General features: G+C 52.7%; 51 protein-coding genes. 37 read left to right on the forward strand and 14 right to left on the reverse strand.

Translation table 11 applies throughout. The features are described 5' to 3' along the window. On the forward strand, positions 1-4,616 hold a 4,616-nt coding region (locus tag DDT52_RS00005), incomplete at its 5' end, for an Ig-like domain-containing protein (RefSeq protein ID WP_136154555.1). A gap of 172 nt (positions 4,617-4,788) precedes the next feature. Next, a complete protein-coding gene (locus tag DDT52_RS00010) occupies positions 4,789-5,133 on the forward strand; it encodes a tryptophan synthase subunit beta (protein WP_136154556.1) in 345 nt (114 codons plus the stop codon). Between the two features lie 120 nt (positions 5,134-5,253). Here the strand turns inward: DDT52_RS00010 and lapD are convergent, their stop codons facing one another. Continuing rightward, entirely contained in the window at positions 5,254-7,209 is a 1,956-nt protein-coding gene (gene lapD / locus DDT52_RS00015; protein WP_136154557.1) for a cyclic di-GMP receptor LapD, read from the reverse strand. A gap of 9 nt (positions 7,210-7,218) precedes the next feature. Continuing rightward, positions 7,219-7,905 (reverse strand): cysteine protease LapG, encoded by a 687-nt coding sequence (lapG, locus tag DDT52_RS00020; protein ID WP_136154558.1) that lies wholly within the window; start codon positions 7,903-7,905, stop codon positions 7,219-7,221. Positions 7,906-8,103: 198 nt separating this feature from the next. Between lapG and murQ the strand changes: the two genes are divergently transcribed. From murQ to tadA, 3 genes are all read left to right on the forward strand, one after another. Then, positions 8,104-8,997, forward strand: a complete 894-nt coding sequence (gene murQ / locus DDT52_RS00025; RefSeq protein ID WP_136154909.1) for an N-acetylmuramic acid 6-phosphate etherase — start codon at positions 8,104-8,106, stop codon at positions 8,995-8,997. A gap of 79 nt (positions 8,998-9,076) precedes the next feature. Continuing rightward, positions 9,077-9,715 (forward strand): phosphatidylglycerophosphatase C, encoded by a 639-nt coding sequence (gene yfhb, locus DDT52_RS00030; protein ID WP_136154559.1) that lies wholly within the window; start codon positions 9,077-9,079, stop codon positions 9,713-9,715. 58 nt (positions 9,716-9,773) lie between these two features. Beyond that, positions 9,774-10,298 carry a tRNA adenosine(34) deaminase TadA gene (gene tadA / locus DDT52_RS00035; RefSeq protein ID WP_425591523.1) on the forward strand — a complete coding sequence of 175 codons (525 nt, stop codon included), beginning with the start codon at positions 9,774-9,776 and terminating at the stop codon, positions 10,296-10,298. Positions 10,299-10,320: 22 nt separating this feature from the next. Here tadA and mltF read toward each other — a convergent pair whose 3' ends face one another. Then, positions 10,321-11,766: a membrane-bound lytic murein transglycosylase MltF gene (gene mltF, locus DDT52_RS00040; RefSeq protein WP_136154560.1), complete on the reverse strand. Its 1,446-nt coding sequence runs from the start codon at positions 11,764-11,766 to the stop codon at positions 10,321-10,323. Positions 11,767-12,168: 402 nt separating this feature from the next. On the opposite strand from mltF, the gene purL reads away from it, so the two are divergent. The 5 genes from purL (at position 12,169) to glnB (ending at position 20,915) form a co-directional block, all read left to right on the forward strand. Then, on the forward strand, positions 12,169-16,056 hold the full coding sequence (purL, locus tag DDT52_RS00045) for a phosphoribosylformylglycinamidine synthase (protein ID WP_136154561.1): 3,888 nt from the start codon (positions 12,169-12,171) through the stop codon (positions 16,054-16,056). A gap of 803 nt (positions 16,057-16,859) precedes the next feature. Beyond that, entirely contained in the window at positions 16,860-18,296 is a 1,437-nt protein-coding gene (locus tag DDT52_RS00050) for a sensor histidine kinase (RefSeq protein ID WP_136154562.1), read from the forward strand. A 3-nt stretch (positions 18,297-18,299) separates the two neighbouring features. Continuing rightward, complete coding sequence (gene qseG, locus DDT52_RS00055) at positions 18,300-19,151, forward strand: two-component system QseEF-associated lipoprotein QseG (RefSeq protein WP_136154563.1); 852 nt, start codon at positions 18,300-18,302, stop codon at positions 19,149-19,151. Further along, complete coding sequence (glrR, locus tag DDT52_RS00060) at positions 19,148-20,485, forward strand: two-component system response regulator GlrR (protein WP_136154564.1); 1,338 nt, start codon at positions 19,148-19,150, stop codon at positions 20,483-20,485. Before qseG ends, glrR begins: the two co-directional genes overlap by 4 nt. 91 nt (positions 20,486-20,576) lie before the next feature. Beyond that, entirely contained in the window at positions 20,577-20,915 is a 339-nt protein-coding gene (gene glnB / locus DDT52_RS00065; RefSeq protein ID WP_052901288.1) for a nitrogen regulatory protein P-II, read from the forward strand. A 114-nt stretch (positions 20,916-21,029) separates the two neighbouring features. On the opposite strand, the gene pemA is transcribed toward glnB, so the two are convergent. Continuing rightward, complete coding sequence (gene pemA / locus DDT52_RS00070; RefSeq protein ID WP_136154565.1) at positions 21,030-22,142, reverse strand: pectinesterase PemA; 1,113 nt, start codon at positions 22,140-22,142, stop codon at positions 21,030-21,032. Positions 22,143-22,229: 87 nt separating this feature from the next. Continuing rightward, positions 22,230-23,891 carry a pectin acetylesterase PaeY gene (paeY, locus tag DDT52_RS00075; protein ID WP_136154566.1) on the reverse strand — a complete coding sequence of 554 codons (1,662 nt, stop codon included), beginning with the start codon at positions 23,889-23,891 and terminating at the stop codon, positions 22,230-22,232. A 549-nt stretch (positions 23,892-24,440) separates the two neighbouring features. Here paeY and glyA point away from each other — a divergent pair. From glyA to DDT52_RS00100, 5 genes are all read left to right on the forward strand, one after another. Next, on the forward strand, positions 24,441-25,694 hold the full coding sequence (glyA, locus tag DDT52_RS00080; protein WP_136154567.1) for a serine hydroxymethyltransferase: 1,254 nt from the start codon (positions 24,441-24,443) through the stop codon (positions 25,692-25,694). Between the two features lie 220 nt (positions 25,695-25,914). Then, complete coding sequence (locus DDT52_RS00085) at positions 25,915-27,063, forward strand: 3-phenylpropionate MFS transporter (protein ID WP_136154568.1); 1,149 nt, start codon at positions 25,915-25,917, stop codon at positions 27,061-27,063. A 55-nt stretch (positions 27,064-27,118) separates the two neighbouring features. Then, positions 27,119-27,778, forward strand: coding sequence for a DUF1007 family protein (locus DDT52_RS00090; protein ID WP_136154569.1), 660 nt, complete (start codon positions 27,119-27,121; stop codon positions 27,776-27,778). Beyond that, complete coding sequence (locus DDT52_RS00095) at positions 27,769-28,839, forward strand: nickel/cobalt transporter (RefSeq protein ID WP_136154570.1); 1,071 nt, start codon at positions 27,769-27,771, stop codon at positions 28,837-28,839. Before DDT52_RS00090 ends, DDT52_RS00095 begins: the two co-directional genes overlap by 10 nt. Before the next feature lie 117 nt (positions 28,840-28,956). Then, positions 28,957-30,084, forward strand: a complete 1,128-nt coding sequence (locus tag DDT52_RS00100; protein WP_136154571.1) for an ABC transporter substrate-binding protein — start codon at positions 28,957-28,959, stop codon at positions 30,082-30,084. 61 nt (positions 30,085-30,145) lie between these two features. On the opposite strand, the gene DDT52_RS00105 is transcribed toward DDT52_RS00100, so the two are convergent. The 4 genes from DDT52_RS00105 to suhB form a co-directional block, all read right to left on the reverse strand. Continuing rightward, positions 30,146-30,946 carry an ABC transporter ATP-binding protein gene (locus DDT52_RS00105; RefSeq protein ID WP_136154572.1) on the reverse strand — a complete coding sequence of 267 codons (801 nt, stop codon included), beginning with the start codon at positions 30,944-30,946 and terminating at the stop codon, positions 30,146-30,148. Then, the gene (locus DDT52_RS00110) at positions 30,943-32,028 is read right to left on the reverse strand and encodes a FecCD family ABC transporter permease (protein WP_136154573.1); all 1,086 of its coding nucleotides are present in this window, start codon (positions 32,026-32,028) and stop codon (positions 30,943-30,945) included. Before DDT52_RS00110 ends, DDT52_RS00105 begins: the two co-directional genes overlap by 4 nt. Before the next feature lie 6 nt (positions 32,029-32,034). After that, entirely contained in the window at positions 32,035-32,172 is a 138-nt protein-coding gene (locus DDT52_RS00115; RefSeq protein ID WP_247595448.1) for a hypothetical protein, read from the reverse strand. A 140-nt stretch (positions 32,173-32,312) separates the two neighbouring features. Continuing rightward, the gene (suhB, locus tag DDT52_RS00120) at positions 32,313-33,116 is read right to left on the reverse strand and encodes an inositol-1-monophosphatase (protein WP_136154574.1); all 804 of its coding nucleotides are present in this window, start codon (positions 33,114-33,116) and stop codon (positions 32,313-32,315) included. Between the two features lie 119 nt (positions 33,117-33,235). On the opposite strand from suhB, the gene trmJ reads away from it, so the two are divergent. The 11 genes from trmJ to sseB all read left to right on the forward strand — a co-directional run bounded on the left by trmJ (position 33,236) and on the right by sseB (position 42,201). Beyond that, positions 33,236-33,961, forward strand: a complete 726-nt coding sequence (trmJ, locus tag DDT52_RS00125; protein WP_136154575.1) for a tRNA (cytosine(32)/uridine(32)-2'-O)-methyltransferase TrmJ — start codon at positions 33,236-33,238, stop codon at positions 33,959-33,961. Positions 33,962-34,092: 131 nt separating this feature from the next. Further along, positions 34,093-34,587, forward strand: coding sequence for a Fe-S cluster assembly transcriptional regulator IscR (gene iscR / locus DDT52_RS00130; protein WP_109055032.1), 495 nt, complete (start codon positions 34,093-34,095; stop codon positions 34,585-34,587). 259 nt (positions 34,588-34,846) lie between these two features. After that, positions 34,847-36,061: a cysteine desulfurase gene (iscS, locus tag DDT52_RS00140; RefSeq protein WP_136154576.1), complete on the forward strand. Its 1,215-nt coding sequence runs from the start codon at positions 34,847-34,849 to the stop codon at positions 36,059-36,061. Between the two features lie 24 nt (positions 36,062-36,085). Then, positions 36,086-36,472 (forward strand): Fe-S cluster assembly scaffold IscU, encoded by a 387-nt coding sequence (gene iscU / locus DDT52_RS00145; protein WP_109055034.1) that lies wholly within the window; start codon positions 36,086-36,088, stop codon positions 36,470-36,472. A gap of 17 nt (positions 36,473-36,489) precedes the next feature. Then, the gene (gene iscA, locus DDT52_RS00150; RefSeq protein WP_136154577.1) at positions 36,490-36,813 is read left to right on the forward strand and encodes an iron-sulfur cluster assembly protein IscA; all 324 of its coding nucleotides are present in this window, start codon (positions 36,490-36,492) and stop codon (positions 36,811-36,813) included. 99 nt (positions 36,814-36,912) lie between these two features. Then, a complete protein-coding gene (hscB, locus tag DDT52_RS00155; RefSeq protein WP_136154578.1) occupies positions 36,913-37,431 on the forward strand; it encodes a co-chaperone HscB in 519 nt (172 codons plus the stop codon). Between the two features lie 73 nt (positions 37,432-37,504). Then, positions 37,505-39,355, forward strand: coding sequence for a Fe-S protein assembly chaperone HscA (gene hscA / locus DDT52_RS00160; protein ID WP_136154579.1), 1,851 nt, complete (start codon positions 37,505-37,507; stop codon positions 39,353-39,355). 2 nt (positions 39,356-39,357) lie between these two features. After that, positions 39,358-39,693, forward strand: a complete 336-nt coding sequence (gene fdx, locus DDT52_RS00165) for an ISC system 2Fe-2S type ferredoxin (protein WP_136154580.1) — start codon at positions 39,358-39,360, stop codon at positions 39,691-39,693. Between the two features lie 16 nt (positions 39,694-39,709). Then, the gene (iscX, locus tag DDT52_RS00170; RefSeq protein ID WP_136154581.1) at positions 39,710-39,910 is read left to right on the forward strand and encodes a Fe-S cluster assembly protein IscX; all 201 of its coding nucleotides are present in this window, start codon (positions 39,710-39,712) and stop codon (positions 39,908-39,910) included. A gap of 103 nt (positions 39,911-40,013) precedes the next feature. Continuing rightward, entirely contained in the window at positions 40,014-41,312 is a 1,299-nt protein-coding gene (gene pepB, locus DDT52_RS00175; RefSeq protein ID WP_136154582.1) for an aminopeptidase PepB, read from the forward strand. 94 nt (positions 41,313-41,406) lie between these two features. Next, complete coding sequence (gene sseB / locus DDT52_RS00180) at positions 41,407-42,201, forward strand: enhanced serine sensitivity protein SseB (protein ID WP_136154583.1); 795 nt, start codon at positions 41,407-41,409, stop codon at positions 42,199-42,201. 94 nt (positions 42,202-42,295) lie between these two features. Here sseB and sseA read toward each other — a convergent pair whose 3' ends face one another. Together sseA and DDT52_RS00190 are read right to left on the reverse strand one after the other, a co-directional pair. Further along, complete coding sequence (gene sseA / locus DDT52_RS00185) at positions 42,296-43,165, reverse strand: 3-mercaptopyruvate sulfurtransferase (protein WP_136154584.1); 870 nt, start codon at positions 43,163-43,165, stop codon at positions 42,296-42,298. Between the two features lie 27 nt (positions 43,166-43,192). Next, positions 43,193-43,471 (reverse strand): hypothetical protein, encoded by a 279-nt coding sequence (locus DDT52_RS00190; protein WP_136154585.1) that lies wholly within the window; start codon positions 43,469-43,471, stop codon positions 43,193-43,195. Between the two features lie 67 nt (positions 43,472-43,538). Between DDT52_RS00190 and ndk the strand changes: the two genes are divergently transcribed. From ndk to DDT52_RS00245, 11 genes are all read left to right on the forward strand, one after another. Next, complete coding sequence (gene ndk / locus DDT52_RS00195) at positions 43,539-43,967, forward strand: nucleoside-diphosphate kinase (RefSeq protein WP_136154586.1); 429 nt, start codon at positions 43,539-43,541, stop codon at positions 43,965-43,967. A gap of 199 nt (positions 43,968-44,166) precedes the next feature. Beyond that, positions 44,167-45,363, forward strand: coding sequence for a dual-specificity RNA methyltransferase RlmN (gene rlmN / locus DDT52_RS00200; protein WP_136154587.1), 1,197 nt, complete (start codon positions 44,167-44,169; stop codon positions 45,361-45,363). Positions 45,364-45,500: 137 nt separating this feature from the next. Then, a complete protein-coding gene (gene pilW / locus DDT52_RS00205) occupies positions 45,501-46,262 on the forward strand; it encodes a type IV pilus biogenesis/stability protein PilW (protein ID WP_136154588.1) in 762 nt (253 codons plus the stop codon). Next, positions 46,252-47,265 (forward strand): cytoskeleton protein RodZ, encoded by a 1,014-nt coding sequence (gene rodZ, locus DDT52_RS00210; RefSeq protein WP_136154589.1) that lies wholly within the window; start codon positions 46,252-46,254, stop codon positions 47,263-47,265. The genes pilW and rodZ overlap by 11 nt, the downstream gene beginning before the upstream one ends. A 40-nt stretch (positions 47,266-47,305) precedes the next feature. Next, complete coding sequence (gene ispG, locus DDT52_RS00215) at positions 47,306-48,427, forward strand: flavodoxin-dependent (E)-4-hydroxy-3-methylbut-2-enyl-diphosphate synthase (protein WP_136154590.1); 1,122 nt, start codon at positions 47,306-47,308, stop codon at positions 48,425-48,427. Between the two features lie 139 nt (positions 48,428-48,566). Next, positions 48,567-49,841 (forward strand): histidine--tRNA ligase, encoded by a 1,275-nt coding sequence (gene hisS, locus DDT52_RS00220; RefSeq protein ID WP_136154591.1) that lies wholly within the window; start codon positions 48,567-48,569, stop codon positions 49,839-49,841. 13 nt (positions 49,842-49,854) lie between these two features. Then, entirely contained in the window at positions 49,855-50,475 is a 621-nt protein-coding gene (locus DDT52_RS00225; protein ID WP_136154592.1) for a YfgM family protein, read from the forward strand. A 10-nt stretch (positions 50,476-50,485) separates the two neighbouring features. Then, on the forward strand, positions 50,486-51,667 hold the full coding sequence (gene bamB, locus DDT52_RS00230) for an outer membrane protein assembly factor BamB (RefSeq protein WP_136154593.1): 1,182 nt from the start codon (positions 50,486-50,488) through the stop codon (positions 51,665-51,667). A 147-nt stretch (positions 51,668-51,814) separates the two neighbouring features. Beyond that, positions 51,815-53,308, forward strand: a complete 1,494-nt coding sequence (gene der, locus DDT52_RS00235; protein WP_136154594.1) for a ribosome biogenesis GTPase Der — start codon at positions 51,815-51,817, stop codon at positions 53,306-53,308. 76 nt (positions 53,309-53,384) lie between these two features. After that, positions 53,385-54,344 carry an AEC family transporter gene (locus DDT52_RS00240; protein ID WP_136154595.1) on the forward strand — a complete coding sequence of 320 codons (960 nt, stop codon included), beginning with the start codon at positions 53,385-53,387 and terminating at the stop codon, positions 54,342-54,344. Positions 54,345-54,386: 42 nt separating this feature from the next. Then, positions 54,387-54,623, forward strand: a complete 237-nt coding sequence (locus tag DDT52_RS00245) for a zinc ribbon domain-containing protein (protein ID WP_136154596.1) — start codon at positions 54,387-54,389, stop codon at positions 54,621-54,623. On the opposite strand, the gene DDT52_RS00250 is transcribed toward DDT52_RS00245, so the two are convergent. From DDT52_RS00250 to xseA, 3 genes are all read right to left on the reverse strand, one after another. Continuing rightward, complete coding sequence (locus tag DDT52_RS00250) at positions 54,593-54,961, reverse strand: protealysin inhibitor emfourin (RefSeq protein ID WP_136154597.1); 369 nt, start codon at positions 54,959-54,961, stop codon at positions 54,593-54,595. The two genes, DDT52_RS00245 and DDT52_RS00250, sit on opposite strands and share 31 nt — an antisense overlap. After that, positions 54,958-56,001: a M4 family metallopeptidase gene (locus DDT52_RS00255; RefSeq protein ID WP_136154598.1), complete on the reverse strand. Its 1,044-nt coding sequence runs from the start codon at positions 55,999-56,001 to the stop codon at positions 54,958-54,960. The genes DDT52_RS00250 and DDT52_RS00255 overlap by 4 nt, the downstream gene beginning before the upstream one ends. Positions 56,002-56,168: 167 nt before the next feature. Continuing rightward, a complete protein-coding gene (xseA, locus tag DDT52_RS00260) occupies positions 56,169-57,560 on the reverse strand; it encodes an exodeoxyribonuclease VII large subunit (RefSeq protein ID WP_136154599.1) in 1,392 nt (463 codons plus the stop codon). Between the last annotated feature and the right edge of the window lie 111 nt (positions 57,561-57,671).

The raw sequence follows: 57,671 nt of genomic DNA on the forward strand, positions 1-57,671 counted from the left end.
ATACTGACGGCAAGACCTGGAGTGTCAACGTTCCCGGCAGCGTACTGGCGGCAAATACTGATATCAGCGCCACGGTCACCACCCGCGATGACGCCGGGAATGAGACCACAGCAGATACTTCGCGTTCCTATATTGTCGATACCAGCGCGCCGGCGGCCTCGATTAGCATCGATACCATTGCTGGCGACGATATCGTCAATGCCGATGAAGCCGGACAGACCATCAATGTCACCGGTCAGGTGGGTGACGACGTCAAAGCCGGTGATGCGATCACGGTGACGGTGGGTTCAGAAACCTACCAGACCATCGTCAATGCGGATGGCAAGACCTGGAGCGTCAATGTGCCCGGCAGCGTGCTGGCGGCAAACAGCGATATCAGCGCCACGGTGACCACCCGCGATGACGCCGGCAACGAGACCAGCGCGGATACCACGCGGTCATATACGGTGGATACCGATGTCCCGACAGCGTCAATCACCATCGATACCATCGCCGGCGACGATATCGTCAATGCGGATGAGGCCGGCCAGATCATCAGCGTGACCGGTCAGGTGAGCGATGACGTGAAGGCCGGTGATGCGGTCACGGTGACGGTGGGTAACGAGACTTACCAGACTACGGTGAATGCCGACGGCAAGACCTGGAGCGTGAATGTGCCGGGCAGCGTGCTGGCGGCAAATACCGATGTTAGTGCCACGGTGACGACTCGCGATGACGCCGGTAATGAAACCACGGCCGATACTTCGCGTTCCTATATTGTCGATACCACTGCGCCGACAGCGTCAATCACCATCGATACCATCGCCGGCGACGATATCGTCAATGCGGATGAGGCCGGCCAGACCATCAGCGTGACCGGTCAGGTGAGCGATGACGTGAAGGCCGGTGATGCGGTCACGGTGACGGTGGGTAACGAGACTTACCAGACTACGGTGAATGCCGACGGCAAGACCTGGAGCGTGAATGTGCCGGGCAGCGTGCTGGCGGCAAACAGCGACGTCAGTGCGACCGTCACCACCCGCGATGATGCGGGGAATGAAACGACGGCCGATACCACCCGGTCGTATACCGTCGATACCACCGCGCCGGCGGCGTCGATTAGCATCGATACCATCGCGGGCGACGATATCATCAACGCCGATGAGACGGGACAGACCATCAGCGTCACCGGTCAGGTGGGTGACGAAGTCAAAGCCGGAGATGTGGTTACCGTTAAGGTGGGTAACGAGACTTACCAGACTACGGTGAATGCCGATGGTAAAACCTGGAGTGTAGCGGTGCTGGGCAGCGTGCTGGCGGCGAATACGGACGTGAGTGCCACGGTGACCACTCGCGATAACGCCGGTAACGAGACGACGGCAGATGCCATCCGTCCTTATACCGTGGATACCGATGCGCCGGAAATTAATATTACTGACTTTGCAGGAAACGACGGTTATATCAGTCAGCACGAACTGATTAATACCGTTATTGGCGGGACCAGCAGTGAGAAAACGGTTGATCTGGTCTTTACCGATGCTGACGGCACATCCATTACGCTGACGGCGGTAGCCGTAGTCGATGGAAAATGGCAGACCGCTGTCGATCTCAGTGCATTGACCGAAGGGAAGATCACCGTCGAGGCGACGGCTACCGATCCGGCGGGTAATCAAGCGCACGACAATAGTCAGGCGGTGATGGATATCACGCCGCCTGTCGCCTACGACGATGCCATTACCGGTACGGAAGATACGCCTCTGAATATTGGCTGGCACGATCTCGGGGGTCTATCCAGTATCGTGATTTCCTCACTGCCGCCAGACAGTGCCGGGACGCTGTATTTTAATGATGGTGGTGAATGGAAACCGGTGACGGTCGGGCAGACGTTTACAGCGGACAACGCTGAATTGCGATTCGAGCCTGTGCAAAACGTGGCGGGCACGCCTCTCAGCGGGTTCGAATATGAACCGGTCGATAGCGCTGGAAACGTCGGTGATAGTGTTGCGTTAAATATCAATATTACGCCTGTCGCGGATGCGCCTGTGGTGACCTTGAGTATCACCAGTGGAGAAACAACCCCTGCGGCGACTGAGATCATTGAGGTCAATGGCGGTAGTAAAAATGGTGGATTCGATATTCAGAACGGTCAGATTATCGCGATCGGCGATGGTGTGCGCGTATGGCTGACTGAAGGGGATCCTGAGCCGACAGTGGTTGGAACCGGCGTTATCGCCTATTACAGCCAAGGTAATACCAGCGGAGATGGAAGTTACGCCGATATCTTTGTTGTTCATTCCAATAGCGGTTATTTCTACCGGCAAAGCGATTGGTCTGAAGATCAAAAACAACACAAAGATCTGGATTCCTTCAACGGAAATCGTACGAATAATAGTAGCAGCGCCAATTCTGATTATATCTTTGTCATGAAAGAAGATGGGTATACCTACAATGCCACGTACAATACCAACAACAATCAGGATACGTCGGTAAATACACTGGATGGCCTGAAAGTAAACTATACCGATAGTCAGGGACATTCCGGCTCCTTCACAACGCAGGTTAGTAATAGTATTGAAGGTGTGATCTACAGTGATGGTACGACCTATCTGCCGGGTAGTAATAGCGCATTGATTGAAACAGTACCGGGCCAGTCAGGCACGCAAGAGCATACCATTGATGTCTCTGCTTCTTTGGTCGATCTTGATGGTAGTGAAACGCTGTCAGGTATTACCTTAACGGGAATACCTGAAGGGACGGTACTGACCGATCACATTAATAATGTGACCTACACGGTAGGTAGCGACGGCACCTATCTGATAGATAACTCGCAGGGATTGTCGACGCTTGCCGGGCAAATTACCCTGGTTGTTCCTGTCGATGCGGGCACATTCAATGTGGTGGCGCAAGCGACATCAACTGAATTGGCAAATGCCGATACAGCAACTGGATATTCGGCAGAAGGCGTCGAACAGTACGGATTGAGCATAGGAACGACCAGCAGTGACACTATTTCGGGGACGCCCAGCCATGATATTGCGATCGCTGATGTGTCCGGGTTGCAGATTGTTGAAGGGCAAAACTATAACATTGCCTTTATGGTCGACTCTTCGGGCAGTATGACGGTCAGTGATATTGCGAAAACCGTGGCATCGCTGACGGATGTATTCAACAGCTTGATAAAAAGCGCCAACGGAGAAAATGCGGGAACGGTTAATGTCTTTTTAGCAGACTTTGATACGCAGGTTGGACAAACTGTCTCTGTGAATCTGCATGATGCAGATGCATTGAGTAAACTGACTAACGTATTGAATTCAATGGTCGGTGGTTCAAGCTATGGCGGCGGCACCAACTATGAAGACGTGTTCAAAACGACGGCGAACTGGTTCCTTAGCGATACGGTACAAAATAACCCAGGGAGCAACCTGACCTATTTTATTACCGATGGCGAGCCGACGTATTACCAGACCAATGAGAGTAATGCAGTTATCGTCAGTGACCGGGGAGAGTTGCTCAATATTGACAATATTACCTATACGCCTGGCCAGTCCTATTCTATGAATGTTCGTGGAAGTGTCAGGGAAGTCATTGATAGTGAAGGTAATGTTTACCAGTATAGCCGGAATGGAGCCAAAGTAATCGGTCAGGTTCATGCGCAGGGAGATGGCACCTATGAAATTTCCTCGCTGGGCGGGGCTGGAAATAATGGTTATTGGGCCAAGGATTGGTGGGGAAATTCGTATTGGATCGATAATTCCGCTAACCGCGATACCAGCAATGCCAATGCGGAGAGTGCGTTCGCTCTGTTGAAAAAACAGTCTGCCGTTGAAGCGATTGGCATTGGTTCAGATCTGAATGCCGCCAGCCTGCAACATTATGATACTGACGGTGTGGTTCAGGATCATATCGACCCGGGTAATCTCAATGAGGCTATTCTTGGCAGTAACGAGCCAATGAAAGGCGGTGATGATGAGCTTGATGGTGGATTGGGCAATGATATCCTGTTCGGTGATGTCGTGAGGTTTGACAATATCGAAGGCAATGGTCTCTCCGCACTACAGAGCTATATTGCCGAGCGGTTGGGCGTTCAGGAAACGCCGATTGCGAAAGAGATGCACAATTATATCTCGACCCATAGTGCCGAATTCGATCTGTCGTCCAGCTATGATGGTAATGATATTCTCAATGGCGGAGCCGGAAATGACATTCTTTTCGGTCAGGGCGGCAATGATATCCTCAATGGCGGAACGGGTAATGATGTGTTGTATGGCGGTTCCGGGGACGATGTGCTGATTGGCGGAGCAGGTAGCGACATATTGGTCGGTGGCGCGGGTGCGGATACGTTTAAATGGCAAGCTGGTGACATCGGACACGATGTGATCAAGGACTTCAATGCCAGTGAAGGAGACAAGATCGATTTGAGCGATCTTGTTGGTGAACTGGAAGAAGGAACCGACATCGCCCGTTACATTCGTATTCAGGATAACAACGGTTCTCCAACGATCGAAGTCAGTACGGCCGGTGATTTTAGTGGAGATAAAGGCGGTACGGTTGCAGTGTCAATTACGCTTGAGCACTATAATGGCGCACTGCCATCGCTTGAAAGTTTGATCAGCAAACCAGAACAGGCCGGAAGCTGATAATACAAAATGCGCCTCAGGGATGAGGCGGGTAACCTTACTCTTTCTGGTTTACCGGCATTGCTTGCATTGAGCACAGTTTGTGTCAGAAGGACGGCGATAGTGCGCGGTTACCCAAGGTTTTGTGTTCTTCAGGCGTCTTATTCAAGCACACTTAAAAAGGTCTCTGAATATGTTTTATGTCCAGCGCGATAGTGATGGTCAACTGCTCAAGGTTGACGAGAGTCCTTTTCCCGAAATGAATGGTGAATTGCCAGACGACTCTGCGGAAGCGTTGGCTTGGTTCAAAGGCCATGAGATTGAAATAGCCAGTTTGCAGCAGCTGCGTCAAAGCGATCTGGAAATGGTTCGTGTACTTGAGGATCTGATTCAGGTTTTGATGCATAAGGGATTAATCAACATCACCGATTTCCCGCCAGCGGCTCAGCTCAAGTTAATCAATCGTGCCCAGGCGCGTGAAGCGTTAAATGGCGGTTTGGACAAGCTGATGGGTGATGATGAAGACGGTATGTTCTGATGATCGTCTGAGAGGCAGCGCGAGCAATCTCCTTAAGGCTGACGTGGTGAACGCTCCGGTAATCCCGCTGATCATGCGGTGAAATTACCGGAGATCCCATCTTTTGCCACGGTATTGTGTTTATTTTTCTGCCTCGGCGGCGGGGGCGGGTTCGCCCAGCAAGCGTCCCATCGCACCCTGTAATCCCATTTCCTGAATGACATTCAATTCGCCGACGGTTTCTACGCGCTCAGCAATCAACGGCAGCGCAATGCTGTTGGTGGCGCGATACAGGGCTTCGATAAACATCTTTTTATCTTCTTCCCGATCAATGTTGCGGATATAGCTGCCATCAACTTTCAGGTAGGCCAATCCCCATTGGGATAGATTACCGATCATATTAAACCGGCCGCCGAAATGCTGAAGTCCTAATGCGCAGCCGTGTTCATTCAGTAGTTTGATTAATGCTTCAAGCTGCGTGGTATCCGGTAACTGGTTTTCATCCAGCTCCAGAATCAGACGTTTCGCCAGCGTTGGCTGCTGTTTTAACGGTGCAATCAACTGCGCCATCAGCGACAGATTAAGAACCGTGTTGCCGGATAGGCTAAGGGCCAGATTGCCGGGATGGTGGCGTAAATAATCCAACACCAGTTTCAGCATGATCTGATCCAGACGCGTGTTCCAACCAAAGCGCTGCACCCAGGGAAGGAAACGCCCTGCGGCAATGCTGTTGCCTTGCTCATCCTCAATTCTTGCCAGCACTTTATGGTGCAGTACCCGATCGGGTTCAAGGCAATCCACGACGGGTTGCAGGAAGAGTTGCAAACGCCCTTGTTCCAGGATGGGATCAAGTCGGTTGAACCACATATGCCGATCGGTTTCAACCTGGGATGACGTTAGCTGAGGCTCATCGAGAATGGTGGTATCTGAATCACTTTCGGCTTTGGTGAGCGCCTGATCGCCCTGAACCAGCAGCGATTGCGCCGAATCACCGGCGTGGAATGGCACCATAGCGAATCTGGCTACCGGCGATATGTCGGTTTCTCCGGTGAGGTACAAGGTTTCAATGCTGCGCGTCAGTTCACCAATCAGCGCATAGGCTTCTTTATCGACCAGACCGGGGCACAGCATGGCGAATTCCCCTCCGCGGATACGAGCCAGAATACTTTCGGCTTCGGTATGCTGCTTTTGGACTTTACGCATAATGTGGCCAATCGAAGCCAGCAGTGTATCGGTGCGCTGTCCGCCCAGACGTTGGTTCATTCCAGAGAGATCCTGCACGCGGATCATAATAAGAAAACCGGGCGCCGTTTCTTCATCGGCGAGTCTGTCGTTGAGGTGCATATCGAAAGCACGACGATTAGCCAGCCCGGTCTGCGGATCCTGATAGGCTTCCTGTCGTAAGCGCTCGCTTCGTTCCGCTTCTTCTTCAAACAGGGTTTTGAGCTGACTGACCATCAGATTCATCGCCTGCGCAACGCGGCGGAATTCCGGCGTGTTGGGTAAATTCGGCTGGCTGAGGAATTCCCGGCGAGTAATCGCCAGAGATTGCTCAACAATGTAATCCAGCGGACGTAGCTGACGGCGCAGCAGTATCGCTCCGATCAATACCCCAAGCGTACCGCAGCCAAGCAGCCACAGCAGCGTGGCGGAACTGCTGTTCCACAAGCGGGTAATGGCAAACATCGGATGACTGATAACCTCAACCTTGGCCGCTTGTTCCCACCCTCGCATGACGATGGCTTCACCCGCGCCAGGCTGGAGGTTCACCAGACGAACAAACCAGGCGGGTACATTGGGTACGTCCGGCGGCGTCGTCCGTTCCTGCGTGATTTTATCGGTTTTCAAATCCCGTACGCGGATGCTGGAGAAATAGCCGCTGTCAAAAATGGAGCTGACCATCAATTCGACCATCGCCGGATCGTCAATATTCGGGGTCAGAGACAACCCGAGTGCGGTTGCCGCATCCTGGGCGTGGGAACGCAGCTGGTTATTGTATTGCTCCCGCGAGTTTTCCAGGCTGACAAAAAAACTCCCGCTGAAGATAATCAGCACGAACAGGCAGATGGCTATCAGTAATTGTTTATATAGAGACATAGCCTAATCCTACTCCTCAATTGAAAATCCTTCGGCACGCATTTTGGTTAATAGATCCTGCCAGCGTGAAAGTCGTTTACTGTCACCCACACGTTTATTGCCGCTTGCTCCCGGTAGCCATAGTCCTTCGCCGTTAAAGGAATAAACCGGTAATAAATCATTGCGCTGAGTCGCAGGTTGAATCTTATCCGTCAGGTTATCCAGCACCAGTGGAATGGATGTGGGTGTCGGATAATAGGTGAGCACCATATGGGCTTTGTTAAGGCGTAATGCCTTAACGTAAGTAATGCGCAGTTTTTCGCCGGATACGCCCAGGTGGCGTAGGGTAAAGTATTTGGCGATGGAATAGTCTTCACAATCCGCCGCGCCTTTACGCAGTGCTTCTATCGGGCTTGCCCAGTAATCTTCCTGATCCCAGATGACGATATCATCCCGAAACAGCAAGCGATCATTAAAAAAACGGTTCACGGTATCCAGCAGCTTTTTTTCTTCCACGTTATGTTGGGAAACCAGTAATGTCTGCCATTCTTCAATCCGATGACGCGCCGCCGGCGTCGCCGGTCCATAAAGCTGTTCGGTACGCTTGAGGATGGTAACAAAGTCCCAGTCGGCGCGCAGGGAACCCGCCAGCAGAAACAACAGACAGCAGATAAAAAACAGCTTGTAATAAGGACGCCTGGGCCAGTGATATTGCACCGATGTTTCTCTGTTAACCTACAGGGTTCATGCCAATCGCGTGAGGCGCGCCAGCCTGAATGCTGAAATCTATTGAGTATACATATCGTTGCAGAATATCTTACTTTTATAGTGGCAAAAAGAGATTACTATGGGCGCCAGATAACGCCATAACAAAACAGGCGCAAAGGGTAAGGTAGCAGGATGAATGCAAATGCAATGAATTTAGGGGATTTGATATCTGAAACCCGTAACCCCGCCACGATGGATTTAGATAAGCTGTCTACACTGGATATGATGCGGGCCTTTAATCAGGAAGACCAAAAGGTGCCGGAAGCTATTCGGCAGGTATTACCGGCGATTGCCGAGGCGGTCGATCGGGCTACGGATGCGCTGAAAGCCGGTGGACGGCTGATTTATCTTGGCGCGGGTACCAGCGGGCGGCTTGGCGTGCTGGATGCCTCTGAGTGTCCCCCGACCTTTGGCGTGCCGCATGGATTGGTGGTCGGTCTGATTGCGGGAGGGCCGGGTGCGCTGCTCAAGGCGGTGGAAGGCGCGGAGGACGATCCGCAATTAGGCGAAACGGATCTGGTCGCCCTCAACCTGACGTCTGATGATATGGTGATTGGTCTGGCTGCCTCCGGCAGAACGCCCTACGTTATCGGCGCGCTGCGGTATGCCCGTCGCATAGGCTGTCGTACCGCGGCGATATCCTGTAATCCTCACTCGCCGATTGCGCAGGAAGCACAGGTCGCCATTTCACCGGTCGTCGGGCCGGAGGCGTTAACGGGATCGACCCGGCTGAAGTCGGGAACGGCGCAGAAGCTGGTGCTGAATATGATTTCTACCGGCGTCATGGTGAAACTGGGTAAGGTGTATCAGAATCTGATGGTGGATGTTAAGGCAACCAACGTCAAATTGCTGGATCGTGCTTGCCGCATCGTGATAGAAGCCACGGGGACACAACCGGACGTGGCGCGGCAGGCGCTGTTGCAGGCGGAAAATGAAGTGAAGCCGGCGATTCTGATGATTCTGAGCGGACTGAACGCGGAACAGGCCCGACAGAGGCTGGCGCAGCATGGCGGTTATCTGCGAGAGGCGCTGATTGGCTGATCTTGTGGTCGTGTTGGAGATGGGGCGTTTATTTGTCAGGGGAAAATCCTTCCCCATGTTTTGATCTGGGAGTGATGTTTTGAGCGATAAGCGAAGTCAGAGAGTGGTATTTTTTGATCTGGATGGCACGCTGCACCAGGAAGATATGTTTGGCAGCTTCCTGCGCTTTTTGCTCCGTCGATTGCCGTTCAACCTCGTTCTGGTGCTCCCGCTCTTACCCGTGATTGGTCTGGGATTGCTGCTACAGGGACGCGCTGCACGCTGGCCGATGAGTTGGCTGCTGTGGGCGATTACCTTCGGACGTAGTGAAGCCCGGTTAAGCGGTCTGGAAAAGCGGTTTGTCGGTGATTTTCGGCGTCAGGTCACGCCTTTTCCACAGGTTCAGCAACGCCTCAAGACCTATTTGCAGGATACGCAGGTTCAGGTCTGGTTGGTGACGGGGTCGCCGCAGCGCCTGGTCGAACAGGTTTATTATGATTCGCCTTTTTTGCCGGCAGTGCGCCTGATGGGAAGTCAGATGACACGCCGCTATGGCGGCTGGATATTGACCTTACGCTGTCTGGGTCGGGAGAAAGTCATTCAGATGGAGCAACAGCTGGGCGCGCCGCTCAGGCTTTACAGCGGCTACAGCGACAGCAAACAGGATAATCCGCTGCTTTATTTTTGTGAGCACCGCTGGCGTGTGACGCCAAACGGCAGCTTGCAACAGCTGGAATAATGTCTCTCCGGCTTGTTCTGGCTGATCTGATGGATATAATGCCCGCCGCAAAACGTTAATGGGAAGAAAAGAGGACATGGTGAGCCACGAACTGGACGATGAACATTGGATGCGCCATGCGTTGACGCTGGCCCAGCGTGCTCAGGATGAAGGCGAAGTACCGGTCGGCGCGGTATTGGTATTGGACAATCAGGTGATTGGCGAAGGCTGGAATCGCCCGATAGGTCATCACGATCCGACTGCCCATGCCGAGATTATGGCATTACGTCAGGGGGGAATGGTGTTACAGAACTATCGCCTGTTGAACACCACGCTCTATGTGACGCTGGAACCCTGCATCATGTGCGCGGGCGCCATGATCCACAGTCGTATTGGCCGGCTGGTCTATGGTGCGGCGGATGAAAAAACGGGGGCGGCAGGGTCGTTGGTGGATATTTTACGTCATCCGGGGATGAATCATCAGATCATCATCGATTCGGGCATACTGGCGGATGCGTGTTCAGCAATGCTTAGCGACTTTTTCCGTATGCGGCGTGAACAGCACAAAGCTCGACGGGACGCGGAAAAGAAAACCGCGAATTAATCGCGGTTTGAGTATATACGGCTTATTCCGGCACCTTATTGGGCGGAACGACCGGATAAGCCTGAGCGGATAGCTGCTGTTGCTTCTCTTTATTCTCTTTTTCTGTCAGATACCCTTCCAGACTCACCATATAGCGGCGAATGTTCTCCACATAGTTGTACGCTTCGTGTCCCCGGGCGTAGCCATAGGTGGTTTGCGTGTAATAACGCTTTTGGCTTAACATCGGCAGCCGCATTTTTACGTCAACCCAACTGTCTGGGTTACCCTTTTGTTTTTCGGTCAGCTTTCTGGCATCCAGCAAATGTGCGTATCCCATGTTGTATGACGCCAGCGCAAACCAGATTTTTTCATCTTCTGGAATGGTATCCGGCATTTTCTGCATCATATGGGACATATATTGCGCCCCGCCACGGATACTTTGTTCAGGGTTGAGGCGATCGGTCACGTCGAGACTTTCGGCCGTATTCCTTGTCAGCATCATAAGGCCGCGAACGCCGGTCGGTGATGTCGCCAGGGGATTCCAGTGAGACTCCTGATAGGAGATGGCCGCCAGCAATTTCCAGTCGATATCGGTCGCGTATTTTTCAAACAGCGGCCGGAGGTCGGGCAGTGTTTCATCAATAGCATTTAGAAATGTGGTGGTATCCACGTAATCGAATTCGCCAACGTGCCCGAGATATTTTTCTTCCAGACGTGCGAGCGTACCGTCTTCAACCATCTGGCTGAAAAAATCCAGCAGTGCCGCGGAAAGGCTGTCGTCATGGGAGCGACGCATATACCAGGTCACCGGTTCTTCATCGCTCAGATCAAAAGCAACAGCCAACTGCGGGTGAATACGCTGCATCAACCCAATGGTGACGGAATCCGCGAGGGTATAGTCCAATTTGCCATCCGCTACCTGTTTCAGCAGGTCCTGCGAGGTCAGATCGGAGGCGGATTCCCAATTGAGTTGGGGATATTTCCCGGCTTTCAGATCGCGCAACGTAGCGATATGGGCGGAACCCGACGTCACGGCCAGACGCCCCTGGAGTTTGTCCATTTTCTGGGGTCGCGGCGTGGCCAGGCGGTACACCAACTGTTGTGAAACGGAGTAATAACTCGGTCCGGCGCGGAAGCGTCCCAACCGCTCATGGTTGTATATCAGTCCCGCAGCCAACAGGTCCGCTTCGTCGTCATCGAGATCGTCAAACAGGTCATCAAGATTTTTACGTGACGATACCGACAGCTTGACGCCAAGATAATCGGCGAAACGTTTTGCCAGCTCATAATCCAGACCTGCCGGATTTCCGTTGCTGATATAGTAAGTCAGCGGTGAGTTAACCGTACTGATGCGTAATTCTCCACGAGCGAGAATCTGTTTGATCTGCATATCCTGACTACTGCGCCAGGGAATCGATGGCCATAAGGCCAGTGCCAGCAGTAACGCGATAACCCCGATGAAGAAATAGTTTAATTTTAAAGGCTTCAAATAGTGGTCTCTCGGCGGCTGAAAAGCCGGTCTGTCTGTAACGGCAGTTTTTTATTCGCCCCATCCCTGGGGCCCCCTTGCGGGCCGTTGCTTGGCAATGTTTAAAATCGTGCCCGGCGTTTTTCTATGGCGGGTTATCCCCACCCCGTGCGGGCCGTCGCAAGCGGCGATTTTTTATACATAAAAACCTGGAGTCGGGGCATTTTGCGCAACAAACCGCCAGTGTGCAACTTTTATTGATTTGGTTAATGATTAACCGTCGTCGTCATGAGATGTTCAATAATAGATACGCAAACGGTTTCGTCCAGGGGAAGGATTCTCTATAATGGCGCGCGTTTCCCCCCTGTAGCGCCCAACGACTGCACTACAGTCAGTGCATCGAAGACGAGAGAACTTTAGATTATGGAAATACTGCGTGGTTCACCTGCTTTGTCGGCTTTTCGTATTAATAAATTGCTGGTCCGTTGCAAAGAGCACTTTTTGCCGGTTAGCGATATCTATGCCGAATACGTACATTTCGCCGATGTCAGCGCGCCGTTGAACAACGATGAACAGGCCAAGCTCACGCGTTTGCTGAAGTATGGCCCCTCTCTCGCTGAACACGAGCCGCAAGGCCGTCTGCTGTTGGTGACACCGCGTCCCGGCACCATTTCTCCCTGGTCCTCCAAAGCGACCGATATTGCTCATAACTGTGGATTGAACAAAGTGCTGCGTCTTGAACGTGGTCTGGCGTTCTATATTCATGCGCCAACCTTGAATGGCGAACAGTGGCGGCAGTTGGGGGATTTGCTGCATGACCGTATGATGGAAAGCGTGTTTGACGACCTGCATCAGGCGGAGAAGCTTTTTTCCCATCACCAGCCTGCGCCATTAAAACGAATTGAAATCTTGTTACGGGGACGTCAGGCGCTGGAAGAGGCGAATGTTCGTCTGGGGTTGGCATTGGCGGAAGACGAAATTGATTATCTGCTGGCGGCCTTCAATAAGCTGGGGCGTAACCCGACGGATATTGAGCTGTATATGTTCGCACAGGCGAACTCCGAGCACTGTCGCCACAAAATTTTTAATGCTGACTGGGTGATTGATGGCGTTGAACAGCCGAAGTCGTTGTTCAAAATGATCAAAAATACCTTTGAGCATACGCCGGACCATGTGTTATCGGCTTATAAAGATAATGCCGCGGTTATGGAAGGTTCTGCCGTAGGCCGCTTCTATACCGATACGCACGGCAAATATGATTACCATCAGGAAGATGCGCATATCCTGATGAAGGTCGAAACGCATAACCATCCGACGGCCATCTCTCCGTGGCCGGGCGCAGCAACCGGCTCCGGCGGCGAGATCCGTGATGAAGGCGCCACCGGTCGCGGCTCCAAGCCCAAGGCCGGGCTGGTGGGGTTCTCCGTCTCCAACCTGCGGATACCCGGTTTTATCCAGCCGTGGGAAGAGGAAGAATTCGGTAAACCGGACCGCATCGTCAGCGCACTGGATATCATGATCGAAGGCCCGCTGGGCGGTGCGGCATTTAATAATGAGTTTGGGCGTCCTGCGCTGACCGGATATTTCCGTACTTATGAAGAAAGGGTGGACAGCCATAACGGTACTGAGCTGCGCGGCTACCATAAGCCGATCATGCTGGCGGGGGGGATCGGTAATATCCGTGCCGATCACGTCAAAAAAGGTGAAATCAGCGTCGGCGCCAAACTGATCGTGCTGGGCGGACCGTCCATGAATATCGGTCTGGGCGGCGGCGCGGCGTCATCAATGGCGTCCGGTCAATCTGATGCCGATCTGGATTTTGCCTCTGTTCAGCGTGATAACCCGGAAATGGAACGCCGCTGTCAGGAAGTGATCGATCGCTGCTGGCAGTTGGGCGAAGATAACCCGATATTGTTTATTCACGATGTGGGCGCGGGCGGCTTATCCAACGCGATGCCGGAACTGGTCAGTGATGGCGGCCGCGGCGGGCGTTTTGAACTGCGTGACATTCTGAATGACGAACCGGGTATGAGCCCGCTGGAAGTCTGGTGTAATGAATCACAAGAGCGTTATGTGCTGGCCGTTGCGCCAGAGCAGCTGGCCCGTTTCGATGAAATCTGTCGCCGTGAGCGCGCACCGTATGCGGTGATCGGTGAAGCGACAGAGGAATTGCATCTGACGCTGAATGATCGTCATTTCAACAATCAGCCGATTGATCTGCCGCTGGATGTGTTGCTGGGCAAGACGCCGAAAATGTTGCGCGATGTTGAGCGTAAGCAGGTAGAAGGCATGCCATTGAAACGTGACAGTATCTATCTGGCCGAAGCGGTGGAACGCGTGCTGCATTTGCCGGTGGTGGCGGAAAAAACCTTCCTGATCACCATCGGCGACCGCACCGTTACCGGTATGGTCGCGCGTGACCAAATGGTCGGGCCGTGGCAGGTGCCGGTGGCGGACTGCGCGGTGACGACCGCAAGTCTGGACAGCTATTACGGCGAAGCGATGTCGATTGGCGAGCGCGCGCCCGTTGCACTGCGCAACTTCGCCGCTTCCGCTCGTCTGGCGGTGGGCGAAGCCTTGACCAACATTGCTGCGACTCATATTGGTCCGTTGAACCGCGTGAAATTGTCCGCGAACTGGATGGCGGCGGCAGGGCACCCGGGTGAAGATGCCGGTCTTTATGATGCGGTAAAAGCCATTGGCGAAGAGCTGTGCCCAACGCTGGGACTGACCATTCCTGTCGGCAAGGATTCCATGTCGATGAAAACTCGCTGGCAGGAAGGCGAAGAAGAACGCACCATGACATCTCCGATGTCTCTGGTGATCTCCGCGTTTGCCCGCGTGGAAGATGTTCGTAATACGGTGACTCCGCAACTGCGTACCGGACAGGATAATGCGCTGCTGCTGATCGATTTGGGCGCAGGCCGCAAGGCGCTGGGGGCTACGGCACTGGCCCAGGTTTATCGCCAACTGGGGCGCGAGACCGCGGATGTCCGTAACGCCACTCAACTGGCCGGGTTCTTTAATGCTATTCAGCAGTTGGTAGCGGATAAAGCCTTGCTGGCGTACCACGACCGTTCCGACGGTGGCTTGCTGGTGACGCTGGCAGAGATGGCGTTCGCCGGACATTGTGGTGTGAATGTCGATGTCGCCACGCAGGGTGAAGATGTACTGGCCACATTGTTTAATGAAGAACTGGGCGCCGTGATTCAGATTCCTGCGTCACGTCGTGCTGAGGTGGAAAGCGTATTGGCCCTGCATGGTCTGGCGGAGTGTGTTCACTATCTGGGGCAGGCAGAAGAAGGCTCTCGCTTCATGATTAAGCGCGGCGAAGAGGTGGTGTACCACGAGAATCGCACCACGATGCGCAACTGGTGGGCTGAAACGACCTGGCAGATGCAGCGCCTGCGTGATAATCCACAGTGTGCCGATCAGGAACATATTGCCAAGCAGGATGATAGCGATCCGGGTCTGAATGTGGTGCTGACCTTTGCGCCACAGGAAGATATTGCGGCGCCGTATATTGCGAAGCAGGTTCGTCCCAAAGTCGCCGTATTGCGTGAACAGGGCGTCAACTCTCATGTGGAAATGGCGGCGGCTTTTCAGCGTGCGGGCTTTGATGCCATTGATGTTCATATGAGCGATTTGTTGGCAGGGCGTCGTGATTTGCAGGACTTTCAGGCGCTGGTTGCCTGCGGTGGCTTCTCGTATGGCGACGTGCTCGGCGCGGGTGAAGGCTGGGCGAAATCCATTTTGTTCAACTCACGCGTGCGTGATGAGTTTGCCGCGTTCTTCCAACGTCCACAAACGTTGGCGCTGGGCGTGTGTAATGGCTGCCAGATGATGTCAAACCTGCGTGAACTGATCCCGGGCGCCGATCTGTGGCCGCGGTTTGTTCGCAACAAATCAGACCGTTTTGAAGCCCGCTTCAGTCTGGTTAAAGTCGAGAAGAGCCCGTCGTTGTTCATGAACGATATGGCTGGTTCCCGGATGCCGATTGCGGTTTCCCATGGTGAAGGCCGTGTTGAGGTCCGCGATGATGCTCACCTGAGTGCGCTGGAACAACACAATCTGGTCGTGCTGCGTTATGTGAATAACTACGGGCAGGAAACCGAAAATTATCCGGCTAACCCGAATGGTTCACCAAACGGCGTTACCGCGATAACCAGCGCCAGCGGCCGCGCAACGGTGATGATGCCGCATCCTGAACGTGTATTCCGCACCGTCAGCAATTCCTGGCATCCGGAAGAGTGGGGCGAGGATAGCCCGTGGATGCGTATGTTCCGTAATGCGCGCAGACAGCTGGGTTGATAATCTGTTGATCATAAAAGGGGCTTCGGCCCTTTTTTGCTATGCGTCATTAATGGAAGTGATGGTGATTAGTGCGCTATAAAAGTCATCCGCCGGGGAGGTTGTCGGGTTTTTGCGACAAACGCAATTCTGGCTGTCGCCAATGGGAGACATTTAACACTATGATTTATATGACTCGGGATTAATTGCAGGAAAGCTGTCTGTTTTTGGCGACATAAATCGTTATTTTATGGAGGATATTATTACCCGCGTCAATTTGTAATAAAAACATGAAGAATAAATGATTAAAAATCAATTAATTATGCTTAATATTGAAAACTGGCATGATATCTGCATAATATAACGTGTTGCTCATTCAACTGGTTATGATTGCGCTGCTGATTGGCAGATATCTTCGCTCATAACACCCGGAATGACGCCAAAAGAAAGGGTGCCTATCGTCCACCAGACCGATAACCGTACGCGAGAGCGGACTTTATCAAACATCGGGCGACACGTTGAGTGAGGCACCGCCTATTCAGTTACGCGGCCAGCGGGAGCGATTCTTCTGGCCGCGTAATGCTAATGTCAGATCGCTTCGCTCTCCTTCTCCGTTAATGAACACACTGATTATTCCTAGTGATACTTTGCTGCGTCTTTTTATCCAGAACTGGAACGCGTTACGCATCTCATAGAGGGGAACTTTATGATAGCGGATTATTTTTCCCGCCACCTGTTGGGCCGCTGCTGCGCAACGTTTAAAAACGTTCCTGACGTTTTTATCAGATTCGGTTAGCATCAAGAGCTGGTTGATAGGTAACGAGATGATTTCTTTGAAACGATGGCGTTTGTTTCCGCGTTCTCTGCGGCAGCTGGTAATCATGGCTTTCTTGCTGGTGCTGTTACCGTTATTGGTATTGGCTTATCAGGCTTATCAAAGCCTGGATACGCTGAGCGAACAGGCGGCGGACATTAATCGAACCACATTAACGGACGCGCGGCGCAGCGAGGCGATGACCAGCGTGGCGTTGGCGATGGAACGTAGCTACCGTCAGTACTGTGTTCTGGACGATCAAACGCTGGCAACGCTGTATCAAAATCAACGTAAACAATACGCTCAAATGCTCGATGCCCATGCGCCAGTCCTGCCGGATCAACGTTATTATCAAACGCTGCGTCAGTATTTAACCCAGCTTGAGGATCTGCGCTGTAATAATAGCGGTCCCGATCGGGATGCCTCCGGGCTGTTAGAGCATTTCTCCCAGGCGAACGGACAGATGGTGCAGATGACCCGCGACGTGGTGTTTTCCCGCGGACAACAACTGCAACAGGCGATTGCTGAGCGTGGCCAGTTCTTTGGCTGGCAGGCGCTGCTGCTTTTTCTGGTGAGCGTGCTGCTGGTTGTACTGTTTACCCGGATGATTATCGGCCCGGTCAATGGCGTCGAGCGTATGATCAATCGGCTGGGCGAAGGGCGCTCACTGGGAAATACCAGTACCTTTAAAGGACCCCGTGAAATTCGCTCGCTGGCACAGCGCATCATTTGGTTGAGTGAACGTCTTTCCTGGTTGGAATCCCAGCGACATGAATTTTTACGACATATCTCCCATGAGCTGAAAACGCCGCTGGCGAGTTTGCGTGAGGGGACCGAGTTGTTGGCCGATGAGGTTGTGGGACCGCTGACCGCGGATCAAAAAGAAGTGGTTGCCATTCTGGACAGCAGCAGCCGACATCTGCTCCAATTGATCGATCAACTGCTGGACTATAACCGCAAGCTTGCCGATGCGCCGACTGAGCTGGAACGGGTAGAGATTGAGGAAGTCGTCGATATTGTCGTGTCGTCCCATAGCTTGCCAGCACGGGCAAAAATGCTGCATACCGATGTCGAACTGGATATTGAGTACTGCTGGGCTGAAACAACGCTTTTGATGCGCGTGATTGATAATCTCTATTCCAATGCGGTGCACTATGGCAGGGAATCCGGTAACATTTGGATCTATAGTCGTCAGATTGGCAATCGGGTACAGATTGATGTTGCGAATAGCGGTACGCCCATTCCTGATGCTGAGCGCGGCATGATTTTTGAACCTTTTTATCAGGGAAGCCATCAGCGTAAAGGCGCGGTCAAAGGCAGCGGTCTGGGCCTGAGCATCGCCCGGGATTGTATTCGCCGCATGCGGGGCGAATTAAGCCTGATATCGGTTGACTATGCTGACGTGTGTTTTCGTATTGAACTGCCCTTAACCTCTGAGAATGAATAAATAATGAATGTATGGTTTACCCGTCCTTGTTCGCAGCGCATTCCGTCTGATGTGTCTTTGAGCCGAGCGCTAAAGGCCGTGGTGATGTTGTCTCCCTTATTACTGACGGCGTGCAATAGCTATGTGAACAGCAGCATATCGTCACCGGGCACGGAGAACCCAACGCCGAAAGGGCAGGTGACAGATTATCGCATCGCACAGTGTGAACACCTGTGGCAAGTGGACGATCGTGAAGCGATGAATAATGCGCTCTACTGGCTGCGCGCGATGGATTGTGCCGGGCGTTTGACCCAATTTCAGGCGCGTGAAGAAGCGCGAAATCTGGAAAGTGGGAGCTGGGAGAATGCCTTCAAGCGGGGAATTTTACTGGACAATGCAGGGATTACCCAGACAGAACGGCATCAGGTGCTGCAACAACTCAATTTATATCGACTGGCTTTTCCTGCCGCATTGAGGCCGTTGGTACAAACCTGGCGCGATCGACAAATTCTGTTTTTGGCATTATCCGATGAGCGGTTGCGTTACAAACGGTTGCAGGAATCCAGCGACAAGCAATTGGATGCCTTGCGTATCCAGCAAAATCACCTGCAATATCAACTTGAAACCACGACCCAGAAATTGGAAAGCCTGACAGATATTGAGCGTCAGCTTTCGTCTCGTAAACAACTGTCGGGTGAGTTGCCTGAAAATGATATCGATCATCGTGGTAACACCGGCGCCGGTCGTGAGAGTGCTCGCGGGAACGCCGTGCAAAAATCGACGGCCGAGCCGGTAAAGGCAGACGACACTTACGTACCGCCTGTGGAATCAGAGACCGGCAAAACCAAGACGAAGAAGGAGCCGAATAACCCATGACAGCGCGCAAACCGGCGAATTTGCTTCTGGTGGATGATGATCCCAGCTTATTGAAGCTGTTGGGAATGCGTTTGACCAGTGAAGGTTTTAGCGTGACGACGGCGGAAAGCGGTCAGGAAGCTCTGAAACTGTTAACCCGGGAACAGTTTGATCTGGTTATCAGCGATCTTCGTATGGATGAGATGGACGGCATGGCGCTTTTTTCGGAAATCCAGCGCTATCAACCCGGCATGCCGGTCATTATTCTTACTGCGCACGGTTCGATTCCTGATGCCGTAGCCGCCACGCAACAAGGTGTGTTCAGCTTTCTTACCAAACCCGTCGATCGTGATGCGTTGTATAAGGCGATTGATGAAGCCATGGCGCTATCTGCGCCGGTAGGTGATGAAAGCTGGCGTGAAACCATTGTGACGCGCAGCCCGTTAATGTTGCGTCTGCTGGAGCAGGCCAAGATGGTGGCTCAGTCAGATGTCAGCGTGTTGATTAACGGCCAGAGCGGAACAGGGAAAGAGATTCTGGCGCAGGCTATCCATGCCGCCAGCCCGCGGGCGAAAAAAGCCTTTATCGCCATTAACTGCGGCGCGTTACCCGAACCTTTACTTGAGTCTGAACTTTTCGGCCATGCGAAAGGGGCTTTTACGGGGGCCGTCAGCAGCCGTGAAGGGCTTTTTCAGGCGGCTGAAGGCGGTACGCTGTTTCTGGATGAGATCGGGGATATGCCGCTGTCGTTGCAGGTCAAACTGCTACGTGTGCTACAGGAGCGCAAAGTTCGTCCGCTGGGCAGTAACCGCGATCTGGATATTGATGTACGGATTATTTCTGCGACTCACCGCGATCTGCCAAAGGCGATGGAAAAAGGGGAGTTTCGCGAGGATCTGTACTATCGGTTGAACGTGGTGAATATGAAATTGCCTGCCCTGCATGAGCGGGCAGAGGATATCCCGCTGCTGGCCAATCATTTGCTGCGTGAGTCGGCGATCCGGCATAAACCGTTTGTACGTACTTTTTCTACGGACGCCATGAAACGGTTGATGACGGCGAGTTGGCCGGGTAACGTGCGGCAACTGGTTAACGTGATTGAACAGTGTGTGGCTTTGACCAGCGCGCCGGTTATCAGTGAAGCGCTGGTGGAACAGGCGCTGGAAGGTGAAAACACGGCATTGCCGACGTTTGTCGAGGCTCGTCATCAGTTCGAGTTGAACTATTTGCGCAAACTGTTGCAGATAGCCAAAGGCAATGTCACACAGGCCGCGCGGATGGCGGGGCGTAACCGGACGGAATTTTATAAACTGTTGGGTCGTCATGAATTGGACGCCAACGATTTTAAAGAATAATGCTAATGGATTGTAAGCCTGGATTCTGACAATCTTATTGTTCGCTGATGCCCGGCTTTGGCCGCAACATAGGTAATACTAAGGTTCTTCGATGAAAAAAATTGATGCGATTATTAAGCCGTTCAAACTGGACGATGTGCGTGAGGCGTTAGCTGAAGTGGGCATCACCGGGATGACGGTAACGGAAGTGAAAGGTTTTGGCCGCCAGAAAGGCCACACGGAACTGTATCGTGGCGCTGAGTACATGGTTGATTTTTTGCCCAAGGTGAAAATTGAGATTGTTGTTGCCGATGATATTGTGGATACCTGCGTGGAAACTATCATGCAGACGGCACAGACGGGTAAAATTGGCGATGGCAAAATCTTTGTCTTCGATGTGGCGCGAGTGGTGCGTATCCGTACCGGTGAAGAAGACGAAGAAGCGATTTAATCGACGGATGAGACGCTGCGTTGATAACGTATCCTCAGTATCATCGCTGTTTGTCTGAAAGTACGAGTCACGTTTTTTGAAGCCAGCCCTTACCGGACTGGCTTCGTCATTTTCTTATTTTATTTGTGGTCCGGCGGGTATCCAGCCATCCAGTATTTTTTCCGCCGTGTATTCAGCGGCCTCTGCATCCGTAAGCTGACGTCGTTGATCGTTTTGCTCTGCACCCGCACCGGTGGATTTATATTCAAAAAAGCGCGAATCCTGGGGGTGGAACCAGATTTTTTCACCTTGCTTGTCTTTGCCTGACATCTTGTCCCAGCCGTAGATATGGTCTTCCATGCTGGTATTTAAAAATACGGTCTGACCGATAGCGTCGGGATCGGCATAGCTCCCATCGTCGAAGGTGGTCGTCGGGTGCCATGGTCGACCTAAACCATAACTTCTCGCGGGAACGTCTTTGCTTTCCCTGATAACCCGGCTGTTGGTAAAGACCAAACCGTATTTTTGCTTAATGTTGGTACTGGGGGCGGTGAGATAGCCCATCGGCTCGTCTTTGATATCCGTGCGGTTGCGAGCGATGATATCGCAATCGTCGAATAATGCGGTACCGTTACCGAAAATGAAATCAACCGTTCCGCTGATTTTGCATGTTGAGAAAAAGCTACGGCCGCCTTTGACATACACCGTGTCCTGATAGCCCGTCAGGCTTACGTCGTGAAAATAGGCGCGGTCGCTATTTTCCGCAACCAACAGAGCAACAGCCTGTGAATCCTTTAACTTGGTTGGATCGTCGTTTGCTTTGGCCTGATTGGCGGGATAGTCAAAATCATTACTGATGGTTAATGAACGGGCGCTAAAGTCAGGCGCATCGACCTTCACCGTATTACTGCCGTAGGTGCCCCATTTATTGCCATCGGCTTTCAGCATCCCGGCGGCGATGGCAGCCGTAATGATGGTGCCCTCGCGACTTTCACCTTCAAGATGAATATTCGGACGGGTGATGGTCAATCTTTCATGATAAACGCCGTTCTTCACATAAATCACGAATGGAGAATTGCCTGGCGGCGCGCTGGCAATCGCTTCGGCAATGGTCTTGAACGATTGGGCTTCGGAGACGCTGCCGGAAGCGGAAACCAGCGCATGATATGAGACTTCCGCCTGCGCCAGCTGACAAGGCGCGGCGACTAACAGGGTTAATGCCAGCGTACCCGAAAAGTGTTTTAACATATCCAGATTCCCGTATTGACAAGTCCACTTGAATAGCGCGCGTTTTCAATCAGAAAAAGCGCGCTGATCCGCTGATTTATTTTATGGTTATTTCTTATGTTTGCTGACCATGTTGTCGGCCAGTATTTTTAATTCCGGCGTCTGCCGTATGGCATCGGCGACAATTTCCGAGACGGCGATGGCCCCTTTTTTCTGGAAATGGGTGGTATCCGGTTTGGTCAGACTGCCGACCTGATTACGATAGAAAGGATACTTTGCAGGATCGACGGCCAGCCAGTATTGCTTCCAGTGGTTGCTGCTGCCCTGATTGGCCAGAGCTATCGTGGCGGGTTCGATATCCAACAGAATGGTTTTGTTGGCACTGGCCGTATCTTTAATGGTTTGGCTGTAGTCACCGACAAAGGCGTATCCATGTTCGCTGTTTTGCTGTGTAAAGTGGCGGTGTACGGCGGGTGTGCCGTCTTTTCCCTCTGCCGTTTGTACCCGGGTGGTCGGGGTCAGCAACACCGGCGTCATTTGATGTTGGCGGGCAAAATTGATGTAACGTTCCAGCGATGTCTGGAATGACATATCAGGTTTACCCTGCGGAGCCTGGCGTTTGCCCTCGGCATTATTGGGATAGGTACACAGGTTGGCTACGTCGGCGGCGCCGCGAACGGGTTTGGCGCTGTTACAGTTCTGGTCGTTATGGCCCATCTGAATAAACAGGAAATCCCCCGCTTGCATCAGCGGCTGCATCTGGCGGAACCAGCCTTCGTAAAAATAGTCACGTGAGCTGCGGCCGGAGCGGCTACCATTGACCACCTTTACCCCGCTGCCTTTTTTGAACTGTTGTTCAAAAACCTGTCCCCATCCCATCCGCGGGAAACGCGCTTTTTCATAGGTTGCGGCAGTGGAGTCGCCAACCAGAAAAATACGGGTTTTCGCTTTTTTGATCTCATCCAGATTCTGGCGGGCAAAGTGGTAATCCAGCGGCTCATAATCTCCATGATCGTTCAGGCCCACGATAGGACGGAAATTGCTGTCGGTCAGCACCGAGTGCCCGGAATAACCGCTATTGTTGTAATAATTACGATTATGATTGATGACCTTGATAATGCTGCTTACCGCTTCCTGCTGTACGGCGGGATAGGTCAGCGGATCGAAATGTGAAGGCGTGCTAATACCCGCCTGCTTCAGTGCGCTATTAAAACCTGCGTGAAAGACGGCATACGCCTTTTTCCACGCCGCCGCGTTCAGTGTGGGTGAGCCGGCATCGTCGGCCAATTGCTGCGGACCGATATAACCAGCGGCGACGGCGACATCAGAAATGATGCGATCGGTTAACGGATTGATATTGGCGATATTATCCTGGCCCGAGTGCAATGATGGCGCCAGCGCCGTCAGGCAGATGGCGCGTGGAATATTGTCGAGCAGGCAATTATTACCGCCGGATTCGATAGCCGTCAGACGTAAAGGCGTGGTCAGCTCGGCAATGTCGATATGGTACTTACCTTGCTCGTCCGTTTGGCTCTGCCGGCGTTGTCCCTGCTGATCCCGGATAATGATGGTCGCGGGGAGATGGATCTCCCGGTGCGTCACCTGGCCGGTGAGGGTGGTTTTTTCTCCCAGTTTGGCACTGGACATGGCCTCAATATGGCTTGGTGATTTGGTAACCTGTACCGAGTTGGATGCTGCCGCGTGTGCCATCATCCAGGGCGTAGAAAACAGCATGGCGCAGGCCATACCCTCAGAAAAACGTTTTAGCATGGTTAGACAATGTCCCTTGTTACATGAATTAAAAAGTGTGTTGAACGGGTTTCGCCTATTGTCGGACAGATATCGTGCGATTTTATAGATTCCGTTGTGTGAAAAATGCTGTTTTTTTATTTTTTATCCGATCGGTAATGAAGCATTCTGAAAAAGACAGAGTAATGAAATTATTATTCATTAAAGGTGAACTGTTATTTCAATAAATTCCGTGTTTTGTGACCCACCTCTTTTTTATCGCTATGCCAGGATTTGAACTGACCAACATGTGAACGCTATCCTTCGTTGTTAAAAATACTCCGGGTATTTTTTATGTCGTGATAATGAGCCAATATGAAAAAAATGCAGACTGAAAATGAAGAAATCTCTGCTTCCCGTAGCGAGCGATAAATCTTCCCAAGCCTTGTGCCGCCTGATGCTAATCGTTTGCGTAAAAACCTCTGTCAAGACCTATCTTCATTAGGGATAAACGGTTTACACTATAGGCCAGTACCCGAATGGGTGATTGTTTCCCCGTATATTTTAAGTTAGCTGAGTCAGGAGATGCGGATGTTAAAGCGTGAAATGAACATTGCCGATTATGATGCCGAACTGTGGCAAGCAATGGAGCAGGAAGTGGTGCGTCAGGAAGAGCATATTGAACTGATTGCGTCAGAAAACTATACCAGCCCACGTGTCATGCAGGCTCAGGGGTCTCAGTTAACCAACAAATATGCTGAAGGTTATCCAGGCAAGCGCTACTACGGCGGCTGTGAGTATGTCGACGTGGTTGAACAACTGGCTATCGATCGCGCGAAGGCGCTGTTCGGTGCAGATTATGCCAACGTACAGCCTCACTCAGGCTCTCAGGCTAACTTTGCCGTTTACACCGCGCTGTTACAGCCGGGTGATACCATCCTGGGGATGAATCTGGCGCACGGTGGTCACCTGACGCACGGTTCTCCGGTCAATCTGTCTGGCAAACTCTACAACGTTATTCCTTACGGCATCGATGAAAGTGGCAAGATCGATTACGAAGAAATGGCCGAGCTGGCTCGTACCCACAAACCAAAAATGATCATTGGCGGCTTCTCTGCTTACTCCGGCGTGGTTGATTGGGCGAAAATGCGTGAAATCGCCGACAGCATCGGGGCTTACCTGTTTGTTGACATGGCGCACGTTGCTGGTCTGGTTGCAGCGGATGTGTACCCGACCCCGGTTCCTCATGCGCACATCGTGACCACCACCACTCACAAAACGCTGGCTGGTCCACGCGGTGGTCTGATTCTGGCGAAAGGCGGCGACGAAGAACTGTACAAGAAACTGAACTCTGCGGTATTCCCCGGTGGTCAGGGTGGCCCGCTGATGCACGTTATCGCGGGTAAAGCCGTTGCGCTGAAAGAAGCGATGGAGCCTGAGTTCAAGGTTTATCAGCAGCAGGTTGCGAAAAACGCCAAGGCGATGGTCGAAGTCTTTCTGGCCCGGGGTTACAACGTGGTTTCCGGCGGCACCAGCAACCATCTGTTCCTGCTGGATCTGGTGAGTAAGAATATCACCGGTAAAGATGCTGATGCGGCGTTGGGCCGTGCGAACATCACCGTTAATAAAAACAGCGTTCCGAACGATCCCAAGAGCCCGTTCGTTACCTCTGGCGTGCGTATTGGTACGCCGGCAGCGACGCGCCGTGGTTTTAAAGAGGCGGAAGTTAGTGAACTGGCTGGCTGGATCTGTGATGTGCTGGATAACATCAATGATGAAGCCACCATTGAACGCACCAAGCAAAAAGTGCTGGATATCTGCGCCCGCTTCCCGGTTTATGCATAATCCCAAATATTTTCCCCGATGGTCATCGTCGGGGAGATATTTCAAAACGTCAGCCTTTGCGCTGGCGTTTTTTTATGCGTGTCGTTTCAGCCGGCCCCTACGGTATAACATTAAAAAATGCGTCTGGCTGAATAGGGCATTGCGCCGGAGGTCCCTCTCTGACAGAGTAGCGACGGCCCATCGGGCGGCGGCAGGGTAGCCCGCCAAAAAAGGGGGAGTCATGGTTCTGCAATCAACGCGTTGGCTGGCGTTAAGTTATTTCACTTACTTTTTTTGCTATGGCATTTTTCTGCCGTTTTGGGGCGGTTGGCTAAAAGGGGAAGGGCTCTCTGCCGAGTCTATCGGGATGTTGCTTGGAGCCGGCCTGGTTGCCCGTTTCGTCGGTAGTCTGGTCATCACGCCCAGCGTGAAGGACCCTTCTAAACTGATTGTGGTGTTACGAACGCTGGCGCTGTTGGCGCTGGGAGTGTCGGTTGGTTTCTGGCTGGGGAACGCCTGGCTATGGCTGATGTTTGTGATGATCGGCTTCAATCTGTTTTTTGCTCCGCTGGTTCCTTTAACCGATGCGCTGGCCGCCACCTGGCAACGTCAAATTGTCATGGATTATGGCAAAGTACGGGTATGGGGATCGATTGCCTTTGTTATTGGTTCTGCCGTCACGGGGGAACTGGTGGCCGTCTGGGGACATACTGCGATCCTGACCATTCTGAGTGCAGGGCTGGTTGCCATGTTGTTGGGGGTGCTGCTTCGCCCCAGCGTGATGCCGCAAGCGACGATCTCTTCAACCCAGTCTGCGACGGTGACGCCATGGAAAGCCCTGCTGAGTGAACCGACGGTATGGCGTTTCCTGCTCTGTGTTTCTCTTTTGCAGGGCGCGCACGCCGCCTACTATGGTTTCAGCGTGATTTATTGGCAGGATTCCGGCTATTCCGCATCGATTATCGGTTATCTCTGGTCGTTGGGCGTTGTCGCTGAAATTATCATTTTTACCTTTAGTCAACGATTGTTTCGGCGCTGGAGCGCCAGACAACTGCTGCTGCTCTCCGCCGTATGCGGCGTTGTGCGTTGGACGCTGATGGGGTCAACGGTGGCGCTTCCCTGGTTGATTGTGATACAGATATTGCACTGCGGCACGTTCACCGTGTGTCACCTCGCGGCGATGCGTTTTATTGCGGCGCGTACCGGTGGAGACGTGTTGCGCTTGCAGGCGGTGTATTCGGCATTGGCGATGGGCGGAAGTATTGCGCTGATGACGATGGTTTCCGGCTTCCTGTTTGAACACCTGCGGAGCGGCACCTTCTGGGTTATGGCGCTATTGGCCGTACCTGCATTATTTATTCGTCCTTCGGTTGGCCATCATACGACCTGACCGGAGGAGTCCGAACGTCGGTTTTATCGGTACGATGTATTGCTATGAGAAATTTATGTTATATTATAACAGTTTGATATATTGGGGCAGGCTGCTAACGCTAGCGGTATTCGGCACGGCGATGAGCCTGCCGGTCTTCGCCCACCCACATAGCTTTATTGATATGCAAACGACCATAGAGAGCCAGAACGAACAGATTACCGGTTTACGTATGCAGTGGACGATGGACCCCATCACTTCCGCCGATCTGCTTTATGATGCGGGAAACGCCGCTAAAGGTTCCGAGGTGTGGAAGAAACTGGCGGCGGAGGTGATGGCCAATGTGCTGGGGCAGCATTACTTCACGGATATTTATCGTGATAAACAGCCCGTGAAATACGCCTCTATTCCTACCGAATATCACCTGTCACGCAAAGGAAATCAGGCGGTGCTGGAATTTGTATTGCCGTTGGCGCATCCCCAACCGCTGGCGGGTAAACCATTACAGATATCCACGTATGATCCCACCTATTTTGTCGATATGTCCTATCAGGACGAGAAGGCCATCAAGCTGGCGCCAGCGTTGGCGTCGCGCTGTAAAACCACGCTGGTCACGCCAAAGCCCAGCGAAGATTTACAGTCATACGCCCTCTCTCTGGATAAAAATGATTCACCGGGCGAGGATATGGAACTCGGTAAGCAATTTGCCCAGCAGGTGACGCTGCAATGTCAGTGAATGTGAGCGATCCACTGCGTCGCCCATCCGTCTTAAAACGGGTGGTGGGGCTGTGGCCGCTGTGGCTGTTTTTATTACTGCTTGGGCTGATATTGCACGGTGTGGTGAGTTACTGGCCGCAAATACTGCTGCAAAGCGCCGTCTGGCAAAAATCGCTGCACCAGCAGATGTCAGCGCTCTTGCAGATGGTGGAGGCGCAACCGCACCAGGCGGGATTGAGCCTGATGGCGTTCAGTCTGGCGTATGGCGTGTTGCACGCCGTTGGGCCGGGGCACGGCAAGGTGGTCATCATGACCTACCTGGCGACGCATCCTTCCAAACTAAAAAGCAGTCTCCGATTGACCTTCGCCGCTTCGCTGGTGCAAGGACTCATGGCTGTGCTGCTGGTCTCCGTGGTGCTGGGTATTTTGCAGCTTTCAAGCCACACGCTGCATCGCAGCAGTTTCTGGATGGAGAAGGGGAGCTTTATTTTGGTGGCAGGGCTGGGCGCGCTGCTCTGTTTCCGTGCGGCAAAGCAGTTATATATCAGTCTCTTTCAGCAGCCGAAACCTGCCACTATTCTGCGTTTAACTCCGATTGAACCATCGGATGAACATCGGATTCCCCCCCTGAGTGCGAGATCGGTATCCGATCATCATCAACACGATGCCAATTGCGGATGTGGTCATCAACATCTTCCCAGCCATGAAGCGCTCAATCGAGATAGTCACTGGCGTACCCGTCTGATGATTGTGCTGGCGATGGGCATGCGGCCATGTTCTGGCGCCATATTGGTATTGCTGTTCTCCAAAGTGATTGGCGTTTTCTCCTGGGGGATCGCTTCAGCGCTGGTGATGGCGTTGGGAACGGCGTTAACCATTTCCATGCTGGCGGTGTTGGTGCTTTATTGCCGTCGTCTGATTGAACGCTTAAGCCGAAGCGCTACGCCTCCTGCATGGCAGCGCGTTGCCTGGTCGCTGTTGTCGCTGACCGGAGGACTGATTTTATTCGGTACTGGCGTACTGTTTTACCTGAGCGCACAGCCCGCCATGATGGGGGGGATCCGCCCCTTCGCCGGCTGATTTCACCTTTATTTAACCTTGTTGTAAAAACACATTGCTTCATTTAATACCCACATTATATTATTTCCTTAAGTGATAATGATTATCATTTATAACCTTATCAGGAGCAGGGAAATAATGAAGAATTGGCTGTTTTCGGTTGTCGCGATATTGGGTTTAAGTCCCGTTTTTGCCGTCAGTGCTGCACCGATTGTGGTTGAAGATGTCAGTGGCAGACAGGTAGAAATCAAATCAGAGGTTAAACGGATTATTCTGGGGGAAGGTCGGCAAATTTATTTGCTGGCGGCGTTTGATACCGACGCGCCTTTCCAGCGCGTTGTCGGCTGGCGTGATGACCTGCCGAAGGCCGATTATGACGGCTATCTGGCTTATGAAAACAAATACCCTGAAATCAAAAAATTGCCGACTTTTGGCGGCGCCAAAGACGGTACGTTTAATGTTGAACAGGCGCTGACGTTAAAACCCGATCTGGTATTGATGAATCTGGAGTCGAAAGCCGCAACCGACGAAGGCAAATTGATTGAAAAACTCGGTTCACTGGGTATTCCGGTCGTCTTCATCGATTTTCGTGAAAAACCGTTTGAAAATGCAGAGAAAAGCATTCACATCATGGGGCAACTGTTAGGTAAGCCTCAGCGCGCGGATGACATCATCCGGTTTCGTCAGCAGCAGATTGACATTGTGACCGAGCGGTTAAAAAACTATCAGGCTCCCCGCCCGAAAGTGATGATCGATCGGGCCGGGGGATATGAAGACGAGTGCTGTATGTCATTCGGTAACGAAAACTTTGGCCGAATGGTAGAAGTGGCGGGGGGCGAAAATATTGCCAAAAATCTGATTCCCGGCACGTTTGGTACGCTAAACCCGGAACAAATCATCAGCGCTCGCCCTGACGTGGCGATAGTGACCGGTGCGAACTGGAAAAACTACAATACGGCCAACGGCTGGGTTGGCGTTGGCCCCGGCGCCGATCAGAAAGTCGCGTTGCAGCGTTTACAGAAGCTGATGGCGCGTCCGGCATTTAAAACGCTGCCTGTCGCCACTAACGGTAATGCGCATGCGATCTGGCATCAGTTTTATGATAGTCCGTACCAGTTTGTGGCGATTCAGGTGATGGCGAAATGGTTGCACCCGGAGCTGTTCAAGGATATTGATCCGGACGCGACATTCCGTACTTTCCATGAGAAGTTCTTGCCGTTGCCTTATCAACCCGGCTATTGGGTAACCCTGCCAGCAGAATCCTGATGATCAAACGGCACTGACGAAAACGCTCGTCAGTGCCTGTTTGCCTGAAATGGGGAGTTATTTAAAAGGTAGGCTCGGCGACCAACCCGTCGATGATGACCTGCGGCACGCCCTGTGAGCAGCGTTCGATCCGCCCCCGTACGCCATAGACTCTGGCCAGACTGTCTGCGCTGATGACGTTCGCCGGCTTACCATCTGCAATCAGATCGCCGTTTTGCAGCATCAGAACATGATCGCCATGGCGCAGCGCGATATTAATATCATGTACCACTACAACGGTGATGATATTGCGTTTGCGGGTTTCCCGCCGGACCAAATCCATAACGTGAAATTGATAGTTCAGATCCAGCGCGCTCAAAGGCTCATCCAGCAATAACAACGACGGCTGGCGGATCAATGACTGTGCGAGTCCAACGAGCTGTTTTTGTCCACCGGAAAGCTGATCGAGATAGCTTAGCGCCAGATGCTCAATACCCAGCTGTTTTAACAACGCCATGACTTCGGCCTGACTGTCCCTATTGTGCAATCCGCCGGAGGCGCGCTGGGCAACAATAATCGATTCCAGAACGTGGAGATGCACGCCCGCAGGCAAAGACTGCGGCAGGTAAACCACTTTTTCCGCACGCCGGGCAAACGGAAGCTGCATCAGATTATTGTCATCCAGCCACAGCTCGCCTTCAGAAGGATTCAGACCTGCCATGGCTCGTAACAGCGTGGATTTACCGCTGCCGTTCGGACCAAGTAAAACGGTGATTTCTCCGCGTGATAGCGACGGAACGCAGAGATCGCGGATCACCTGACGCTTAGGATAGCCCGCGCGGAAATGGGACAGACGCAAGCCCGATAAGCATGACTGGCTCATACATTTCCTCTATGGCGCAAAATGATACTCAGAAAGAAAGGCACGCCAACCAGTGAGGTAACGATACCGACCGGAATGATCACGCCGGGGATCAGGTTTTTTGAAGCGACGGAAGCCAGTGATAGTACCAGCGCACCAATGAGGGCGCTGGCGGGAAGGTAAAATCGGTGATCTTCACCAAATATCATGCGTGCGATGTGCGGTGCGACCAGGCCGATAAAACCGATCGGTCCGACAAACGCTACCGACAGCGCAGATAAAATACTGATGCGCAACAGGGTAGCCAAACGCAGCCGACGCACATTAATCCCGAAACTGACGGCACGATCTTCACCCAGGCGCAGTGCGGTAAGCTTCCACGAATTCATCAGCGATAAAGGCATGACGAGGGCGAGTACCAGCAGTAGGATCCCCAGTTTCTCCCAGGACGCGCGCGCCAGACTGCCCATGGTCCAGAACACCAGACCCTGCAACGTGTCTTCGTTGGCGATAAACTGCAACATGGAAACCAGCGCGTTAAAGGTAAACACCAGCGCGATACCGAATAAGACGACTCCGGAGGTTGCGACCTGAGTCCAGCGGGTAATGCCGTCAAGCAGTAGCGCGGCCAGCAGGGCAAACAAAAAAGCATTGGCGGAAATAAACCACTGAGCCGGGATGCCGGGAATACCGATCCCCAACACGATAGCCAGTGCCGCGCCAAATGCGGCAGCCGATGAGACGCCCAGCGTAAACGGACTGGCTAACGGGTTATTCAGGATGGTTTGCATCTCTGCTCCCGCCAGACCGAGAGACAGTCCGACAATAATGGCCATCAGCGCATAAGGCAGGCGGATATCCCACACGATAACGCGCGTTCCTGCGTCAGCGCTGGCGGGATCGGTCAGCGTCCGCCATAGCACGTCCAGCGTCAACCCGGAGGGGCCCATGGTAAAATCCAGCAGCAGAGAGCCGAGAATAATCAACAGCAATATCGCGATGATCGCCACGCGGCGCCGGATAATGCCGCGATAGCTGTCCATAACGGCGCTGTTATCCTGAATGGCATCGCGGATCTTATTCGGTTCAGTGGTTACGCTCATAAAAAATTACCCACCTTGTTTCCAGGCGAAAATAAAATCACCGTCAGGCAACGACGTAAAGTTTTTAGTGATGTTGTGATAGGTGTCATCAGGATTCAGTGACGTAAGCCCCTGTGGGTAAATGGCGTTGGCCAGATCTTTCATGCCGGGTTATCAGATGTAATGCGTTTGATAATTATTATCGTATAGCGATCAATATTGCGTATATCGGATTCATATGTAAAGAAAAATATCGAATGCGGTCGTGTGCGGCAGCGCGCGGAACACGACCGGGAGGCGGGCGATTAACGTTTCAGCGCGTCACTCAGTGAGTCGCGCATTGTTGCGAGCAGACATTTCACCACGCGTGGGTTACCTGCAACCAGATTGCCCGAAGTGAGGTAGTTATGGCCGCCGACAAAGTCGGTCACGACGCCGCCAGCTTCACGCACCAGCAGTTCGCCACCGGCAAAATCCCACGGTTTCAAACCGATTTCAAAGAATCCGTCGACACGACCCGCAGCGACATACGCCAGATCGAGCGCAGCAGAACCGGTACGGCGGAAATCCGCGCACTGGGTAAACAACGCTTCAACAATATTGATATAGCTTTTGGCGTGCTGTTTCAGTTTGAACGGGAAGCCCGTTGCCAGAACGGTGCCATCCAGATCGCGCGCATTGCTGCTACGCAGACGATAACCGTTCAACTGCGCACCCTGACCACGGGTCGCCGTGAACAGTTCGTTTCGCATCGGGTCGTAAACAACGGCAACTTCTGTGCGGCCTTTGAGGCGCACGGCAATGGAAACGGCGAAGTGTGGGAGACGTTTGATAAAGTTGGTGGTGCCATCCAGCGGATCGATAACCCATTGCACATCCTGATCTTCACCAACCAGCTCGCCGCACTCTTCACCAATAATGGTGTGTTGCGGATAAGACTTACGGATGACCTCGATGATCAGACGCTCTGCATCCCGATCGACGTTGGTGACAAAATCGTTGTTGCCTTTTTGGCTGGCTTCTACGGCGTCAGGCGTTTCATAGTTTTTAGCAATTAAATTACCGCCTTTACGCGCAGCGCGTATAGCGATATTGAGCATCGGATGCATGGTATCGTCCACTAGAATGTTAAAGAACAGAAAGCGGGGCGCATTATAGCAGGGGAAAAGGAAAATATCTAAGTTTGTGTTAGGATATTCTGATTTCCTTTTCGCATGATAGAGTCCGCATGTTACACAATATTCGCGTTGTTCTGGTTGAAACATCCCATACCGGTAATATGGGTTCCGTTGCCAGGGCAATGAAAACCATGGGATTGAGTAAGCTGTATCTGGTCAATCCGCTGGTAAAACCCGATTCTCAGGCAATCGCTCTGGCAGCCGGCGCCAGTGATGTCATTGGCAACGCCACCCTGGTTGAGACGTTGGATCAGGCGCTTGAAGGGTGTAGTCTGGTCGTGGGAACCAGCGCCCGCTCACGAACCTTGCCCTGGCCGATGCTTGAACCGCGCGAGTGCGGCGTTCGTGCCGCGCAGGAAGCGGAGCATGCGCCGGTTGCGCTGGTTTTCGGCCGTGAGCGCGTCGGTCTGACCAATGATGAATTGCAGAAATGTCATTATCATGTCGCTATTCCGGCCAATCCTGAATACAGCTCGTTAAATCTGGCGATGGCCGTGCAGATCCTGGCTTATGAAGTGCGCGTTGCGCATCTGGATCGCCTTCAGGCCGGTAAGGCAGCCCATGGCGAAACGCCTTATCCGCTGGTGGACGATCTGGAGCGTTTTTATCTGCATCTTGAGCAGACATTGCAGGAAACCGGCTTTATCCGGCAGGCGCATCAGGGACAGGTGATGAACAAGCTGCGCCGGCTGTTTACCCGGGCTAGACCGGAAAGTCAGGAACTGAATATCCTGCGCGGCATATTGAGTTCGATTCAGAAAAATAACGATGTGTGATAGATGAATAATACTTGAGTAAATTACTTGGTTAAATAGTTGACTGGAACACTCGGGAATGTCAGACTCGGTCTACGTATTTGCCAATACATGTTTTCATAATACATGTTTTATCTACAGGTACCACTATCATGAGACTGACATCTAAAGGCCGTTATGCCGTTACCGCCATGCTTGATGTGGCTCTGCATTCCCAGGAAGGCCCGGTTCCGCTGGCTGACATTTCCGAACGTCAGGGCATTTCACTTTCCTATCTGGAGCAGCTGTTTTCACGCTTGCGTAAAAACGGCCTGGTTGCCAGCGTGCGTGGTCCGGGTGGCGGTTATTTGCTGGGTAAAGGTGCTGATGAAATCGCGGTTGGCATGGTGATCTCAGCCGTAGACGAATCTGTTGACGCGACGCGTTGTCAGGGACGTGAAAGCTGCCAGGGCGGCGATCGCTGCCTGACTCATACCCTGTGGCGCGATCTGAGCGACCGTATTACTGACTTTTTGAACAACATTACGTTGGATGAACTGGTCAATAATAAAGAAGTGCTGGATGTTGCGGATCGACAGGATGCCGATACACGTCGTACCGCCAATGGCCGTGTTCAGGATACGATCAACGTTAACCTGCGCGCCTAAAATAATAAAGACGCCGGAACATTTTTAACCCCATAGAGCGGCGGGCTGATCGAGTCCGTCATAAAAAACTGCGGGAGTGATTTTCAATGTTGCGCCGCAACGGTTCTACGGGGTATAGCAAAATTTCCGGGAGTAATTTTTAATCACGTCAATTTTTTAACAACGTATAGCGTTGGCCCCACGGGGTAAGGGCAATATAGCCCGTCATATAAACAAGACGCTTTGCACGTTTTGAAGTGATGTACGGAGTTTATGAGCAATGAAGTTACCGATTTATCTGGACTATTCAGCAACGACGCCGGTTGATCCGCGCGTTGCTGAAAAAATGATGCAGTTTTTGACCCTGGATGGCACTTTCGGCAACCCCGCATCCCGTTCCCACCGTTTCGGCTGGCAGGCGGAAGAAGCCGTCGATATCGCCCGCAATCAAATTGCTGAATTGGTAGGCGCTGACCCGCGCGAGATCGTCTTTACCTCCGGCGCGACAGAGTCAGATAACCTGGCAATTAAAGGTGCCGCCAACTTCTATCAGAAGAAGGGCAAACACATTATCACCAGCAAAACGGAGCATAAGGCCGTGCTGGATACCTGCCGCCAGTTAGAGCGCGAAGGGTTTGACGTCACTTATCTGGCTCCGCAGCGCAACGGCATTATCGACCTGAAAGAATTAGAATCGGCCATGCGTGATGACACGATTCTGGTTTCCATCATGCACGTGAACAATGAAATCGGCGTGGTTCAGGATATCGCGACCATCGGTGACATGTGCCGTAGCCGCGGGATTATTTTCCACGTCGATGCGACTCAGAGTGTGGGTAAACTGCCTATCGACCTGAGCCAGTTAAAAGTCGACCTGATGTCTTTCTCCGGTCATAAAATTTATGGACCGAAAGGCATCGGTGCGCTGTATGTTCGCCGTAAACCCCGTATTCGTATCGAAGCACAGATGCATGGCGGAGGGCATGAACGCGGTATGCGTTCCGGCACCTTGCCTGTCCATCAAATCGTCGGCATGGGCGAAGCCTACCGTATCGCGAAAGAAGAAATGGGCGCTGAGGCAGTACGCCTGCGTGCGCTGCGCGATCGTCTCTGGAACGGAATTAATGACATCGAAGAAGTCTATCTGAATGGTGATATTGAGCAGGGTGCGCCGAACATCCTGAACGTCAGCTTCAACTATGTTGAAGGTGAATCTTTGATTATGGCGCTGAAGGATCTGGCCGTTTCGTCCGGTTCCGCCTGTACGTCAGCCAGTCTTGAGCCTTCCTACGTACTACGTGCGTTGGGTATGAACGATGAGCTGGCACATAGTTCGATCCGCTTCTCTCTGGGGCGTTTTACCACTGAAGAAGAAATCGACTACACCATCGAGCTGGTTCGTAAATCCATCGGCCGTTTGCGCGACCTTTCTCCTCTGTGGGAAATGTTCAAGCAAGGCGTGGATATCAGCAGTATCGAATGGGCGCATCATTAATTCATCAGACCGGGGACGACGATTATGGCTTACAGCGAAAAAGTAATTGATCACTACGAAAATCCACGCAACGTGGGTTCATTTGACAACGCCGATCCAAGTATCGGTAGCGGCATGGTGGGCGCGCCTGCCTGCGGCGATGTCATGAAGCTACAGATCAAAGTCAACAATGAAGGTATCATTGAGGACGCCCGCTTTAAAACTTACGGCTGTGGTTCCGCCATTGCCTCCAGTTCACTGGTGACCGAGTGGGTAAAAGGCAAGTCGCTCAACGAGGCGGAAGCGATCAAAAATACGCAGATTGCTGAAGAACTTGAACTGCCGCCGGTAAAAATCCACTGCTCTATTCTGGCGGAAGATGCCATTAAAGCCGCGATTGCAGATTACAAAAGTAAACGTGAAGCCAAGTAGCTTACTGAGGTTGTTGTATGTCGATTTCTTTGAGCGACAGCGCTGCGCAACGAGTAAACGCTTTTCTGACTAACCGGGGCAAAGGCATTGGCCTGCGCCTCGGCGTGCGAACATCCGGTTGTTCCGGTATGGCGTATGTGCTGGAATTTGTTGATGACGTAAATGCTGATGACGTGGTATTTGAAGACAAAGGCGTTAAGGTCATTATTGATGGTAAGAGCCTGGTCTATCTGGACGGCACCGAACTTGATTTCGTCAAGGAAGGGCTGAACGAAGGCTTCAAATTCAATAACCCTAACGTTTCAAGCGAATGCGGTTGCGGCGAAAGTTTTAACGTTTGACCACTTCCCAGGATATTTCTTTGTCCTGTTTCTTCCGGCCAGTTGCCGGGAGAAACAGCGGCCAATAACCGCCAGGACCCGTAAACCTCAGAGTGCGCTATGGATTACTTTACTTTGTTCGGGCTGCCAGTTCGCTATGATGTGGATGGCAGCCTGCTTGTTTCCCGTTTTCAGGAACTGCAACGACAGTTCCATCCGGACCGCTTTGCAAATCAGCCCGAAAGGGAACGCATGCTGGCATTACAGCAGGCCGCAACCATCAATAGTGCCTATCAGGCGCTGAAACATCCGCTGAAACGTGCGGAGTATATGTTATCTTTGCACGGTTTCGATTTAAGTAACGAACAACATACGTTACAGGACACCGCTTTTCTGATGGAGCAGCTTGAGCTGCGTGAAGAGCTGGATGTCATTGCGAGCCGTTCTGATGCCGAAGCGGCGCTGGCTGAGTTTGCCGAGCGGTTGCAGGTGATGCTGGTTAAACGCAGTGAACAACTGCGTAGCGAACTGGATCACGAGACGTGGGGTGACGCAGCGGATACCGCGCGTAAGCTGCGTTTTTTAGACAAGCTCCGGCAGCAGGTTGAACAACTCGAAGAACAATTGCTGGACAGATAGGGTTTAATTCGGTTGGGAATGAGCGAGTGCGCTATGCCTCTGTTTTTCCGCCAGCCATTGATGGAAGCTCAATATGGCCTTATTACAAATCAGTGAGCCGGGCCTCAGCGCGGCGCCGCATCAGCGGCGCCTGGCGGTAGGCATCGATTTAGGCACCACGCATTCTCTGGTTGCTACCGTGCGCAGCGGTGAGGCGCAAACGCTGGCCGATCGCGCTGGCCGCGATCTACTGCCGTCCGTTGTCCATTACCGTGCCGAAGGGCATGTGGTGGGCTGGGACGCGCGTGAAAACGCCGCTCTCGACCTTGCCAACACCGTCAGTTCCGTCAAGCGTATGATGGGGCGTTCGCTGGCGGATATTCAGCAGCGCTACCCACATTTGCCCTACCAATACCGCGCCAGCGATAACGGTTTGCCGTTGATTCAGACGAATGCCGGCGAGCTGAATCCGGTGCAAGTGTCGGCCGATATTCTGTCGGCGCTGGCACAGCGTGCGCAGGAAGCGTTAGGCGGCATGCCTGATGGCGTGGTGATTACGGTCCCGGCCTATTTCGACGATGCGCAGCGTCAGGGTACCAAAGATGCCGCTCGATTGGCCGGGCTGCATGTACTGCGCTTGCTCAATGAGCCGACTGCCGCAGCGATTGCCTATGGTCTGGATTCCGGTCAGGAAGGGGTTATCGCCGTTTACGATCTGGGCGGCGGAACCTTTGATATTTCTGTTCTGCGTCTGAGCCGTGGCGTGTTTGAAGTGCTGGCGACAGGCGGTGATTCCGCGCTGGGCGGCGATGATTTCGATCATCTGTTGGTGGAGTGGCTGCGTGAGCAGGCCGGTATTACCGCACGTGACGATCATCAGTTACAGCATGCGTTACGCGAAGCCGCGATACAAACCAAGATTGCATTAAGTACGGCGGATTCCGCCCATATTGATGTTGCTGGCTGGCAAGGGGTGATTACCCGGAGCCAGTTCAATACGCTGATTGCCTCACTGGTGAAACGCACGCTGCTGGCGTGTCGTCGTACGCTGAAAGATGCGGGCGTTACGCCGGAGGAGGTGCAGGAAGTCGTCATGGTCGGCGGTTCGACGCGTGTTCCGCTGATTCGCGAGCAGGTTGGCGAATTTTTTGGCAGAGTGCCGCTGACCTCCATCGATCCAGACAAGGTGGTGGCGGTTGGCGCGGCTATCCAGGCGGACATTCTGGTCGGCAATAAGCCGGACAGTGAAATGTTGCTGCTGGATGTTATTCCGCTTTCCCTGGGGCTGGAAACCATGGGGGGGCTGGTTGAAAAAATCATACCGCGCAATACCACCATCCCGGTCGCCAGAGCTCAGGAATTCACTACCTTTAAAGACGGCCAGAGCGGGATGATGATCCACGTTCTGCAAGGTGAACGCGAGCTGGTGCAGGATTGCCGTTCACTTGGCCGTTTTACATTACGCGGTCTTCCTCCGTTACCCGCCGGCGGCGCACATATCCGGGTGACCTTTCAGGTGGATGCCGATGGTCTGCTCAGCGTTACCGCGATGGAGAAATCGACCGGCGTCGAAGCCTCCATACAGGTCAAGCCGTCCTATGGGCTGAGTGATACTGAAATTGCGTCCATGATTAAAGACTCCATGCTGAATGCACAGGAAGATGTGGGCGCCAGAATGCTGGCGGAACAGAAAGTGGAGGCTGCACGCGTGCTGGAAAGTTTGCAGGGCGCGCTGGCAGCGGATGCAGATTTGCTGACCGATAATGAAAAGGCGGCAATTGCCGAAGCATCCGAGCACCTGCGGCAAGCCGCTCAGGGAACAGCGGCATCGGCGATTGAAACCGCAATAAAAATATTAGATCAACAAACCCAGGAATTTGCCGCCCGCCGGATGGATGCCTCTATTCGTCGCGCGCTGGCGGGACATTCCGTGGACGAGGTGTAAACATGCCTAAGATTGTCTTTCTGCCTCATCAGGATTTATGTCCTGAAGGGGCGGTTTTGGAAGCAGAGCGTGGAGAAAGCATTCTGAATGTCGCGCTGCGTAACGGTATTGAGATAGAACATGCCTGCGAGAAATCCTGTGCTTGTACGACCTGTCATTGCATCGTTCGTGAAGGATTCGATTCTCTGGCGGAAAGTACGGAAGATGAAGATGACATGCTGGATAAAGCCTGGGGACTGGAACCGGAGAGCCGGTTAGGGTGTCAGGCTCGTATCGCCAATGAAGATCTGGTGGTAGAGATCCCGCGTTATACGATTAACCACGCTCGCGAACATTAATTCCTGGAGCCTTGTTATGGGATTGAAATGGACGGACAGCCGTGCGATCGGCGAAGCGCTTTACGATACATTTCCCGATCTCGATCCAAAAACGGTGCGTTTTACTGATATGCATCAGTGGATCTGCGATCTGGCGGAGTTTGATGACGCGCCGGATGCATCCAATGAAAAAATTCTGGAAGCGATCCTGCTGGTCTGGTTAGATGAAGCAGAATAGTTATTGATATCACGGGCTGCCTTTTTTGGCGGCCCGCTTTATTTTAGCGTCATGGCGCGCATCGGCGCGAATGGCAAATATGAAAAGCATCTGGAGCAGAATTATGACAAGCGAAGCTATGCTGATTTCACTCTCCAACCAACCTGCTGATGCGCGCTGGGGAGAGAAAGCGCCATTAAGCGTGAATGAGTCCGGTTTTACTATTCACCTGAATGGGACGACGTCTCCGTTGGCGACGATTCAACGTGCGGCGCGTAAAATTGACGGTCAGGGCATCAAGCACGTCAAACTGGCCGGCGCTGGCTGGGATTTGGAAAACAGCTGGACATTCTGGCAAGGCTATCGTGCGCCGAAAGGGCAGCGGACGGTGGAATGGCCTGAGCTGAATGCCGCTGACAGGAAAGAACTGGACGATCGCCTCAAGATCGTTGACTGGGTACGGGATACGATCAATCTGCCGGCGGAAGATCTGGGGCCAGAGCAGTTGGCTACGCGCGCGATTGATCTGTTGTGCGATGTTGCCTGCGACGCCATCAATTATCGGATCACCAAGGGTGACGATCTGCGCACGCAAAACTATGCCGGTATTTATACGGTAGGTCGTGGGTCCGAGCGTTCTCCGGTACTGCTGGCGCTGGATTACAACCCGACGGGTAATCCAGACGCGCCGGTATTTGCCTGCCTGGTCGGTAAAGGCATTACCTTTGATACCGGCGGCTATAGCCTGAAATCCAGCGGCTTCATGGATTCCATGAAATCGGATATGGGCGGCGCGGCAACCGTGGTGGGCGCTCTTGCGCTGGCGGCCTCCCGTGGATTGAACAAGCGGGTGAAGCTGTACCTGTGTTGTGCGGATAATATGGTCAGCGGCAATGCGTTCAAGCTGGGCGACATTATCCGTTATCGCAACGGCAAGAGCGTTGAAGTGATGAATACCGATGCGGAAGGGCGTCTGGTGCTGGCTGATGGCCTGATTGATGCCTCGGAACAGCATCCGCAGTGGATCATTGATTGCGCGACGTTGACGGGTGCGGCAAAAACCGCGTTGGGTAATGATTATCATGCTGTGTTCAGTTTTGATGATCAGCTGGTGACGGCATTGCAGGACAGCGCGAAGCAGGAAGGTGAACCGTTCTGGCGTCTGCCGCTGGAGGAGTTCCACCGCAGCCAGCTTCCTTCCAGCTTTGCGGATTTGAATAACATCGCTGGGGCGGCATACAGCGCAGGCGCCAGTACGGCGGCGGCGTTTCTGTCGCACTTTGTGGAGCATTATCAGCAAGGCTGGCTGCACATTGATTGCTCCGCCACCTATCGTAAAGGGGCGGTGGAACAATGGTCAACGGGGGCGACCGGACTGGGCGTTCGTACACTGGCGAATCTGCTGCTGAGCAAGGCTGAATAATCAGGCTTCAGTAAGCGATATTCTCGATTTACAGCATGTGCCGATAAGCGAAACCGGGTCAGATACCCGGTTTTTAACGCGGTTAAGGAGCGTTATGGATTTTTCACCACAAAATAAACTGGAAGAGGTGCTGGTTCTGGCCGCAACCGAGCCCGCGCATCGTCCTGAGTTTTTCAGCGAACTGATGGAAGCGACGGTATTTGTACTCGGCAGCAGTGATGAAAGCGACGCGCCCGGTGAAAAGATCCTGCATGCAGGCAGTAACGTGCAGATTCAACATTGGGAGAAGGCCAATGGTTCTTCAGCCATTCCCTTTTTCTCTTCGCTGGAAGCATTGCAGCAAGTGATTACCGAAGAGCAGTCTTTTCTGGCGCTACCGGTTCGTTCACTGTTCGAGATTACGCTGGGCGCCACGCTGTTTCTTAATCCCAGACTGCCGTATGGAAAAGAGTTTTTGCCGCAGGAAGTGGAGCACTTGCTGTCCGGTGAAGGAAACGGATTTGTCCAGCAGCGGGTTATCGAAGAAGATACGCAGGTCGTGATTGGCCAGCCGGCAGAAATGCCGGTGCAGATGATTGATTCTCTGACTCAGCTGTTTACCAAGTATCGGCACGTGCGCCGTGCGTTTCTGGCCCAAATCCACGAACCAAATGAAAAAGAACCGCATTTGCTCATCGGGATCGAAGCCGATCAGGATGTGGAAGATATTATCCGTGCCGCCGGCAGCGTCGCCAGCGATACGTTACCGGATGAGCGTCCAGTCGATCTCTGTGTGGTTAAGGAAAATGAACCCGGCATCAGCCACTATATGATCAAACACACTACGCCGTTTTATGAACGTAAGTGGGGCAGTTTTTTGCGGGATTTCAAGAGTACCGGTCATGCCTGATTAGGGCATCGGCGCAGCGGTGGGTTATGCATCCACCGTTGTCGCCCGTCGGTTATCCATGATCTGCCCTTGAACCTTCACGGCAGTCGCGGGATCAATCAAGCGTAATTGGCACGTCGTTGCGGCTGCCCCAATCGCTCCATGCGCCGTCGTAAAGCGTCACATTGGGGACGTTCAATACGCGTAGCGCCAGAATGACAACGCAAGCCGTAACGCCGGAGCCACAGCTGGCAACGATAGGACGGCTGAAATCCACCCCGTGCTTATGCAGAATTGTCGCGAGCTCGGCGTTCGGTTTCAGCGCACCGTTGGCGACCAGATCGCCCCAGGGCACATTCAGGCTGCCGGGGATATGTCCACGATGCAGGCCGGGGCGAGGTTCGTCCACTTCACCGTTAAAACGGGCTGCGGGGCGGGCATCGACAATCTGCGCGGATTTATCACGGCTGATTGCCATCACGTCGTCACGCTGACGAATAGCCGTTTCATTCAGTTTAGCTTCGAAAACGGCAGGCGCCCGCTCGACATTGCCTTGCTCCAGAGGCCGGTGTTGACTTTTCCAGCCGGCCAACCCGCCGGTGAGAATTGAGATCTGCGTGACGCCAAAGGTGTGCAGCATCCACCAGGCGCGCGGTGCGGAAAACAGGTTGCCTTCATCGTAGATAATAATGTGTTGCTGATGACTGACGCCCAGCTTACTCATTGCGCGGGAAAAATCATCGCTGTCGGGCATCATATGCGGCAGGTCGGTGCGGTGATCGGACAAGACTTCAATATCAAAAAATACCGCGCCGGGTAAATGACCGGCACGGTATTCGGCGTTGATATCGCGGGTTGTTTCACCCGGCGGCAGCATGCGGGCGTCAAGGAGAACAATCGTGCTGTCGTTAAGGTGCTCGGCAAGCCAGGTTGAGGAAACAAACCATTCGTTGGAAACAAACAACCCAGAAGAAGATGCTGACATAACTCCCCCACGCAAAGGCCGATGGATTCAGCCACAAGGTGAAATAATGGATTTATTGTCAGCGATTTCTGCTGTTCCGACAAGCTCGTACTTACTGCCGTCCGATATCGTTCTTACCGGCCTGTCGTCGCTGTGGCCGGCATTCACGGGTTGCTTATCTCGTTCAGCATCGCTTTCGCGTACTGTGTGGCTGTTATCAATCCTGGTGATATCGGAAAGAAGGTAGGTCAAAAGATAATATTTTTTTAATAAAATGTTATTTCGCCGGTAGGCAACCGGGTTGGCTCCCCCTATAATCTGCGCCACTTTCACTGGCTGGGATTATAATACCCCCAATCCGGCTGCTATCTGATAGTTGTTTAATGAGGTCAATATGACGGTAGAACGTACCTTTTCCATCGTAAAACCCAATGCTGTCGCCAAGAATGCTATTGGCGCCATTTATGCCCGTTTTGAAAGCGCGGGCTTTAAAATTGTTGCCGCCAAAATGCTGCGTCTGACTCGTGAACAGGCTGAAGGCTTTTATGCCGAGCATCAGGGCAAACCGTTTTTTGACGGTTTGGTCGAGTTCATGATGTCCGGTCCGATCATGGTACAGGTACTGGAAGGTGAAAATGCCGTTCAGCGTAACCGTGATATCATGGGCGCGACCAACCCGGCGAATGCGCTGGCGGGTACGCTGCGTGCCGATTATGCCGACAGCTTCACCGAAAACGCCGTGCATGGCTCTGATTCCATCGAGTCCGCCGAGCGTGAAATCGCCTATTTCTTCAGCGCTGACGAAATTTGCCCGCGTAACTAAGTCTTGTGCGTTGATAACCGGGCGTGATTTTCAACGTCGCTTGCGACGGCCCGCCATAAAAAATGCGGCGATAGTAGCTTACCTGTTTTAAACTTTGTACAATGCTGCGCCCCGGATGAGCCTGCGCTTGCCCGGGGCGTTTCTTTTTATCATCCTTTCTTTAGCGCCATAACGTGTAATAACGAGGCCAAGAGTCCATATGTCTGAACAAATTGTGTCTGAGCAAACGGTGTCCGAACTTTCACCGGCGTCTGTCGCCACCTCTCAACCTGCGAAAACCCGTGCGGAAAAAATCAATCTGCTGGATCTCAACCGCCAGCAAATGCGGGAGTTTTTCGCTTCTCTGGGAGAAAAACCTTTCCGTGCCGATCAGGTGATGAAGTGGATTTATCACTATTGCTGTGATGATTTCACACAGATGACGGATATCAACAAAGTCTTCCGTAATAAATTACAGGAAGTCGCCGAAATTCGTGCGCCTGAAGTGGTGGACGAACAGCGCTCGTCTGATGGCACCATCAAGTGGGCGATCCTAGTCGGTGATCAGCGTGTCGAGACGGTCTATATTCCTGAAGAAGATCGTGCAACGCTGTGCGTATCTTCACAGGTTGGTTGTGCGCTGGAGTGTAAATTCTGTTCAACCGCGCAGCAGGGATTTAACCGTAACCTGCGGGTATCTGAAATCATTGGTCAGGTATGGCGGGCGGCGAAAATTATCGGTGCGTTTAAAGTTACCGGTCAGCGTCCGATTACCAACGTGGTGATGATGGGCATGGGGGAGCCATTGCTTAACCTGACTAACGTCGTCCCGGCAATGGAAATCATGCTGGATGATTTCGGGTTTGGTCTGTCAAAACGCCGCGTGACGCTGTCAACGTCAGGGGTTGTTCCTGCGCTGGACAAGCTGGGTGATATGATCGACGTCGCACTGGCGATCTCCCTGCATGCGCCAAACGATGAAATCCGTAACGAAATCATGCCGATTAACAAGAAGTACGATATCGAAATGTTTCTGAGCGCAGTACGCCGCTATCTGGAGAAATCCAATGCCAATCAGGGACGCGTGACGGTTGAATACGTGATGTTGGATCACATCAACGACGGCACCGAACATGCCCATCAGCTGGCGGCGTGTCTGAAAGATACCCCGTGCAAGATTAACCTGATCCCGTGGAACCCGTTCCCCGGCGCGCCTTATGGCCGCAGTTCGAATAGCCGCGTCGATCGTTTCTCCAAAGTGCTCATGGAGTATGGGTTTACGACGATTGTACGCAAAACCCGCGGTGACGATATTGACGCAGCATGTGGACAGTTGGCCGGTGAAGTCGTGGATCGAACCAAGCGTACGTTGAAGAAAAAAATGGCGGGTGAACCTATTGCGGTTAAAACGGTCTGAGATCTAATTGTCCCTGTTATATCGGAAAGTGATGATACTTTTACAGTGTTAATCATACGATAGCGGTTACCACTAAGGGACTAAGATAGTATATCGTTGATATGACAGGCCGGGATGGCGATAAAAGGAAGTCAGGAATGACGAAACAGTTAAGACAGGGAAAAGGTTGGCTGCTGATAATCATGGCAGTTCTGTTGACAGGATGTGGTGGTCGTTCATCCCGTGAGTCCGTCGATCCGGCCGTTGCGCAGACCCGTTTGCAACTGGGGTTGGAATATCTGGCGCGTAATAATCTGGATGCGGCGCGTCAGAACCTTGAAAAAGCGCTGGATGTCGCGCCGCGGGATTATCGCACCCAGTTGGGAATGGCGCTTTATGAGCAGCGGATCGGTGAAAATCAGTCTGCCGAGCAACGTTACCAGCGTGCGTTAACGCTGGCGCCAGAAAACGGTAGCGTCATGAATAATTACGGTGCGTTTCTGTGTAGTTTAGGGCAGTATGTAGCGGCGCAGCGACAGTTTAGTGCGGCTGCCCAACTCCCTGATTACAGTCAGGTTGCCGATGCGTTGGAAAATGCGGGATATTGCTTTTTCAAAGCCGGGCAGAATGATGATGCGCGCAGTTTGTTAAGTCGGGCGCTAAAGTATGATCCTGCTAAAGGCGTTATGCTGTTGGCAGAGGCTGATAACCAGTTTTCTGACGGAAAATACGAGCAGGCCAAATTGCTCCTGGAGATTTATCAGCATATTCTTCCGGCCAGTGCCGAGAGTTTATGGTTACAGATTCGTTTCGCCGCGTTAGCGGGCCATGACGGCGATATTGAACGTTATGGCAAATCGTTGACGCGAAGTTTTCCACAATCTAAACAGTACCAGCAGTTCTTAGCTAATGAATACTGAAGCCACTCAAGATAATACAGAATCAAAAATTCCCGGCGAACGTTTACGTCAGGCGCGCGAACGTCTGGGGTTGACTCAACAGACGGTTGCCGAACGTTTGTGCCTTAAACTTTCCACCGTTCGAGAGATAGAGGAAGGGAATACGCCGGTGGATTTGGCGCCGACGTTTTTACGCGGCTATATCCGTTCCTATGCAAAACTGGTTCACTTGCCCGAAGATGAACTGTTGCCGATGCTGGATAAACATGTGGTGCCAAGGGCATCGAATGTCGCTCCCATGCAAAGCTTCTCCCTGGGGAAAAGTCGCAAGAAACGCGACGGTTGGTTGATGACGTTCACCTGGCTGGTCGTGATTGTCGTGTTGGGATTGACCGGCGCATGGTGGTGGCAGAACCATCAGGCGCAGCAGCAGGAAATCAACAGTATGGTTGACCATGCCAGCGCAATGCAGGCGCAGAATGAAGGTCAGAGCATACCGCTGATGGATGATAGTGAACCGCAGGAGCCTGCGGTTTCCGATTCGGCTGCTTCCACGCCGGTCGAGTTGCCTATGGATACTTCGTCTCAGACGCCTGTCAATCCTGATATAGCGCCTTCTGCGGCGAATACTCCGCCTGCCGCGTCATCCTTCGCCCCGCAATCCACCGCTTCCCAGCAGCAGACAGCCGACAATGCGCCACTGAGTTCGGGCGCATATACCCCTGCAACAACAACTGACACGACTTCTCCTGATAACATCACTCCTCCTGCGTCTGCCGAACACGCGCTGGTCATGAATTTCAACGCGGATTGCTGGTTGGAAGTGCTTGATGCCAGCGGTAAAAAATTGTTTAGCGGTATGCAGCGCAATGGCGGTTCATTGAACCTGGATGGGCAGGCGCCGTATAGACTCAAAATTGGCGCCCCCGCTGCGGTACAGATTCAGTTCCAGGGTAAACCAGTCGATTTGAGCCGGTTTGTAAGAAGCAATCAGGTTGCCCGTCTTACGCTGGCTGCGGAATAACGTAACGTTTACGTGATGTTGCAATGTTGGAGAAGAAGTAATGCATAACGCTGCACCCATAACCCGTCGCAAATCAAAGCGGATTTACGTCGGTAAGGTGCCTATTGGTGATGGCGCGCCGATCGCGGTGCAGTCCATGACCAACACCCGAACCACCGATGTTGAAGCTACCGTTAATCAAATCAAGTCACTGGAACGTGTTGGCGTTGATATTGTGCGTGTATCCGTTCCAACGATGGAAGCGGCGGAAGCGTTTAAACTGATCAAACAGCGCGTAAATGTACCGCTCGTCGCAGATATCCATTTTGACTATCGTATTGCTTTGAAGGTAGCGGAGTACGGCGTCGATTGTCTGAGAATCAACCCTGGCAATATCGGTAATGAAGAACGTATCCGCGCGGTGGTTGATTGCGCTCGTGATAAAAATATTCCGATACGTATTGGCGTGAACGGCGGTTCGCTGGAAAAAGATTTGCAGGAAAAATATGGCGAGCCGACGCCGGAAGCCCTGCTTGAATCTGCTATGCGGCATGTCGATATTCTGGATCGTCTCAACTTTGATCAGTTCAAGGTCAGCGTGAAGGCCTCCGATGTTTTTCTGGCGGTACAGTCTTATCGCCTGCTGGCCGCGCGTATCGATCAACCGCTGCATCTGGGGATCACGGAAGCGGGCGGCGCACGCAGTGGCGCGGTCAAGTCCGCTATCGGCCTCGGTTTATTGTTGTCCGAAGGTATTGGCGATACCCTGCGTATCTCGCTGGCCGCCGATCCGATTGAAGAAGTTAAGGTGGGTTTCGATATTCTGAAATCCCTGCGTATTCGTTCCCGTGGCATCAACTTTATTGCCTGCCCGACCTGTTCCCGTCAGGAGTTTGACGTGATCGGGACCGTGAATGCACTGGAGCAACGGCTGGAAGATATTATCACGCCGATGGATGTTTCGATCATTGGTTGCGTGGTGAATGGACCGGGAGAGGCGCTGGTTTCCACCATTGGCGTCACCGGCGGTCACAATAAAAGCGGTTTTTACGAAGACGGTGTTCGCCAGAGAGAACGTTTTGATAACGAGCAGATGATCGATCAACTGGAGGCCAAAATTCGGGCCAAAGCATCCATGATGGATGAAAGCCAGCGTATTACTATTAATCTGGTCGATAAATAGACGGCGCTGGTGCGGACATCGGTCATCACTCGCATAATTTATCATTCCTTAACCCGATAAAGAGCGGCCTGCATTGAAGATGCGTTGCGGATCCCCCTATAATCGGGTTTATTTTTTGAAAAACGCATAGAGAACTGACGTGGCAAAAAATATTCAAGCCATTCGCGGCATGAACGATTACCTGCCGGCCGAAACGGCATTGTGGCAGCGTATTGAAACCAGCCTGAAACAGGTGCTCAGCAGCTACGGCTACAGTGAAATCCGTACACCGATTGTTGAGCAAACATCGCTGTTTCAACGCGCCATTGGTGAAGTTACCGATGTCGTTGAAAAAGAAATGTATACTTTTGAAGATCGCAATGGCGATAGTCTGACGTTGCGTCCTGAAAATACGGCTTCATGCGTTCGTGCCGGTATTGAGCACGGTATCCTCTATAATCAGGAACAGCGTCTGTGGTATCTCGGGCCGATGTTCCGCCACGAACGTCCGCAAAAGGGGCGCTACCGTCAGTTTCATCAGTTGGGTTGTGAAGTCTTTGGCCTGCAAGGGCCGGATATTGATGCCGAATTGATTTTGCTTACCGCCCGCTGGTGGCGTGTGTTGGGCATCGCCGAACATGTTAAGTTGGAGCTGAATTCGATTGGATCGCTGGAAGCCCGTGCGTCTTACCGTGAGGCGCTGATCGCGTTTCTTGAGCAGCATAAGGATAAACTGGACGACGACTGTCTGCGTCGCATGTATACCAATCCGCTGCGCGTTCTGGATTCAAAAAATCCACAGGTACAGACGTTACTTAACGATGCGCCGGTTCTGACGGATTATCTTGATGAAGAATCTCGTACCCACTTTGCGGCGTTGGGTGAACTTTTAACGCAGTCTGGCATCCCATATACCGTTAACCCGCGTCTGGTTCGCGGTCTGGATTATTACAACCGTACCGTGTTCGAGTGGGTCACCACCAGTCTGGGGGCGCAGGGGACAGTCTGTGCCGGCGGACGATATGACGGAATGGTTGAGCAGTTGGGCGGTCACGCGACGCCGGCAGTGGGTTTTGCGATGGGACTGGAACGTCTGGTGCTATTGGTGCAGTCGGTCAATCCCGAGTTTAAGGCGCATCCGGGGGTGGATGTTTACCTGATTTCCTCCGGTGCGGGAACGCAGGTGGCAGCGATGCAACTGGCTGAAAAATTACGTGATACGTTGCCGCAGTTGAAACTCATGACCAACTATGGCGGCGGCAATTTTAAAAAGCAATTCGCCAGAGCCGACAAATGGGGCGCGCGCGTCGCGCTGGTTTTAGGTGAAAACGAAGTTGCAGCAGGTCAGGTGGTTGTTAAAAACCTGAATAATGGCGAGCAGGATACATTGGCACAGGCCGACGTTGCCGCGCGCCTGGCAACGTTGCTGGATTGAGGAGAAAGACACCGTGGAAGTCTATACCACAGAGAATGAACAGGTTGATGCACTACGCCGTTTCTTCGCGGAAAATGGGAAGGCGCTGGTGGTGGGCGTGGTGCTCGGTGTCGGTGCGCTGGTTGGCTGGCGTTTCTGGCAAAATCACCAAAGCAACAGTGTGATGGCGGCTTCGACGTCATATCAGCAAATCACCGAGCAACTGGCCGATGGTCACGCGGATGGCGTTGCGGCGGCCGAGAAATTCAGCGCTGAGAATCAGAACAGCTACGGCGTACTGACTTCGCTGGAGTTGGCTCGTCATTATGTCGATCAGCAAGATTTTGCCAAGGCCGAACAACAACTGGTGGTGGCGAAGTCTCACGCCAAAGATGCCGACCTGCTTTCTCTGGTGAATCTGCGTTTGGCGCGGATTCAACTGCAAGAGAAGAAAGCGGATGAGGCGCTCAAAACGCTGGATGCCATTAAACTTGATGGCTGGGTTGCTCTGGCCGCAGAAGTCCGTGGCGATGTGCTGGTCAGCAAAGGGGATAACCAGGCAGCGCGTGACGCATATAACAAAGGTTTGTCTGCTAACCCTCCGCAGGCATTGAAGGCATTGCTGACTATGAAACTGAACAACCTGTCCAGCTAAGAGGAATTCCATGCAATTGCGTAAAACACTTTTAGTAGGACTGGTTTCTGTTGCCCTGCTGAGCGGATGTTCGCTGTTTAACGGCGAAGAAGATGTTGTCACGATGTCTCCACTGCCGACGGTCGAGAATCAGTTCACGCCCACCAAAGTGTGGAGTCGTTCCGTCGGCAGCGGTATTGGCGAGTTTTACTCTAACCTTCATCCGGCATGGCAGGATAATCGTGTATTTGCCGCTGACCGCAGAGGAACTGTCAAGGCGTTGGATCTGAACGACGGTAAAGAAATCTGGCAGACCGATCTGTCTGAAAAAACCGGATTTTTCTCCCGTAATAATCCTGCGCTGTTGTCCGGCGGCGTTTCTGTTTCGGGCGACCATGTCTACATCGGCAGCGAACGGGCACAGGTTTTTGCTCTGAATGCCGATGATGGTGCCGTGGTTTGGCAGGCCGACGTTGCCGGCGAAGCCATTTCCCGCCCGGTTGTCAGCGATGATGTGGTACTGATCCATACCAGCAATGGTATGTTGCAGGCGTTGAACGAAGCCGACGGCGCGATGAAATGGACCGTCAACCTGGATATGCCGACGCTTTCCCTGCGTGGTGAATCTGCGCCGACGACCGCGTTTGGTGCAGCTATTGTCGGTGGGGATAACGGTCGTGTGAATGCGGTACTGATTAATCAGGGACAGCTTATCTGGCAACAGCGTATTTCCCAGCCAAGCGGGGCGACGGAAATTGATCGCCTGAACGATGTTGATACCACGCCGGTTGTTGTGGGTGAGGTGGTATACGCATTGGGCTATAATGGCAACCTGACCGCGCTGGATCTGCGTTCAGGTCAAATTCTGTGGAGACGCGAACTGGGGTCGGTACACGATTTCATCGTGGATGGCGACCGTATCTATCTGGTCGATCAGGATGACCGCATTGTGGCGCTGAATACCAATGGCGGTGTTAACCTGTGGCGCCAGAGCGATCTGCTGCACCGTAATCTGACTGCGCCGGTGCTGTTCAATGGCTATCTGGTGGTGGGTGATTCGGAAGGGTATTTGCACTGGCTGAATACGGCGGATGGCCGCTTTGTGGTTCAGCAGAAAGTGGATAGTTCAGGTTTCCTGAGCAAGCCGGTGATTGCCAGCGACAAGCTGCTCATTCAGGCGAAAAATGGCGAAGTGTACGCCTTTACCCGCTAGTTAACGCACTGCATGTTTGGATCCCTGCCGTTGGCGGAAGCGATCCCGAAAACGGCTCCTGACAGTATCAGGGGCCGTTTCGTCTTTTTATCGTCAGCGAGTATTCTCGTTGTAACGTATTGAAATATAAGTAATGAGGTTGTAACAATGATACCTGTCGTCGCGCTGGTCGGACGTCCGAATGTGGGAAAGTCCACGCTCTTTAACCGCTTAACGCGCACTCGTGATGCATTGGTGGCGGATTTTCCAGGGCTGACACGTGACCGCAAGTATGGTCGTGCGGAAGTGGAAGGTCATGAGTTTATTATCGTTGATACCGGTGGTATCGATGGTACCGAGGACGGCGTTGAGACGCGCATGGCCGGGCAGTCGCTGGTGGCGATTGAAGAAGCGGATATCGTCCTGTTCATGGTGGATGCCCGCGCTGGATTGATGCCTGCTGATGAAGGTATTGCGCAGCATTTGCGTAGCCGTCAAAAGGCCACTGTTTTGGTGGCTAACAAAACCGACGGTCTCGACCCGGATATGGTGACCGCGGATTTTTACTCGCTCGGTATGGGGGAAGTTTATCCGATCGCGGCATCTCACGGACGTGGCGTGACGTCTCTGCTTGAGAAAGTCTTGCTGCCATTCGTGCAGGATGAAGTGATTGAGCCGGTTGAGTTAACCGAGGAAGAAGAAAACGCCGCGTACTGGGCAGAGCAACTGGGTGATAAACAGTCTGTCGAAGGCGAGATAGCCGAGGAAGACGACTTCAATCCGGAAGATCTGCCGATAAAACTGGCGATAGTCGGGCGTCCTAACGTAGGTAAGTCCACACTGACTAATCGGATTCTGGGTGAGGATCGTGTGGTGGTTTACGATATGCCGGGCACTACCCGCGACAGCATTTACATCCCGATGGTACGTGACGAACGCGAATACATCCTGATAGATACGGCCGGCGTGCGTAAGCGCGGCAAAGTTACCGATACGGTTGAAAAGTTCTCCGTTATCAAGACGCTGCAAGCCATCGAAGATGCCAATGTCGTACTGTTGGTGATTGATGCCCGTGAAGGTATCTCCGATCAGGATCTCTCACTGTTAGGCTTTATCCTCAATAGTGGGCGCTCACTGGTGATTGTGGTGAACAAGTGGGATGGCCTGTCGCAGGAAGTGCGCGATGAAGTGAAAGAAACGCTGGATTTGCGTCTCGGTTTTATCGATTTTGCCCGTATTCACTTTATCTCTGCGCTGCATGGCAGCGGCGTGGGCAACTTGTTCGAGTCAGTGACGGAAGCCTACACCTGTGCAACCCGTCGCGTGGGCACGTCCATGCTGACCCGTATCATGCAAATGGCGGCGGATGACCATCAGCCTCCGTTGGTGCGCGGCCGCCGCGTGAAGCTGAAATATGCGCATGCCGGCGGTTATAACCCGCCGATTGTGGTGATCCACGGTAATCAGGTAAAAGATTTGCCTGACTCTTATAAGCGCTATCTGATGAATTACTATCGTCGTTCATTGAATGTCATGGGGACGCCGATTCGCATCCAGTTTAAAGAAGGTGAAAACCCCTTTGCCGATAAGCGCAACACGCTGACGCCAAACCAGCTACGCAAGCGTAAGCGTTTGATGCAGCACCTTAAAAAGAGTAAATAATTTATTAGCGGGGCGAAGGGGAATCTTCGCCCCGTTTGGTCAGATAGCGAAAGGCATTCAGCCATAAAGGAAAGTCATGTCCTGGGAAACCTGGAGTTTTGCGTTTCACGTTACCATGCCCAATCTGTTGCTGCTGTTGATCGGTATGGGGTTGCGCCGGCTTAGTCTGTTGGATGACGTGTTCTGTGATTCGGCGATGAAGCTGGTATTTAATCTGGCTTTGCCCTGCCTGCTTTTTTTCAGCATAGCAACAAACCATCAGTCGATAGCCGAACATCTACCGATGATGATCTACGGCACGCTGGGAACCATTGCCACATTCCTGTTATTGGAATTCATGGCCGTATATCTGGTGAAAGACCCGAGAGAACGGGGGATCTTCGTTCAGGGGGGCTTCCGTTCCAATACCGGTATTATGGGGCTGGCGTTTGCGATGAGCGCCTACGGTCACGAAGGGGTTGCGGTCGGCTCTCTCTATCTGACGGTAACGGTTATTCTCTTCAATGTGTTGTCGGTGATTACGCTGACCCGCAGCTTGCGTCGTAACGAGCAGGGAGGGAAGATCAGCAAAAAAGATCTGTTGGTCAGTATGGTGACTAATCCGCTGATTATCGGCCTGGTTCTGGGGCTGCTTTATTCGCGCAGCTCGCTGCCGATGCCGGATGTTATCAGGCAGACCGGGAATCTGGTGTCGTCGTTGGCATTACCGCTGGCGTTGCTGTGTGCGGGAGCCAGTCTGGATCTACGAACCATGTTGCGGACGTCCAACGTAGCGGCCCTTTCTTCTATCGCCAAATTATTCCTGGTTCCCGGTGTGCTGACGTTGGGCGGCTGGATGGTCGGATTTCGCGGCGTATCGCTTGGCATCATTTTCCTGTTTTCAGCGACGCCAACCGCCGCCGGGAGCTATGCCATGACGCGCGCGATGGGTGGAAACGCCACGCTGGCGGCGAATATTATCGCCATGACTACCGTCGGCTCGTTTTTTGTGACCGCGTTCGGTTTGTATTGCCTGCGTTCGCTGGGTGTGATTTAACGGCAGAGATCAAAAGATGAGCATTCGTCGAAAGGAGATAACATGGATGCGATGTGTCCACACTGCAACAGGATTATGAACTGGCAAAACGGCGATACGTTTCAGTGCAGCGCCTGCCAGCAGCGTTATCTTCGTGAGGCCACTTGCCCTGAATGTAAGCACTCGCTTCAGGTATTAAAGGCCTGCGGCGCGGTGGATTATCTGTGTCAGCAGCACGGGCTTATTTCGAAAAAACGCGTGCTGTTCAGCTATCTTCCTGTCGATCCTTCATCCTTATGAGGGACGCCGTTGCGCCATAGCTCCGTCAGTTCTGGCGGAGCGCGGTCTTCCGGAATCAACAGAATCACTTCGGCATACTGATTGCGCTGCGGGTGGCTGTAGCTGATGTGAATCCGATAATAAAACTGGTCGCCGCGCCCGGGGCCGTCAGGTTCACCGGGTTCACGTGCCTGTGGAAGCGCATTACGGATCGCACTGCAAATTCGCTCTCGCTCGGAGATCGGCACACTGGCGAGTGCGAAACGGCGTAGTCCCGCCAGTTTTGGCATCCAGGCAATCCCTCCCTCGCGGGCTAATTCTATGACCGCATCGTCGTTAAGCTCCGGCAATGTTTTCATAAGTACTCTTGTTTTACCTCAACGCCGACCGTTTCCCATGACTGCTGGATGATATCGGCAACGGTTTGGTTGAATCGTTTTGCCGCATGTTGAATCGTGTAGCGGGCGAAAATTTCAAAATCCGCATTTTGCGGCAGCGATTCATCGCACAATGTGTCATACCAGATTCTACCGGCTTTTTCCCATGAATGACCGCCCAGCGCAATGGCGGCCAGATAGAAGGCGCGGTTGGGAATGCCGGAATTCAGATGCACGCCGCCGTTGTCTTCACGCGTGTTGACATATTCATTCATGTGGTAAGGTTGGGGATCGACGCCCAACAACAGATCATCATAGGCCGTACCCGGATGCGACATGGAGCGCAGTCCCATACCGTGAATGCCTTCGGCCAGCAGGCCGGCGCCGATAATCCAGTCTGCCTGCTCGGCGGTTTGTCCCAGATGAAACTGTTTCACCATTGCGCCAAAGACATCGGACATGGATTCGTTCAGTGCTCCGGACTGACGGAAATAAATCAATCCTGCTTCGTTTTCGGTAATACCATGCGCCAATTCATGCGCGACCACATCAATAGCAATAGTGAAACGATTGAATATTTTACCATCGCCGTCGCCGAACACCATTTGCTGCCCGTTCCAGAACGCATTCTGATAATCCTGACCGTAATGCACGGTACCCGCTAACGTCAGCCCCTCGGCATCAAGCGAGTTGCGCTGGAAAATCTGCCAGAAGAAATCATAGGTTACGCCAAGGTAGTTATAAGCTTCATCGGCAGCGATATCGCCATTACTGGCCTGTCCTTCCGTGCGCACCCGTTTGCCGGGTAACTGCTGCTGATTTTCGGCGTCGTAAATTTCGCGCTGTACCTGCCCGCCGGGCTGCTTTGTATGGGGTTCCGGCCGGGGATGATGGCTCACCATCAATGACTGAACGTGCATCAGGGTTTGCTGGGCGCAATGGCGCTGCTCTTCTGAGCCATTAGAAATAATACGATGCAGAATATAAGGGGGGATCACGCCATAAATCGGTCTGGACTTCATACCTTATCTCCTTGAAAAGGCGGTCATCGGGTAACGCAGACGATCAGCAAGGCTCACGCATCTTACTCTCACGACCAGAATGGGTGGGCTGAGGATCAGTATAGTTCAGAAGTTGAGGGGAATATTGGGGGTTGTTCTCCGTTTTAGGATAAATCCCTATACGGCGATTATGACGTTTTACGTCGTTTCTTCCCGGGCGTCGCGACGCCCGGGGCTTGTGGGACGAGGGCCGTAACCTGACTTTCTACCCAACCGTCCTGTAACCGTGTTTGCAATGTCTCGCCTAGGGTGACTTGCTTGATGTTTTTCAGCACCTTACCATCCGGCGCGGTTGTAACGTTATAACCGCGTGCCAGCGTGGCCAGCGGGCTCACGCCTTCCAGACGTGAACAGGCGACGCCCAGCCGTTGCTGATATTTGTTCAGGTTACGTTCAACAGCATTCTGCATCTGATAGCGTAATTGCTGTAAACGCTGCTGAGCACGATGAATTTTTGGCAAGGGCTGCTGCTGAAACAGCCGTTGTTCCATGCGTTCGTGACGGCGCAACGTTTGTCGCAGCTGTAGCTGCATGGCGTCATCCAGACGTTGGCGGAGTTTGACTAACTGGGCCTGTTGGCGCGCCAGTCGTAACTGTGGATGCTGTTGCTGTAAGCGATGATGCAAACGAGTGAATTCGCGATGGCGTTGAGCAAGGTAGTAATCCATTGCCATTTCCAGACGCTGACGCTGGGATTGTATCTGGCGAAGCAATTCCAGTTGATTCCGGCTCACCAGCTCTGCCGCGGCAGAAGGGGTCGGCGCGCGCAGATCGCCGACAAAATCGGCGATGGTCACATCGGTTTCATGACCAACCGCACTGACGACGGGGATCCGGCTGGCAAAAATAGCCCGTGCGACACGCTCATCGTTGAAGCTCCATAAATCTTCCAGCGATCCGCCGCCGCGACCGACGATCAGTACGTCACACTCATTACGCAGGTTAGCCAGTTCGATGGCGCGAACAATCTGCAATGGCGCTTCGCTACCCTGTACGGCGGTGGGATATACCACGACGGGCAGAGATGGATCGCGGCGTTGCAATACCTGCAAAATATCATGCAGAGCAGCGCCGCTGGCGGAGGTAATCACGCCGACCTGTCGGGCCGGGGAGGGCAGAACCTGTTTGAACTGCTGATCGAACAAACCCTCGGCCGCGAGGCGCTGCTTCAACTGTTCAAACTGCTGTTGTAACAGGCCATCCCCGGCAGGTTGCATACTTTCGGCCAGCAGTTGGTAATCACCGCGGGGTTCATACAGCGTAATGGTGGCGCGTATCAGGACCTGCTGCCCGTTTTGCGGACGAAAGGTAACCCGACGGTTGGTGGTGCGGAACATGGCGCAGCGCACCTGGGCACGCTCATCTTTCAGCGTGAAATACCAATGGCCGGAAGATGGCTGAGAGAAGTTGGAAATTTCGCCGGAAAGCCATATCTGTCCCATTTCCATTTCCAACAGCTGTCTAACCGTCTGATTCAGGCGGCTAACGGTAAATATTGCAGAAGTGGGAAATTGAGACATTGTGAGCCAGATCAAATTTCAAAACAGTGACTTAATCGATTGATACTACCTGCCTGTGAAAGGTAATCAAGTATTTTAGTAAAAAAATGCTGGAGGCAACCGATTACGCTC

This window comes from Brenneria roseae subsp. roseae (assembly GCF_003115845.1).
Taxonomy (GTDB): domain Bacteria; phylum Pseudomonadota; class Gammaproteobacteria; order Enterobacterales; family Enterobacteriaceae; genus Brenneria; species Brenneria roseae.

What these genes read in the sequence shown, in the direction of transcription:
- DDT52_RS00010 (WP_136154556.1), top strand. Translation starts at nt 4,789, where the DNA reads ATGTTTTATGTCCAGCGCGATAGTGATGGTCAACTGCTCAAGGTTGAC.
- lapD (WP_136154557.1), bottom strand. Translation starts at nt 7,209, where the DNA reads ATGTCTCTATATAAACAATTACTGATAGCCATCTGCCTGTTCGTGCTG.
- murQ (WP_136154909.1), top strand. Translation starts at nt 8,104, where the DNA reads ATGAATTTAGGGGATTTGATATCTGAAACCCGTAACCCCGCCACGATG.
- tadA (WP_425591523.1), top strand. Translation starts at nt 9,774, where the DNA reads ATGGGAAGAAAAGAGGACATGGTGAGCCACGAACTGGACGATGAACAT.
- purL (WP_136154561.1), top strand. Translation starts at nt 12,169, where the DNA reads ATGGAAATACTGCGTGGTTCACCTGCTTTGTCGGCTTTTCGTATTAAT.
- DDT52_RS00050 (WP_136154562.1), top strand. Translation starts at nt 16,860, where the DNA reads ATGATTTCTTTGAAACGATGGCGTTTGTTTCCGCGTTCTCTGCGGCAG.
- qseG (WP_136154563.1), top strand. Translation starts at nt 18,300, where the DNA reads ATGAATGTATGGTTTACCCGTCCTTGTTCGCAGCGCATTCCGTCTGAT.
- glrR (WP_136154564.1), top strand. Translation starts at nt 19,148, where the DNA reads ATGACAGCGCGCAAACCGGCGAATTTGCTTCTGGTGGATGATGATCCC.
- glnB (WP_052901288.1), top strand. Translation starts at nt 20,577, where the DNA reads ATGAAAAAAATTGATGCGATTATTAAGCCGTTCAAACTGGACGATGTG.
- pemA (WP_136154565.1), bottom strand. Translation starts at nt 22,142, where the DNA reads ATGTTAAAACACTTTTCGGGTACGCTGGCATTAACCCTGTTAGTCGCC.
- paeY (WP_136154566.1), bottom strand. Translation starts at nt 23,891, where the DNA reads ATGCTAAAACGTTTTTCTGAGGGTATGGCCTGCGCCATGCTGTTTTCT.
- glyA (WP_136154567.1), top strand. Translation starts at nt 24,441, where the DNA reads ATGTTAAAGCGTGAAATGAACATTGCCGATTATGATGCCGAACTGTGG.
- DDT52_RS00085 (WP_136154568.1), top strand. Translation starts at nt 25,915, where the DNA reads ATGGTTCTGCAATCAACGCGTTGGCTGGCGTTAAGTTATTTCACTTAC.
- DDT52_RS00090 (WP_136154569.1), top strand. Translation starts at nt 27,119, where the DNA reads ATGTTATATTATAACAGTTTGATATATTGGGGCAGGCTGCTAACGCTA.
- DDT52_RS00095 (WP_136154570.1), top strand. Translation starts at nt 27,769, where the DNA reads ATGTCAGTGAATGTGAGCGATCCACTGCGTCGCCCATCCGTCTTAAAA.
- DDT52_RS00100 (WP_136154571.1), top strand. Translation starts at nt 28,957, where the DNA reads ATGAAGAATTGGCTGTTTTCGGTTGTCGCGATATTGGGTTTAAGTCCC.
- DDT52_RS00105 (WP_136154572.1), bottom strand. Translation starts at nt 30,946, where the DNA reads ATGAGCCAGTCATGCTTATCGGGCTTGCGTCTGTCCCATTTCCGCGCG.
- DDT52_RS00110 (WP_136154573.1), bottom strand. Translation starts at nt 32,028, where the DNA reads ATGAGCGTAACCACTGAACCGAATAAGATCCGCGATGCCATTCAGGAT.
- DDT52_RS00115 (WP_247595448.1), bottom strand. Translation starts at nt 32,172, where the DNA reads ATGAAAGATCTGGCCAACGCCATTTACCCACAGGGGCTTACGTCACTG.
- suhB (WP_136154574.1), bottom strand. Translation starts at nt 33,116, where the DNA reads ATGCATCCGATGCTCAATATCGCTATACGCGCTGCGCGTAAAGGCGGT.
- trmJ (WP_136154575.1), top strand. Translation starts at nt 33,236, where the DNA reads ATGTTACACAATATTCGCGTTGTTCTGGTTGAAACATCCCATACCGGT.
- iscR (WP_109055032.1), top strand. Translation starts at nt 34,093, where the DNA reads ATGAGACTGACATCTAAAGGCCGTTATGCCGTTACCGCCATGCTTGAT.
- iscS (WP_136154576.1), top strand. Translation starts at nt 34,847, where the DNA reads ATGAAGTTACCGATTTATCTGGACTATTCAGCAACGACGCCGGTTGAT.
- iscU (WP_109055034.1), top strand. Translation starts at nt 36,086, where the DNA reads ATGGCTTACAGCGAAAAAGTAATTGATCACTACGAAAATCCACGCAAC.
- iscA (WP_136154577.1), top strand. Translation starts at nt 36,490, where the DNA reads ATGTCGATTTCTTTGAGCGACAGCGCTGCGCAACGAGTAAACGCTTTT.
- hscB (WP_136154578.1), top strand. Translation starts at nt 36,913, where the DNA reads ATGGATTACTTTACTTTGTTCGGGCTGCCAGTTCGCTATGATGTGGAT.
- hscA (WP_136154579.1), top strand. Translation starts at nt 37,505, where the DNA reads ATGGCCTTATTACAAATCAGTGAGCCGGGCCTCAGCGCGGCGCCGCAT.
- fdx (WP_136154580.1), top strand. Translation starts at nt 39,358, where the DNA reads ATGCCTAAGATTGTCTTTCTGCCTCATCAGGATTTATGTCCTGAAGGG.
- iscX (WP_136154581.1), top strand. Translation starts at nt 39,710, where the DNA reads ATGGGATTGAAATGGACGGACAGCCGTGCGATCGGCGAAGCGCTTTAC.
- pepB (WP_136154582.1), top strand. Translation starts at nt 40,014, where the DNA reads ATGACAAGCGAAGCTATGCTGATTTCACTCTCCAACCAACCTGCTGAT.
- sseB (WP_136154583.1), top strand. Translation starts at nt 41,407, where the DNA reads ATGGATTTTTCACCACAAAATAAACTGGAAGAGGTGCTGGTTCTGGCC.
- sseA (WP_136154584.1), bottom strand. Translation starts at nt 43,165, where the DNA reads ATGTCAGCATCTTCTTCTGGGTTGTTTGTTTCCAACGAATGGTTTGTT.
- ndk (WP_136154586.1), top strand. Translation starts at nt 43,539, where the DNA reads ATGACGGTAGAACGTACCTTTTCCATCGTAAAACCCAATGCTGTCGCC.
- rlmN (WP_136154587.1), top strand. Translation starts at nt 44,167, where the DNA reads ATGTCTGAACAAATTGTGTCTGAGCAAACGGTGTCCGAACTTTCACCG.
- pilW (WP_136154588.1), top strand. Translation starts at nt 45,501, where the DNA reads ATGACGAAACAGTTAAGACAGGGAAAAGGTTGGCTGCTGATAATCATG.
- rodZ (WP_136154589.1), top strand. Translation starts at nt 46,252, where the DNA reads ATGAATACTGAAGCCACTCAAGATAATACAGAATCAAAAATTCCCGGC.
- ispG (WP_136154590.1), top strand. Translation starts at nt 47,306, where the DNA reads ATGCATAACGCTGCACCCATAACCCGTCGCAAATCAAAGCGGATTTAC.
- bamB (WP_136154593.1), top strand. Translation starts at nt 50,486, where the DNA reads ATGCAATTGCGTAAAACACTTTTAGTAGGACTGGTTTCTGTTGCCCTG.
- der (WP_136154594.1), top strand. Translation starts at nt 51,815, where the DNA reads ATGATACCTGTCGTCGCGCTGGTCGGACGTCCGAATGTGGGAAAGTCC.
- DDT52_RS00240 (WP_136154595.1), top strand. Translation starts at nt 53,385, where the DNA reads ATGTCCTGGGAAACCTGGAGTTTTGCGTTTCACGTTACCATGCCCAAT.
- DDT52_RS00245 (WP_136154596.1), top strand. Translation starts at nt 54,387, where the DNA reads ATGGATGCGATGTGTCCACACTGCAACAGGATTATGAACTGGCAAAAC.
- DDT52_RS00250 (WP_136154597.1), bottom strand. Translation starts at nt 54,961, where the DNA reads ATGAAAACATTGCCGGAGCTTAACGACGATGCGGTCATAGAATTAGCC.
- DDT52_RS00255 (WP_136154598.1), bottom strand. Translation starts at nt 56,001, where the DNA reads ATGAAGTCCAGACCGATTTATGGCGTGATCCCCCCTTATATTCTGCAT.
- xseA (WP_136154599.1), bottom strand. Translation starts at nt 57,560, where the DNA reads ATGTCTCAATTTCCCACTTCTGCAATATTTACCGTTAGCCGCCTGAAT.